This window comes from Xanthobacter sp. (assembly GCF_041911315.1).
In the GTDB taxonomy this organism is placed as follows: Bacteria; Pseudomonadota; Alphaproteobacteria; order Rhizobiales; family Xanthobacteraceae; genus Xanthobacter; species Xanthobacter aminoxidans.
Genome location: NZ_JAYRPE010000039.1, coordinates 1 through 56,397 on the forward strand (window position 1 = coordinate 1; position 56,397 = coordinate 56,397).

Below are 56,397 nucleotides of genomic sequence, written 5' to 3' on the forward strand. Positions count from 1 at the left end.
CGCCGGCCGACGCCGGCGCGCGGCAGCCATCGTGGCGCTGGTCTTCGTGCCGGTCTGTGCCGCCGCGCTCTATGCTTTCATGGGCTCGCCCGGAATCCCCGGCGCCCCCCTCGCCGAGCGCCTGTCGGCGGCGCCGGATCGCAGCGACGTCGCGATCCTGGTGCGCCGCGTGGAGGAGCACCTCCAGAAGAACCCCAATGACGGGCAGGGCTATGAGATCCTCGCCCCCATCTATCTGCGCCTTGGCCGGCCGGAGGATTCCGCCCGCGCCTACGGCGAAGCCATCCGCATCCTCGGCCCCACCGCCGAGCGCCTGTCGGCACGCGGCGACGCGCTTGTCGTGGCGGCGGACGGCCTCGTCACCGCAGACGCCGCCAAGGCCTTCGCCGCCGCGCTCGCGCTGAACCCGGACGAGCCGCGCGCCGCCTATTTCCTCGGCCTCGCCGCCGAGCAGGACGGTCGCGCGCAGGATGCGGCGCGCATCTGGAGCGAGCTGCTTGCCCGCACGCCGGCTTCGGCCCCCTACCGGCCCGTGGTGGCGGAGGCGCTGGCCCGGGTCGGCGGCACGGCTCCGCCCGCAGCCGCCTCCCCTGCGACACCGGGTCCCGGTGCCGCCGATGTCAATGCGGCCGCCCAAATGTCGCCGCAGGACCGGAACGCCATGATACGTGGCATGGTGGACCGTCTCGCCACCCGGCTCGACAAGGAGCCGAACGACATCGACGGCTGGGAGCGGCTGATCCGCGCCTACGGCGTGCTCGGCGACAAGGACAAGGCGGACGCCGCGCTCAAGACGGCGCGCGCCGCCTTCAAGGACGATCCGGCGGCCCTCGCCCGTCTCGACGCGGCGGAGAAGGCCCTGCCGACAGGAGGAAAAGGATGACGCGCAAGCAGCGCAGGCTGATCCTCATCGGCGCCGGGCTCGGCGTGCTCGCACTCGCCGCCGGCCTCATCCTCTCGGCGCTCAACGACACCATCGTCTTCTTCCGCACCCCCACCGAGGTAGCGCAGAAGCAGGTGACGCCGGGTGCTCGCCTCAGACTCGGCGGGCTGGTGGAGACCGGCAGCGTGGTGAAGGCCGGCACGCTCACCACCTTCTCCATCACCGACGGCAACGCCGCGGTGAAGGTCGCCTATCAGGGCATCCTGCCGGACCTGTTCCGCGAGGGTCAGGGCGTGGTGGCGGAAGGTGCGCTGCAACCGGACGGCCAGTTCAAGGCCGACAGCGTGCTTGCCAAGCACGACGAGAAATACATGCCGCGCGAGGTCGCCGACGCGCTGAAGCAGCAGGGTCTGTGGAAGGACGGCGCGCCCGCGCCGGGCGCCGCCTCCCCCTCCACCCGCCAGCCCGGGAGCTGAGGCATGATCGCCGAGATCGGACAATACGCCCTCGCCCTCGCCTTCGCCCTCGCCCTCGCGCAGGTGATCCTGCCCGGCTGGGGCGCGACGCGGGGCGATGCGGTTCTCATGGGGTCGGCAGGGCCGATCGCCCTCGCGCTGTTCGGCTTCGTCGCCTTCGCGTTCGGCGCGCTGGTGCAGCTCTACGTCACCTCCGACTTCACGGTGGTGAACGTGGTGGAGAATTCCCACTCCCAGATGCCGCTCATCTACCGCGTGACCTCCACCTGGGGGAATCACGAAGGTTCCATGCTGCTGTGGGTCTTCGTGCTGGCCATCTTCGGCGCGCTGGTGGTGGTGTTCGGCGCCAACCTGCCGGACCGGCTCAAGGCGCTGGTGCTGTCGGTGCAGGGCGCCGTGGCGTCGGCGTTCCTCTCCTTCATCCTGTTCACCTCCAACCCGTTCGCGCGGATCGTGCCGCCGCCGGCCGAGGGGCGCAGCCTCAACCCCATCCTCCAGGACCCCGGCCTCGCCATCCATCCGCCGTTGCTCTATCTCGGCTATGTGGGGCTCTCCATCTCCTTCTCCTTCGCCATCGCGGCGCTGATCGAGGGGCGGATCGACGCCGCCTGGGCGCGCTGGGTGCGTCCGTGGACGCTGGCGGCCTGGGTGTTCCTCACGCTGGGCATCGCGGTCGGCTCCTACTGGGCCTATTACGAGCTGGGCTGGGGCGGCTGGTGGTTCTGGGACCCGGTGGAAAACGCCTCCCTCATGCCGTGGCTCGCCGCGACCGCGCTGCTGCACTCCGCCGTGGTGATGGAGAAGCGCGACGCGCTGAAGGTGTGGACCATCCTCCTCGCCATCCTCGCCTTCTCGCTGTCGCTGGTGGGCACCTTCCTGGTGCGCTCGGGGGTGCTGACCTCGGTGCACGCCTTCGCCACCGATCCGGCGCGCGGCGTGTTCATCCTCGGCATCCTCACCTTCTTCATCGCAGGCGGGCTCGCGCTGTTCGCCTTCCGCGCCTCGGAGCTGAAGCAGGGCGGCCTGTTCGCGCCCATCTCGCGGGAGGGGGCGCTGGTGTTCAACAACCTGTTCCTCACCGCGGCAGCGGCCGCGGTGCTGGTGGGAACGCTCTATCCGCTGGCGCTTGAAGCCTTCACCGGCGCCAAGATCACGGTCGGCCCGCCCTACTTCAATCTGGTATTCGGCGGACTGATGCTGCCCCTCATCTTCGCCATGCCGTTCGGCCCGCTGCTGGCCTGGAAGCGGGGCGACATCCTGGGCGCGGCGCAGCGGCTGATGCTCGCCGCCGGCCTCGCCATCGTGGCGGCGGTGGTGACGGCGGCCGCGACCACCGGCGGCCCGGTTCTGGCGCCGCTGGCGGTGGGCCTTGCCGCCTTCATCATGCTCGGCGCCCTGACCGACCTCGCCGAACGTGCCGGCCTCGGCCGCGTGGGGGCGAAGGTGGCTCTGGCCCGGCTCGCTGGCGTGCCCCGCTCGGCCTATGGCACGGCCATCGCCCATTTCGGCGTGGGCGTGTGCCTGCTCGGCATTGTCTGCGAGACCTCGTGGAGCCTTGAGAAGATCGCCGCGGTGAAGCTGGGCGACACCATCACCATCGGCTCGCGCACCCTCACCCTCGACCGGCTGGAAAACCGCACCGGGCCGAACTTCCGCGCCCGCACCGCCGTGTTCTCCATCCGCGACGGCGGCGTCCCGGAAGGCACCGTCGAAGCCTCCCGCCGCACCTTCGCCGCGCGGCAGATGGCGACCACCGAGGCGGGCCTGCGCACCTTTGGCTTCAGCCAGCTCTATGTGAGCATGGCCGAGGAAGCCGCCGACGGCCACGTCTCCGTCCGCGCCACCTTCAAGCCGTTCGTGACGCTGATCTGGCTCGGCGCGGTGGTGATGGCGCTGGGCGGCGTGCTCTCCCTCGCCGACCGGCGCCTGCGGGTGGGCGCGCCACGCCCGGCGGCGAAGAAGCAGCGGCAGGCCGTGGCGCCGGCGGAGTAGGCCGTGGCACCGCGCATACGGCTCGCGCAGCATGCCGAGGTGGTCATGCGCGAGCGCGATATCGCCTCCGCGTGGATCGAGCGAACCCTCGCCGCCCCGGACTGGGATGTGGAGGATTCGAACGATCCCAGGCTGCGGCGATCCTATGCCGCCATTGCCGAGCGCGGCGGCCGCATCCTGCGCGTAGTATATCGAACCGACGAGACGGACATCTTCGTTGTGACCGTCTTTTTCGACCGCGGAGCGCGACGGCCATGAAAGTGGACTACGATAAAGAGACGGACGCCATGTTCGTCCGCTTTGCCACGGGCGCCATCGTGGAGAGCGAGGAAGTCTCGCCCGGCATTGTACTTGATTTCGATGCCGAAGGGCGGATCGTGGCCATGGAAGTGCTCGACGCGCGCAAGCGGCTTGCGCCCGGCGCCGTCCCCACGGCGGCGGAGTAGACGGGTATGGCACGGAACTTCCAGGCGCACTTGGGCCCGCTCCTCCCCGCTCTCGCGCTCCTCGCCTGCCTCGGCGCCCCGGCCTTCGCCGTGCAGCCGGACGAGGTGCTGGGCGATCCGGTGATGGAGAGCCGGGCGCGGACCATTTCGGCGGAGCTGCGCTGTATGGTCTGCCAGAACCAGTCCATCGACGATTCCGATGCCCCGCTGGCCAAAGACCTGCGCATCATCGTGCGCGAGCGGCTGAAGGCGGGCGACAGCGACAGCCAGGTGCTGGACTTCATGGTGGCCCGCTACGGCGAGTTCGTGCTACTGCGCCCGCGCATGTCCTGGCGCAACGCGCTTTTGTGGGGCGCGCCCATCCTTGTGCTGCTGCTGGGCGGCCTCGGCGCCATCCTCGCCATGCGCCGCCGCAGCGCCGCGCCCCCGGCCCCGCGCCTTTCGGCGGCCGAAGAGGCCCGGCTGAAGGCGCTGCTTGCCGAGGGCGATGGGGCCGGCCCGACCAAGCCCTGAGGCGGACGCGGGACGGCTCCCGCATTCTTCCCGTGGAAAGGTGGGCCGCGAGGGATTATGTGTGGCGGATGATGCCCACGCCCGAAACCATGCCTGAAGCCACGCTCACGCCTGAAACCAACGTGCCGCCCCTCGCTGGCGACGTCGCGCCCGGCCGCGCGTCCCTCGTCGGCCTCGACCGGGACAAGCTGGGCGATGCGCTCGACGCCATCGGCGTGAAGGGCTCGGAACGGCGCATGCGCGTCAACCAGCTCTGGCACTGGATCTACCTGCGCGGCGCCCTCGACTTTTCGGAGATGACCAACGTCTCCAAGCACCTGCGCGCGCGGCTGGAAGAGGCCTACACCCTCGCCCGCCCCGAGATCGTGGCCGAGCAGGTCTCGCAGGACGGCACCCGCAAGTGGCTGCTGCGCTTCCCGGCCGATCATCCCGGCGAGCGGCCCCATGACATCGAGACGGTCTACATCCCCGAGAGCGACCGCGGCACCCTGTGCGTCTCTTCGCAGGTGGGCTGCACGCTGAACTGCTCCTTCTGCCACACCGGCACCCAGCGCCTGGTGCGCAACCTCACCGCCGCCGAGATCGTGGCGCAGGTGATGGTGGCCCGCGACCGGCTGGGCGACTATCCCGGCCGCGAGCGTGCCGTCGGCCCCGGCCTGCCCACCGAGGGCGACCGGCTCGTCACCAACATCGTCTTCATGGGCATGGGCGAGCCGCTCTATGCCTATGACAGCGTGAAGGAAGCCATCGAGACCCTTTCGGATGGCGACGGCCTCGGCCTCGGCAAACGGCGCATCACCGTCTCCACCTCCGGCGTGGTGCCGGAGATCGAGCGGCTGGGCTCCGAAGTCGGCCCCATGCTCGCCATCTCGCTGCACGCGGTGCGCGACGATCTGCGCGACGTGCTGGTGCCCATCAACAAGAAATACCCCATCAGGGAGCTGATGGAGGCCTGCCGGACCTATCCGGCCGCCTCCAACGCCAAGCGCATCACCTTCGAGTACGTGATGCTGAAGGGCGTGAACGACTCGCCCGCCGACGCCCGCGCGCTGGTGAAGCTGCTGGAAGGCGTTCCGGCCAAGATCAACCTCATCCCGTTCAATCCCTGGCCCGGCACGCAATATGAGTGCTCGGACTGGGAGACCATCGAGCGCTTCTCGGACATCGTATTCCGCGCCGGCTATGCGAGCCCGGTGCGCACGCCGCGCGGACGCGACATCCTCGCCGCCTGCGGCCAGCTCAAGAGCGAGAGCGAGAAGCTCACCGCCCGCGAGCGCCTTGCCTATCGCGCCATGATGGCCCAGGCAGAGGATTAGCCCCCACCCCTTTCCGGAGACGCGTGCCATGCTCGACCATGTGGGGATCTCGGTGCGCGACGTGTCGCGCTCCCGCGCCTTCTACCTCGCGGCGCTCGCCCCCCTCGGCTACGGCATCCTCATGGAGGCGAGCCCGCCGGGCGGGCATACCTATATTGGCTTCGGCGTGATCGGCTCCGGCAAGCCGGACTTCTGGATCGGCGATGCGCCGGTCGCCACCGGGCACCTGCATCTGGCCTTCGCAGCGAAAGACCGCGCGGTAGTGGACGCCTTCTACGCCGCCGCCATGGCCGCCGGTGCGCGGGACAATGGCGCGCCGGGCCTGCGGCCGCACTATCATCCCAATTATTACGGGGCTTTCGTGTTCGACCCGGACGGGCTCAACGTGGAAGCCGTCTGCCACATGCCCGAGACCGCCTGAGCCCATGGACAACCTCGTCCGCCTGCTGCTGCGCTTCGTTCTGGTACCGCTCGGCTATTTCGCGTCGGTGATCGCCGGGGCGTGCGTGATCCTCATAGGCGAATGGCGCATCGGTACGCTGTTCAGCGCCGACGATCCCAATGTACGGGCGTGGGGCATCATCATCGCCATCGTCACCACGGTGGTGGTGCTGTTCCTGCTGCTGATGCTCATGTGGCTGGTGGCGGCGGTGGGCATCCTGTTCTCGGAGGCCTTCGCCATCCGCTCGTGGATGTTCCACGTGGCCAACGGCGTGGTCTCGGCCTGGATCGGCGCCCAGCTCTTCTCGCCCAGCGATGGCGCACCGGCGGTGGCGGGCGATCCCTTCTACGTGGTGGCGGCTGGCCTTGCCGGCGGGCTCGCCTATTGGCTGGTGGCGGGCTCCACGGCGGGCTTCTTCAAGCCCATCCTGCGCTCCCCCGCCGAGCGGGCCGGCGCCCTGCCCCCGCCGCCGCACCGGCCGGACCTGTCGCCGCCGTCCCCTGAGTCGCCCCCCAGATGAGCCCCGCCGCCGACGCCCCCGGTGCCGCCCGGCGCACGGGTCGTCTGGCGTTGGCCTATCTCGCGTCCGTCCTCGTCACCGTAAGCCTGCTGCCGCTCGTGGGCGCCGCCATGGACCGCGTGGCGCCCGCGCCCGGCGCGTCCGAGGGGCTGGCGCTGTATTATGGCGTGGCGATCGCGTCCGCCGGCTTCGCCTACCTGCTGGCGGCCGTGTGCGGACTTGCGCCGGCGTTGGTGTGGATGGCCATCTCGGAGCGGAAAAGCCTGCGTCACCCGCTGGCCCATGTGGCGGCGGGCGCGATCTGGGCCGCGGCAGGCTGGCTGGGCTTCTCCCTCGTCACCGATTCTCTCGGCGATCCGCTGCTGGGGCGGGTGACGATGGACCTCCTCATCGCCGGTGCCGGCGGCGGCCTTGCCTATTGGGCGGTGGCCGGGCGCAGCGCGGGCGGCGGCACGCCCCTTCGCTGAGGAATGCATCCACGACGAAAAACCGCGGACGTTGCCGTCCGCGGTTCAAAACGTCTCGGAAAGCCGAAAGCTCAGGCCGCGGCAGCGGCCGCGACGGCCTTGGCGATCTGGCGCTTGAGGTCGAGGGCGACGGGAGACAGCTCCTCGTCGCGGGCCTTGGCGAGGAAGGCGTCGAGACCACCGCGGTGGTCCACGCTCTTCAGCGCATTGGCGCTGACGCGCAGGCGCACGGAACGCTTCAGCGTCTCGCTCTCCAGCGTCACGTTGCACAGGTTCGGCAGGAACCGGCGCTTGGTCTTGCGGTTCGAGTGGCTCACGAGGTTGCCGCTCTGAACCCCCTTGCCGGTCAGGTCACACCGCCGGGACATGGCGAAAGTCCTTTTTTCTTCGTATGGCGCGGGGAACGCGTCGGGGCCAGAAGACCCGCGTGCACTCACCCGCTCTATCGGGAAGCGGCTCGTATAGGGGGAGAGGGGGAGCCAGTCAAGGTGCGGAGCATATTGCGCCCGCCCGCCCCCTGCTGTGAGAATGACGTTACGGTCAGGCTCGACGGGGAACAAGGGTCGGGCTTCACGGCCGGGATGGGGGATTTCATGAAGTTCGGAAACTGGCTGTTCGCCGCCGCTCTGTCGACGGCGGGGATTTTCTGCGCGGGCGAGGCAAGCGCGCAGGGCAGGTTCATCGTCAACCAGCTCTCGGGCAAGTGCATCGATGTCTCGGGTGCGCCCGGCGTCAAGAACGGCTCCCCGCTGATCCTTTATACCTGCGAGTTCTCCGCGCTGAACCCCAACGGGTCGCCCACCGACCAGATGTGGGAAGTTCTGCCCCAGGGCTTCATCCGCAACGCCCTCTCCGGCAAGTGCATCGACGTGCCCGGCGCCCCCGGCATCAAGGCCGGCACGGCGCTGATCCTTTATGATTGCGAGATGTCGGGGCGGAACCCCAATGGCTCGACCACCGACCAGCAGTGGCAGTTCACCAAAGAGGGTCTGATCCGCCACAAGCTGTCCGGCCTGTGTCTCGATGTGCGCGGCACCCCAGCCACCGCCAACGGCGCGCCCCTCCAGCTCGCGCCGTGCGAGGTGGCCGGAGGGCCGTCCGACCAATACTGGCGCCTGAAGTAGGGCGCCTCACCCCGGCATCAGCACGCCCCTGCCCTTCTGCGCCGCCTCGGCGATGAAGTCGGCGGCCACGCGAATGCGGGCGAGGTCGCGCGTGTCGGCGTGGGTGAGGAGCCAGAAGGTGCGCGTGAGGCCCACCTCCGTGGGCAGGATGGGCACCAGCCCTTCCGGCCCCTCGCCCGCGAACAGGTCGGCCATGAAGCAGGGCAGCACGCACACGCCGGCGCCCGCGCGGGTCGCCGTCATCTGGGCGACGAGGCTGGAGCTTTTCAGCCGTACCCTGAGGTCCTTGGCCACTAGCGGCACGTAATCCAGCTCGGGCGCATAGATCAGATCGTCCACATAGCCGATGAAACGGTGGCGCTGGAGCGCGGCGCGGCTCTCGATGGCGCCATGCTTCTCCAGATAGGCGCGGGCGGCATAGAGGCCGAGCCGGTAGTCCGTGAGCTTTCTCGCATGGAGCCGCCCCTCCTTCGGCCGCGAGAGCGAGATGGCGATGTCCGCCTCGCGCTTCGACAGGGAGAACAGGCGCGGCATGGCGAGGAGCTGGATGTCCAGCTCCGGGTGCAGATCCGAAAGCGCCCCGATGCGCGGGGCGAGGAAGAAGGTGCCGAAGCCATCCGGCGCCCCGATCCGCACCGTGCCGGAGACGCCGAGGTCCGATCCGGCGATCTCGCCCTGCGCGGAAAGCGCCAGCGTCTCCATGCCTTCGGCGGCGGCGAGCAGGCGATCCCCGGCGGCGGTCAGCGCATAGCCATGGGGGCGCCGGTCGAACAGCTTCGCCCCCAGCGCCGTCTCCAGCGCGGCGATGCGCCGGCTCACGGTGGAGTGCTCCACCTTCAGCCGCGCCGCCGCCACCGTGAGCCGCCCGGCCCGCGCCACCGCGAGGAAGAAGGTGAGGTCGGACCACTCGAAATCGCCGCCGGGCATGGCTCTCAGGACTGTGAAAGGGCGCACATCAATGGTGCGGAGATTGCCGTAGCTGTGCACAAAAAGATAGGGCAGTGTGCCGGCCAACGAACGTCGTCTCAAAACGGCGTCCCTCGTCTGGAAACGTTTTTCCCAAGAAGGAACCGCATCATGCGCGAGATTGGCCATTTCATCGGCGGCAAGCACGTTGCCGGCACGTCCGGGCGCTTCGCCGACGTCTACCAGCCCATGACGGGCGATGTGGTCGGCCACGTGGCCCTCGCCTCCAAGGACGAGCTGAACGCCGCCGTCGCCAACGCCAAGGCCGCGCAGCCCGCCTGGGCCGCCACCAATCCCCAGCGCCGCGCCCGCGTGCTGATGAAGTTCCTGGAGCTGGTGCACCGCGACTACGACATGCTGGCGGACCTGCTCGCCCGCGAGCACGGCAAGACCGTTCCCGACGCCCGCGGCGACATCCAGCGCGGCCTGGAGGTGATCGAGTTCGCCATCGGCATCCCGCACCTGATGAAGGGCGATTTCTCCGACAGCGCCGGCCCGGGCATCGACATCTATTCCATGCGCCAGCCGCTGGGCGTGGTGGCCGGCATCACCCCGTTCAACTTCCCGGCCATGATCCCCATGTGGAAGTTCGGCCCGGCCATCGCCTGCGGCAACGCCTTCATCCTGAAGCCGTCCGAGCGCGATCCCGGCGTACCCATGCACCTCGCCGAGCTGATGCTGGAAGCCGGCCTGCCCCCCGGCATCCTCAACGTGGTGAACGGCGACAAGGAGGCCGTGGACGGCCTTCTCGACCATCCCGATGTCCACGCCATCGGCTTCGTCGGCTCGTCCAATATCGCCCAGTACATCTATGCCCGCGGCGCGGCCAACGGGAAGCGCATCCAGGGCTTCGGCGGCGCCAAGAACCACATGATCATCATGCCCGACGCGGACATGGACCAGGCTGTGGACGCCCTCATCGGCGCCGGCTACGGCTCCGCCGGCGAGCGCTGCATGGCCATCTCCGTGGCGGTTCCGGTGGGCCCCGAGGCGGCCGACAAGCTGCTGGAGAAGCTCGTTCCCCGTGTAGAGAACCTGAAGATCGGCCCGTCCACCGACGGCTCCGCCGACTTCGGCCCCCTCGTCACCCGCGAGGCGCTGGAGCGCGTGCGCGGCTATGTGGACCTCGGCGTTCAGGAAGGCGCGAAGCTGCTGGTGGATGGCCGCGGCTTCAAGATGCAGGGCTATGAGAACGGCTTCTACATGGGCGGCTGCCTGTTCGACCATGTGACCGCCGACATGCGCATCTACAAGGAAGAGATCTTCGGCCCCGTCCTGTCCGTGGTGCGCGCGCCGGACTACAAGGAGGCCCTGCGCCTTCCCACCGAGCACGAATACGGCAACGGCGTCGCCATCTTCACCCGCGACGGCGATGCCGCCCGCGACTTCGCCTCCAAGGTGAACGTGGGCATGGTGGGCATCAACGTGCCGATCCCGGTGCCGCTCGCCTACCACACCTTCGGCGGCTGGAAGCGCTCCGGCTTCGGCGACCTGAACCAGCATGGCCCCGACGGCGTGCGCTTCTACACCAAGACCAAGACCGTGACCTCCCGCTGGCCCTCGGGCATCAAGGACGGCGCGGACTTCGTGATCCCCACCATGGGCTGACGCCGGATCGGCCGCTCCGTCCTCAGGGCGGGGCGGCTCTGGCATCGGCGGGTCCGTCGGGCGCATATCTCGGCGGGCACTGGATGGCTCGCACGAAGGCGCCCCCCTACATGTTCACGCTCTCCGAGGACCAGATCGCCATCCGGGACATGGCGCGCGATTTCGCCAATGAGCAGATCGCGCCCTATGCCGTGGAGTGGGACGAGAAGAAGCACTTCCCCGTCGAGCAGTTGCGCGCTGCCGCCGCGCTCGGCATGGGCGGCATCTATGTGCGGGAGGATGTGGGCGGCTCCGGCCTCACCCGCCTCGATGCGGCGCTGATCTTCGAGCAGCTCGCCACCGGCTGCCCCGGCACCTCGGCCTATCTCTCCATCCACAACATGTCGACCTGGATGATCGACCGCTTCGGCGACGACGCCCAGCGCAGGAAGTGGGTGCCGCGCCTCGCCAGCATGGAGCACTTCGCCTCCTATTGCCTCACCGAGCCCGGCGCGGGATCGGACGCGGCGGCGCTGAAGACGAAGGCGGTCAAGAACGGCGACCACTACATCGTCGACGGCCAGAAACAGTTCATCTCCGGCGCCGGCTCCGCCGACATCTATGTGGTGATGGTGCGCACCGGCGGCGACGGGCCGAAGGGCATCTCCACCCTCGTCATCGAGGCCGGCGCGCCGGGCCTCTCCTTCGGCGCCAATGAGCGCAAGATGGGCTGGAACGTGCAACCCACCCGCACCGTCACCTTCGAGGGCGTCAAGGTGCCGGTGGAGAACCGGCTGGGCGAAGAGGGCGAGGGCTTCAGGATCGCCATGGCCGGGCTCGACGGCGGCCGGCTGAACATCGGCGCCTGCTCGCTGGGCGGAGCGCAGGCGGCGCTGGAGAAGGCGCTGTCCTACATGCGCGAGCGCAAGGCGTTCGGAAAGCGCCTCGACGAATTCCAGGCGTTGCAATTCCGCCTCGCCGACATGGCCACCGAGCTGGAGTGCGCCCGGACCTTCCTCTGGCGCGCAGCGTCCGCGCTGGATGCCAAGGCGCCGGACGCGACGCAGCTCTGCGCCATGGCCAAGCGCATCGCCACCGATCGCGGCTTCGAGGTGGCCAACGACGCCCTGCAGATGCACGGCGGCTACGGCTACCTCGCCGACTACGGCATCGAGAAGATCGTGCGCGACCTCAGGGTCCACCAGATCCTCGAGGGCACCAACGAGATCATGCGCCTCATCGTCGCCCGCGCGCTGATCGCGCAGGGGAACTGAGGGGCGCGTCTCACGCGCGGCGTCTCTCTCGCAGCGTCATGCCCGGGCTTGTCCCGGGCATCCACGTGGAGAGGCCGGGCGCCCCGTCTGCGGTCGTGCAGGCGGAACGACGTGGATGGCCGGGACAAGCCCGGCCATGACGGCGGCGAAAACCATCGATAGCTGCACCGGCGGCACCCAATTCGGGAGGAAACCATCATGGCCACCATCGCATTCATCGGCCTCGGCAACATGGGCGGGCCCATGGCCGCCAACCTCGTGAAAGCCGGCCACACTGTCACCGGCTTCGACCTCGTGCCCGCCGCGCTGGAGGCGGCGAAGGCCAAGGGCGTCGCCATCGCCGACAGCGCCAAAGCGGCGGTGGCGTCCGCCGATGCGGTCGTCACCATGCTGCCCTCCGGCAAGCATGTGGTGGGCGCCACCACCGGCGCGGACGGCCTGTTCGCGGCGGCTCGGCCTGGCACGCTGTTCATCGACAGCTCCACCATCGACGTCGCCTCCGCCCGCGCCTTCCACGAGGCGGCCAAGGCGGCGAGTCACGCGAGCGTGGATGCCCCCGTCTCCGGCGGTGTCGGCGGGGCGGAGGCGGGCACGCTGACCTTCATGGTGGGCGGCACGGACGAGGCGTTCGCGGCGGCAAAGCCCATCCTGGAGCTGATGGGTAAGAAGATCGTCCATTGCGGCGGCGCCGGCGCGGGCCAGGCGGCGAAGATCTGCAACAACATGATCCTCGGCATCTCGATGATCGCGGCCTCGGAAGCCTTCGTGCTGGCCGAGAAGCTGGGCCTCTCCCATCAGGCGCTGTTCGACGTGGCCTCCACATCTTCCGGTCAGTGCTGGTCCATCAACACCTATTGCCCCGTGCCCGGCCCGGTGCCGACCAGCCCCGCCAATCGCAACTATGTGCCGGGCTTTGCCGCCGCGCTGATGCTGAAGGACCTGAAGCTCTCGCAGGAAGCCGCCGAGACGGCCGGCGCCGCCACCGCGCTGGGCGCCGCGGCGACCGCCCTCTACACCGCCTTCGCGGCGGAGGGGAACGAGGGCAAGGATTTCTCCGGCATCATCGAGTGGATCCGCACGCGAGCGGACGAGACTTGAGCCCGAGCGATCGACGCACAGACATGAAAAAGGCCCGCCGCAGGATGCGCGCGGGCCTTTTTATTTGGCCAGAGACCTACCGCACCGGCAGCAGCGGCGGCCCGTAGACATTGGGCTCGCGCTGGGAGGGCTGCACCCACCAGAACAGCAGCACGAAGAAGCCGAACGGGACGAACAGGATCAGGAACCACCAGCCGGTGCGGCCGATATCGTGCAGCCGCCGCACGGCCACCGCCAGCGAGGGCAGGATCAGGCCGAGGTGGACGACGGTCGAAAGCCAGTTGGGGCCGGCAAAGAAATACCACGCATCGATCTGGCCACCGCTGACCTGCGTCGCGGTGATGGACCCGGCGAGCAGCATGGTGCCGATGACGAAGGCCGCGATCTCCATCAGCAGGGTGAATACCCAGAACCACCAGAATTCGCTGCGGGGCGCCCGTCCCTGAAAGCCGGCATATTGGCTGAGGCAGCTGCGAACGGCTTGCGTGAATGTCATGGCCCCTCCTCGCGCGCCGTGACCCTGCGGCTGCGCCGGGCTACCTATAGCGGAAGCGTCCGCGCGCGGCCAACCGGGCCGGCGGTCGCCGGGCCGGAGCCGCGGGGGACTTCATGGACCTGATCTTTGCGCTTATCGCCGGCGCGGCCGTGCTGGCGCTGGTCGTGGTGGTCGCCCGCAGGTTCAGAGTGTTCCACCGGCAGGCGCTCGCGCGCGTCGCCTCCGGGAGCCAAGTGGCTGCACTACCAATCGGCGCCGTGGAGTATGCCGACCGGGGCGCGGGGCCGGTGCTGCTCTCCGTCCATGGCGCGGGCGGCGGGTTCGACCATGGCCTGTTCTTCGCCGACGAACTGATGGGCGGCGGCTTCCGCCTCATCTCGCCCTCGCGCTTCGGCTATCTGCGCACCGGCACGCCCGCCGCAGCGGTGGATGCGCCGGACGGCGGCGTCGCAGCGCAGGCAGATGCCCATGCTGCCCTGCTCGACCATCTCGGTCTCGACAAGGTGATCGTGATGGGCCTGTCCGCCGGCGCGCGCTCGGCTGCGGCGCTAGCCGTGCGCCATCCCGAGAAGGTCCGCGCTTTGGTGCTGCTGGTGCCCGCGCTTGACGCCCCGCACAGCCCGGTGGCGACAGACCCCACCGGTGGCAGTCGGCTCGCCTTCGCCATCGTGAAGGCCGGGGGCGATTTCTTCTGGTGGCTCATCGGCGCCCTCGGCCCCTCGATGGTGATCCGCTTCGTGGGCGTGCGGCCGGCGCTCCTGAAGGAGGCGGGGGAGAGTGAGCGGGCACGGGTACTGAAGATCGCCGCCGCCATCGCGCCGGTGTCCGAGCGGGCGGCCGGCATCCGGCTCGACAGCGCCTGCCCGCACCCGGTGCTGCCGCTGGAGCGCATCACCGCGCCCACCCTCATCGTCTCGGCGCGGGATGATCTCTTCAACACGTTGCCGGCGGCGGAGGTGGCGGCGGCGCGCATCCCCGGCGCGCGGCTCATCGCCTACGACACCGGCGGCCATCTGCTGGTGGGGCGGGCCGCGCAGACGCGCGCGGCGGTGCGCGCGTTTCTCGATGAAGTCGCGCCGTGAAGAGAATTTGGAGGCAGGGGGTGGATGGTAGCAGCGGGTGGATTTGAACCACCGACCTCCGGGTTATGAATCCGGCGCTCTCACCGACTGAGCTACGCTGCCACAACACATCCGACGCAAGTTGCGTCAGGAGACGCGCATATAGAGGCGGGGCCACGCGGGTGTCAAGAATCCCCGCGCGCCCTGTGAACAGAAGGCTTGTGGGCAGAACTTGCGGCCGAAAGGCTCAGGCCGCCTTCTTCTTGATGCGCACCATCTTGAAGAAGCCCACCGGGAAGACGGGGGCGATGCTCACCACTTCCATGTCGGGATACTTGGCCGCCCAGTTGCGCAGGCGGCTGGCCTTGAAGGCGATGCTCCAGCCGATCTTCTTCACCAGCGGGGCGAGGGCCGCCTCCACATGCATGGTCGCGCCTTCATCGGCACCCAGCTTGGAGGCGATGACGATCTCGCCGCCCGGCCGCAGCACGCGGTACATCTCGTCCAGCGCGCCCTCGGGGTCGGGCACCAGCGTGATGACGAAAGGCACGGTGACGGCGTCGAAGCTGTGGTCGGCGAAGCCGAGCTTGCAGGCGTCCATGGCGCAGAGCAGGCCCACCTGCTTCAGGCCCCGCTCCACCTTCTTCTCCACCGCCTTCTGCAGCATGTGGAAGGACAGGTCGATGCCGGTGACGCGGCAGCCGGCGGGGTAATAGGGCAGCACCAGCCCGGTGCCGACGCCCACTTCCAGAATGTCGGGACCACAGGCGGCGGCGGCGGCGGAGGTCTTGCGCTGGGCGTCCGCCAGCAGCTTCACATAGACCTTGTCGTAGATGGGCGCCCACTTGGCATAGGCCTTCTTCTGGCCTTCGAGATCGTACTGAACCGCCATTGTGCCGTCTCTCCCGCCCCAAGTCCCGAGGGCAACCCGTCCTCAGGCGACCTCTGCGACCGCCTTCGCCACCCGCTCCGCCTTCACGATGGTGCCGCCGCCCAGAAGGCGGGCACCGGCGCCGGGGGCATCGTAGAGCACGCAGGCCTGCCCCGGCGCAACGCCTTCCTCGCCGAGCGCGAGATGCACGGCCGGGGTGCCATCCGCCGTGCGGCCGAGGCGCGCCGGTACCGGGGGACGGGTGGACCGCACCTTCACATGAACTTCAGCCTCGGCATCCAGCGCCGCGGCGAAGGGGATGTCCCCCAGCCAGTTCACGTCGGCCATGGAGATGGCCCGCACCGCCAGCGCCTCGCGCGGGCCGACCCGCACCTCGCGCCGCGAGGCGTCGATGGAGATCACATAGAGCGGCTCAGGGGTGGCGATGCCGAGGCCCTTGCGCTGGCCGATGGTGTAATGGAGCACGCCTTTGTGGCGGCCCAGCACCCGGCCATCCAGGTGCACGATGTCGCCCGCCTCGCCCGCTTCGGGCCGCAGGCGCTGCACCACCTCGGCATAATCGCCGCCGGGCACGAAGCAGATGTCCTGGCTGTCGGGCTTCTCCGCCACCGGCAGGCCGAACTCGGCCGCGAGCGCCCGCACGTCCGCCTTCTGCATCTCGCCGAGGGGGAAGCGCAGCTTGTCGAGCTGGGCGGCGGTGGTGGCATAGAGGAAATAGGACTGGTCCCGCGCCTCCTCCGCCGCGCGGAACAGGCCGCGCCCGCCGCCAGGCAGCGCGCGGCTCGCCACGTAATGGCCGGTGGCGAGATAGCGCGCGCCCAGTTCCTCGGCGGTGGCGAGCAGGTCGCGGAACTTGACGGTGCGGTTGCAGTCCACGCAGGGAATGGGCGTGACGCCGGCCGCATAGCTCGCGGCGAAGCGGTCGATCACCTCCTCGCGGAAGCGGCTTTCGTAATCGAGCACATAATGGGGGATGCCCAGCGTGCGCGCGACTTCGCTGGCGTCATAGATGTCCTGCCCCGCGCAGCACGAGCCGGGCCGGTGCGCCGCCTCGCCATGGTCGTAGAGCTGGAGGGTGACGCCCACCACGTCATAGCCGGCGCGGGCCAAAAGGGCCGCCACCACAGACGAATCCACCCCGCCCGACATGGCCACCACGACGCGCGTCGCCGCGCGATCGGCACGGGCGGCGTCGGAGGCATCGAGGAGGAGGTCGTCGGTCATCTCGGTCGTCGGCTTTCGGCCGTGGGGTCGGAAGGAGGCGCGGCAGAACGTATGCCGCACCGTCGCCAAGTGCAAACAAGGTGCAAACGATTGGCATCTGAGCCACGCGAGCGCGGCGAAAAAACGGCCTTCCCGCCCGCGCCGCGGCGCCCCGTCACCCCCGCGCCACCCGGCGGGTCGGCTCCTCGTCCTCCACCGGCCCCTCGAACACCGAGACGAGGGCGCGGCGGATGGTGGACTGGCGGGCGGCGCCGGTGATCTTCGCGCCCATCAGATCGGTGACGTAGAACACGTCCACCGCCCGCTCGCCGAAGGTGGCGACGTGGGCCGAGGCGATGTTGAGGTTGAGCCGCGACAAAGTGTTGGTGAGGGCGAACAGCAGGCCCGGCCGGTCGAGGCCGGACACCTCCACCACCGTGTGGCGGTTCGACCAGGAATTGTTCACCGTCACCTCAGGCTCCACCGTGAAGGTCCGCCGGCCCTTGGGCAGCTTCTTGGCCATCACCTCCGGCAGGCGCACCTCGCCGGTGAGCGCCTGCTCCACCGCTTCCCGGATGCGGTTGGCGCGTCTGAGTTCGTCCTCGTCATGGTCGAAGGCGCGGCGGATAGCGATGGTGTCCAGCGCCAGCCCGTCGGTGGTGGTGGAGATCTGCGCATCCACGATGTTGGCGCCCGCCGCGGCGCAGGCCCCGGCGATGATGGACAGGAGCTTGGGATGGTCCGGCGCCAGCACGGTGAGCGTGGTGATGCCGCGGCCGGGCTCCAGCGACGCCTGGGTGGCGATGGAGCGGCCCGCCGTCTCCGCCTCGTCCACGAAGCGGGCGTGGCGCAGCTTGGTCTCGAGGTCCACGCGCAGCCAATAGGGCGGATAATGGCGCGCCACATAGGCGGCCACCTTCTCGTCGTCCCAGTCGGAGAGGGCCGAGCGGAACTGCGACTGGGCGGCGGTGACGCGCTTGCCCCGGTCCACTTCCGAGAAACCGCCGGTGAGCACCGGCTCGGTCTCGTAATAAAGCGTGCGCAGAAGCTGCGCCTTCCAGCCGTTCCAGGTGCCCGGCCCCACCGCCTTGATGTCGGCCGTGGTGAGGATGGTGAGCAGCTTCATGCGCTCCAGGTTCTGCACCACGGAGGCGAAATTCTCGATGGTCTTGCGGTCGGAGAGATCGCGGGACTGGGCGACCGTGGACATGACGAGGTGCTGCTCCACCAGCCACGCCACCGTCTCGGTCTCCACCGGAGAGAGGCCGAAGCGCGGGCAGAGCTTGCGGGCAATGCGGGCGCCGGCCACCGAATGGTCCTCCGGGCGACCCTTGGCGATGTCGTGCAGCAGCAGGGCGACATAGAGCAGGTTGCGGTTCTTCACCGTGCCCATCAGCTCGTTGGCGAGCCCGTTCTCCGGGTTCACCTTGCGCTCGATCTCCGAGAGGATGCCGATGCAGCGCAGGAGGTGCTCGTCCACCGTGTAGTGGTGGTACATGTTGAACTGCATCATGGCGACGATCTTGCCGAATTCCGGCAGGAACCGCCCCAGCACGCCCACCTCGTTCATCCGCCGCAGCACCGTCTCGGGCGCGTCCTTGGAGGTAACGATCTCCAGGAACAGGCGGTTCGCCTCCGGGTTCTCGCGCACGCTCGCATCGATAAGGCCGAGGGAGCGGGCGGCGAGCTGGCTCGCATCGGGATGCAGCGCCAGGTTGCGCTTGTCGGCCACGTGGAAGATGCGGATGAGGTTCACCGGGTCGCGGTTGAACGCCTCCGGGTCCGCCACGTTCAGGCGGTCATGGTCGAGGATGAAGTCCGTCGTGTCCTTCAGCGTGATGCGGCGGGAGCCGGCGCGGAAGCGCTCCACCATGCCCTTCAGGCCCGGCACCGGCTTCTCGTGGCGCTCCTCCAGCGCGGCGGAGAGGATGGCGGTGAGATCGCCCACATCCTTCGCCACGAGGAAATAGTGCTTCATGAAGCGTTCCACGTCCTTCTGGCCGGGATGCTCCGTATAGCCGAGGCGCAGCGCCATCTCCCGCTGCAGGTCGAAGGAGAGGCGGTCCTCGGCGCGGCCGGTGAGGAAGTGCAGGTGGCAGCGCACGGACCACAGGAAGTCCTCGCACTTCTTGAAGAGGTTCGCCTCCTCGCGGGTGAACACGCCCTTGGCGACGAGCTGGCTCGCGGTCTGCACCCGGTAGACGTATTTGGAGATCCAGAAGAGGGTGTGCAGGTCCCTGAGGCCGCCCTTGCTCTCCTTGACATTGGGCTCGACGAGATAGCGCGACTGGCCGGAGCGGCGCAGGCGATCCTCGCGCTCGGCCATCTTGGCGGCGACGAATTCGGCGCCGGTGCCCTCGACCACTTCCTTGTCGAAGCGCTTCTCCAGATCCTCGAACAGCGCCTTGTCGCCGACGAGGAAGCGGGCTTCGAGAATGGAGGTGCGGATGGTGAAGTCGGCCCGGGCCTGCCGCAGACATTCCTCCACCGAGCGGGTGGCGTGGCCCACCTTCAGCCCGAGATCCCAGAGAATGTAGAGCATGGCCTCGGCGACGCTCTCGCCCCAGGCCGTCTGCTTGTAGGGCAGCACGAACAGGATGTCGGTGTCGGAGCCCGGCGCCATCATGCCGCGGCCGTATCCACCCACCGCCACCACCGCCATGCGCTCGGAGCGGGAGGGATTGTCCACCGGATAGAGGAAGGTGGTGGCCACCTCATAGGCGCTGGAGATGACCGCATCCTGCAGCGCGGAGAGGCGCATGGCGCAGCAGCGGCCGCAGCCGTCTTCCAGCAGCAGGCGCTCGGCGGCGGCGCGGCCTTCCTGCATGCCCTTCTTGAGGCGTGCGACGACGGCGTTGCGCAAATCGAGGTCGCGGCCCTTGTGGGCGGAAGCGATTTCCCGGATCTCGGCCTTGAGGGCCTGGCCTTCGAAGGGTTCGCCGATGACGCGGTTGACCTTGGAGGAACGGACGGTGGGCATTGCTCGGCGATCTGGAGGCACGAAGGACAGGAGCCTTCATCTTTACCGCAATCAGCGCCCGGCCGCGAGCGGCGTTCATTGGTCGCTCTCGAATCGGCCGCAGCGGAACCTATATTTCTGAGATGGAACACATGCCGTACGGACAGCTTCGCGCTCGGGCCACCCAGACATTCCGCAAGGTGATGTATAGCGCGGTGGCGCTGGTGATCGCGCTCGCGCCGGCCTGTGCCGTGGCCGCGACGGGTGTGGGCACGCCCATCGTGGGCGGAGCGGCGGTCATTCCCCCGATCCAGCGGCCGGCACCACGTCCCGTGGTGCGGCCGGCCCCGACCGTCCCGCGCGCGCCGACGGTCGTGACGCCCAGGCCGAAGCTGCCGGCGCCGAAGCCGGTGGTGCCGGCAGACCCCACGCCCATCATCCAGCCCGCGCCGTTCCGCAGCAACACGCCCATCGGCGCCCAGCCCGGCTCCGGCGCGCCGCTCGGCGTGCTGCCGGGCGGCCTCGCCACGCCGCTTGTGGGTCCGGCGCCGGCGCCGAACACCTGCTGGTTCTACACGACGCCGGCGAAGACGGTGGGCTACTGGAGCAAGTGCCCGTAAGGCATCAGCCTGAAGACCACCCGCGAAAACGCTTGCGGCGTAACGCTTCCTTGAGGTGAGGCGGGCACCATCTGCCCCAGCGGCTGATCTTCGCCCCATTTTGGTGGTGGAAGGAGCCGCGCGGCTGCGATGCAGGCCGGCAATGCGACGGGAATTGGAATGACCGCACAGGGACGGGGGGACGGCATGAGGCGCGAGCCGCTCATGGAGCGGCCCGAATCCCTGTTCGACATCCGCCTCGACCCGCGCGACCGCTCCGCCGCACCGCCCCCGGACCCCCCGCGCCCCGCCCGCAAGCCGGCCGCGCGGCCCAAGGCCAAGGCGGAACCCGACATGCGCCCCGATCCCGCCCCGCGCCGCGGCCGCTCCGAGCCGCCGCCCCGCCGGCCCCGCCGTGGCGGCGGGGGGCGCCTCGTGTTCCGGCTGGTGAAATGGGGCTTCATCCTGGGCATGTGGGCGCTGCTCGCCCTCGCCGGCGTCATCGCCTACGAGGCGTCGAAGCTGCCGCCCATGCAGACGCTGATGATCCCCAAGCGTCCGCCCACCGTCACCGTGCAGGGGGCGGACGGCAAGACCATCGCCACACGCGGCGACATGGGCGGCGTGGCCGTGCCCATCGGCGAGCTGCCGCCCTATCTGCCCAAGGCGTTCGTCGCCATCGAGGACCAGCGCTTCTACAGCCATTTCGGCCTCGATCCCGAAGGCCTCGCCCGCGCCCTCGTCACCAACCTCACGTCCCGGCGCCTCCGGCAGGGCGGCTCGACGCTGACCCAGCAGCTCGCCAAGAACCTGTTCCTGACCCAGGAACGCACCGCCTCGCGCAAGATGCAGGAGCTGGTGCTGGCCCTGTGGCTGGAGCACAAGTTCAGCAAGGACCAACTGCTCGACCTCTATCTCAACCGCGTCTATTTCGGCGCCGGCGCCTATGGCGTGGAAGCCGCCGCCCAGCGCTATTTCGGCAAGTCCGCCCGGCAGGTGACGCTGGCCGAGGCCGCCATGCTGGCCGGGCTCGTCAATTCGCCCTCGCGCCTTGCCCCGACCCGGAACCTGAAGGGCGCGCAGACCCGCGCCAACCTGGTCCTCGCAGCCATGCGCGACCAGAAGATGATCTCCGCCGACATGGCGAGCACCGCCCAGGCGCGCCCGGCGCAGCTCGCGCGCAGCGGCATGCCGGATTCCTCCGGCTACGTGGCCGACTGGGTGATGGACCAGCTGGATTCCGTGCTCGGCGACGGCGAGCTGCCCGGCGACGTCACCGTGCGCACCACCATCGATCCCGCGCTCCAGAAGGCGGGCGAGGCGGCGCTGGAGGACACGCTGGCGAAATCCGGCACCAAGTACGGCGTTGGCCAGGGCGCCATCGTGGTGCTCGACCCCGATGGCGGGGTGAAGGCGCTGATCGGCGGCCGCTCCTATGCGGACAGCCAATACAACCGCGCCGTCACCGCCCGGCGGCAGCCGGGCTCGGCCTTCAAGCCGTTCATCTATCTCACCGCCGTCGAGCACGGCCTGACCCCGGAGAGCGTGCGCGAGGACGCGCCCATCCAGCTCAAGGGCTGGCGGCCGGAGAACTCGACCCGCGACTATCGTGGCCCGGTGACGCTCACCACCGCGCTCGCGCTCTCCCTGAACACGGTGTCGGTGCGCCTCGTGCTGGAGTTCGGTCCCAAGGCGGTGGTGCAGACGGCACACCGCATGGGCATCTCCTCGAACCTCGACCCCAACCCCTCCATCGCGCTGGGCACCTCCGAAGTGTCGGTGCTGGAGCTGGCGGGCGCCTATACGCCCTTTGCCAACGGGGGCCTCGGCGTCTTGCCCCACGTCATCGACAGCGTGATCGGACCGGACGGCAAGCCGCTCTACGAGCGCAATGTCACCGGCATGGGCCGCGTGGTCGCCTCCGAATATGTGGCGATGATGAACCACATGATGACCCAGACGCTGGCCACCGGCACCGCGCGCCGCGCCGACCTGCCGGGCTGGGAGGCGGCGGGCAAGACCGGCACCTCGCAGGATTACCGCGACGCCTGGTTCGTCGGCTACACGGCGAAATACGTGACGGCGGTCTGGCTCGGCAACGACGATTCCTCGCCCACCAAGAAGGCCTCCGGCGCCAACCTGCCGGTGGAGATCTGGAGCCGCGTGATGAAGGCGGCGCACCAGGGCGTGCCGGTGGCGGAGCTTCCGGGCGGCCTCAGATCCTACGGCTTCGGCGGCAACGGCTACGGCCAGCCGGGCGCCACCTACCTGCCGCCGGCCGACATGCCGGACGACCGTCCGTCGGCCGTGGTCGGCCAGATGCCGGCGCCCCCGCCCCAGCAAGAGCCGCCCATGACGCTGGACCGCTGGTTTGCAGAAACCTTCCTCGGCCAGGGCCGGCGGTAGCCGGAGGCGCGCGCAGCGCCACGAACGCTCTCGCCTTGCGCCCGCCGTCTGGCTCTAGGATAAGGCGTCATGACCGAGACACCTTCCCCCGCCGACGCCGATCCCTATCTCGAGCCCGGCCGCCTGCTGTTCGCCGGCGACTGGCAGTTCGTCTCCGCGGCACCCACCGTCGAGGTGCTGCCGCCCATGCAGGGCATGGAGATCGCGCTGGCCGGCCGCTCCAACGTGGGCAAGTCCTCCCTCGTCAATGCTCTGACCGGCCGCAAGGCGCTGGCGCGCACCTCGGTGACGCCTGGGCGCACGCAGGAATTGATCTTCTTTCGGGTAGGGCCGGAGCTGTGCCTGGTGGACATGCCCGGCTACGGCTTCGCCAAGGCGCCGAAGGAGAAGGTCGACGCCTGGACGCGCACCATCAAGGATTACCTGCGGGGCCGGGTGAACCTCGCCCGCGTCTTCGTGCTCATCGATTCCCGCCACGGCATCAAGCCGGTGGACGAGGAGATCCTCGACCTCCTCGACAAGGCGGCCGTCTCTTACGCCATCATCCTCACCAAGGTGGATCAGGTGAAGCCGAGCGCTTTGCCCTCGGTGATCGCCGGGGTGGAAGACAAGATCCGCCGGAGGCCGGCGGCCTATCCGAAGATCTTTCCCACCTCCAGCAACACCGGGCAGGGCTTCCCGGAGCTGCGCGCGGCGGTGGCGCAGCTTCTCGCCGAGCAGGGCTGAAGCCCGCGCGGCGCTTGAGCGTAATCTTGCGAAAACCGATTGGCCTCGGTCAAAGACCGAGGCCAAAAGGGCTCAGGCCAGAAGATCAGCAACCGTGAGCGCGATCACCAGCGTCGCCTTGTCGAGGTCGGACAGGAGCAAATTCTCGTCCGCCCGGTGGCCGTTGGCCTCCTCGATGGTGTGCGGGCCGGCGCCGTAGAGCACCACGGGCACGCCGGCCTCCGCATAGAGGCGCGCATCGGTATAGAGCGGCACGCCGGTGGTCTTCACCTCCTCGCCGGTCACGGCCGAGGCGTTGCGGCAGATGACGCCGGCAAGGTGCATGGCCCTGTCGTCCGGCACCAGCGGGCGGGCGATCAGGATGCGCCGAACCTCGGCCTTGGCCTTCGAGCCCTCCAACGCCTTGGCGATGACGCCCCGCACCTCGGCCTCCACCTGTTCCGGGTTCTCGCCGGGCACGATGCGGCGGTCGAGGCGGAAGGTGACGCGATCGGGCACCACATTGGTGTTGATGCCGCCGGAGATGAGACCCACCGTGAGCTGCGGCGAGCCGATGCCCGGCACGTCGGAGACCTTCGCCTGCAGCGTGTCGCGGTAGGCGTAGAGCGCGGTCAGGATATGGGTCGCGCCCTCCAGCGCGTCGATGCCGGTGAAGGGCAGCGCGGCATGGGCCGACTTGCCGATCACCTCGACTTCGAGGTGCAGGCAGCCGTTGTGCGCCACCACGACCCCATAGGAGAAGCCGGCCGAGACGGCATAGTCGGGCTTGGTGAGGCCGGTTTCCAGAATCCAGCCCGGCCCCACCTCGCCGCCGATCTCCTCGTCATAGGTGAAGTGCAGTTCCACCGTGCCCTTGAGCGGCAGGCCGGAGCGCTTCAGGGCGTCGAGGGCGAAGGCATAGGTGGCGAAATCGGACTTGGAGACGGCGACGCCGCGGCCATACATGCGCCCGTCCACCACTTCGGCGCCATAGGGGTCCTTGGTCCAGCCCTCGCCGGGGGGCACCACGTCACCATGGGCGTTCAGCGCCACCACGGGGCCATCCCCGAACCGGTGGCGGATGATGAGGTTGGTGGCCGTGACCATGCCCGCCGCCTTCACCCGGTCGGCCGGCACGGCGTGGCGCTCCACCGTGTAGCCAAGGGCTTCCAGCAGTTCGGCGGCGCGCGCCGCATGGGGGGCGCAATCGCCGGGGGGATTGTCGGAAGGCACCTTCACCAGCTCCGCCAGAAACTGGCGCTGCGCTTCGGTGCGCTCGGCGATCAGGCCGCGGAGGGTGTCGGCGTCGGCGGTGGACATGACGTCTTCCTTGTTCTTGGGGCGGGCCGCAGCCCGCCGGTTCTCTCGTTTTAGGGTTCTAGGGGGATGCGGTCTATTTGCCGGAAGCCCATTCCTTCAGCATGGCCCGATCCTCGTCGGACAATTCGGTGATGTTGTTGGGCGGCATGGCGTGGCTCAGGCCGGCCTGGACGAGGATGAGCTTGCGGTTCTTGTAGATGGCCTCCTCCGTGTCGAGGAGGATGCCGCGCGGCGCGATGGCGAAGCCCTCATAGACCGGCTCGGCGGCGTGGCACATGGCGCAGCGGCCCATGACGATGTTCTGCACATCCACCGGCACGCCCACCGCCGGCCCGCTCTTCGCGAAGGCCGGGGAGACCAGCGGCGGCAGGCCGAGCGCCATGCGGCCGGCGGGGGTGGTGGTGGCCGAGATGAATATCGCGAGGATCAGGCACACGGCCGCCACCAGCCAGCACCACGCCTTGTCGCCGCGCCCGGCATGCCGCTCATTGTAGAAATAGCGGATCACCGTTCCCGCCACGAGCGCCAGCGCCACGATGACGAAGGCGTAGGGCGTGGAATAGGTCAGCGGGTAATGGTTGGAAATCATCAGGAAGACGACGGGCAAAGTGAAGTAGTTGTTGTGCCCGGAGCGTAGCTTGGCGGTCTTGCCGTAATAGGGGTTCGGAACCTCCCCCGCCTTCAGCGCCGCCACCACCTTGTGCTGGTTGGGGATGATGACGAAGAAGACGTTGCCGCTCATGATGGTGGCCATCAGCGCGCCGGTATGGATGAAGGCCGCGCGGGGCGAGAACACCTGCTGGTACAGGAACGCCGCCAGCACCACGCCCGCGAACACGATGATGCCCACCACCATCGGCTTGTCGCCGAGCTTCGAGCGGCAGAGCTGGTCATAGGCGATCCATCCCGCCGCGAGGCCGCCGAGGCCGATGACGAGGGCGGTGACGGGCTTCAAATTCATCACCGCCGGATCGATCAGGAAGATCGAGGACTGGTAGTAATAGACCCAGATAAGCAGGAAGAAGCCGGTGATCCAGGTGGCGTAGGACTGCCACTTGTGCCAGCCCAGCTCCTCCGGGAGAAAATCGGGCGCCACCAGATACTTCTTCACCTGATAGAAGCCGCCGCCATGCACTTCCCACGCCTCCCCGCCCTTACCGGCGGGGATGTCGGGCGTCGCCTTCAGGCTGGCATCAAGGTGCATGAAGTAGAAGGACGCGCCGATCCACGCCATGCCGGCGATGATGTGCGTCCAGCGCAGCAGCAGGCTGCCGTACTCGTGGAGGATGGGTTCCATTGCCGTTTCAGATCCCGTGGCTGGAAGATGCGGGCGCATTGGCCCCTGTCACGCCCACGGACGGGGACCATTGGCCCCGGCCCGCGGCGTGGGTATCGTTCTTGTGGCGTCGGGTGAGGGGTGACGAAGCGTGCTGGAGAACATGAAGGCCTTCGTCGCCTCGGTGGAGAGCGAGAGCTTCTCGGAGGCCGGGCGTCGGCTGCATTTGTCGGCCAACGTGGTCAGCCACCGCATCCAGATGCTGGAGAAGCACCTCGGCTGCCGGCTGTTCAACCGCACCACCCGCCGCATGAGCCTGACCGAGCAGGGGCGCGTCTATTACGAGGCGATCACCGAGGCGCTGCGCCTCATCGAGGCGGCGGAGAGCAACGTCTCGGAACTCGGCGCCCTGCCCCGCGGCGCGCTGCGCGTCACCGCCCCGCTCCATCTCGGCCGGCGGCTGGTGGCGCAGGTGGCGGCGCGCTACCAGGAGACCCATCCCGAGATCGACGTGCGCCTGCGCCTGTCGGAACATACCCTCGACCTCATCGCCGAATCCATCGACGTGGCGCTGCGCCTCGCCACCTTCGAGGATTCCAGCATGATCATGCGCAAGGTGGCGCAGGTCGAGCGCATTGTGTGCGCTGCACCCAGCTATCTGGAGCGGGCCGGCGTGCCGCAGCGGCCGCAGGATCTGCTCACCCATCAATGCCTCCTCCTGCGGTTCGCGAGCCTTCGGGAATTGCGCTGGATGCTCACCGACGAGGGCCGGGACCTCGCCGTTCCCGTCACCGGCCATCTGGAGGCCGACGACGGCGACGTGCTCACCGTGTGGGCCGTCGAGGGCCGCGGCATCGTGGTGAAGCCGCGGTTCGAGGTGGCGGACGCCCTCGCGGACGGCCGCCTCGTGCCGCTGCTGGAGAAGAACCCGCCCCAGCCGGCGACGCTGGCGGTGCTCTACCCCGCCCGCCAGCTGGTGCCGCTGAAGGTGAAGGCCTTCGCCGACATGCTGGTGGATCAGGGCCGGCGCTACATCGCCCGCGAGCTGGCCAAGATCGGGGAGCGGCTGCCGGCCTGAGCCTTTCGGCACCGACATGCATCCGCCCCCCGGCTTGCCCTGACCGGACTTCAGTGCGCCTCGGCCTGCTTGGCGGCGGCGACGATCTCCTCGGTGGAGGTCTTCTTCACGCCGTTGAAGAACACGTTGAGCGCCACGGCGACGATGGCGCAGAGCAGGATGCCGCTCTCCAGGAGCGGGTGCAGCTCATGCGGCAGCGCCTTGAAGAAGTTGGGCGACACCAGCGGGATCATGCCGAAGCCCACCGCGATGGCGACGATGAAGAGGTTGTTGCGGTTGGTCTTGAAATCGACGCCGGTGAGGATGCGCGCGCCGGTGGCAGCCACCATGCCGAACATCACGAGACCCGCGCCGCCCAGCACCACCTGCGGCACCGCCTCCACCAGCGCGGCCATCTTCGGCATCAGGCCGAGGCCGAGCATGATGACGCCGCCCGTCACCGTCACCCAGCGCGAGCGCACGCCGGTGACGCCGACGAGGCCCACGTTCTGCGAGAAGGAGGTGTAGGGGAAGGTATTGAAGATGCCGCCGAGCAGCGTGCCCACGCCATCGGCGCGCAGGCCGCGAGCCAGCGCCTTCTCGTCCACCGGCTTGCCGGTCATGTCGGAGAGGGCGAGGAACATGCCCAGCGACTCGATCATGACCACGATCATCACGATGCACATGGTGATGATGGGCACGAGGTGGAACGTGGGCATGCCGAAGTGGAACGGCAGGATGACGTCGAACCACGGCGCCGCCGCCACCTTCTCGAAATGCATGATGCCGATGACCGAGGCGAGGATCGCGCCGGCGATGATGCCGAGCAGCACCGCCACATTGGCCACGAACCCTTTGCCGAAGCGGATGAAGGCGAGGATCACCAGCAGCACGAACAGGGCGATGCCGAGGCCCTGGAGCTGGGCGTAGTTGGGATTGGCGACCTGCACCACCTTGCCGTCGATGGTCTGGGTGAGGAAGGGAATGCCGCCGCCGGCCCAGTTGATGCCGACCCGCATCAGGGAGATGCCGATCACCATGATGATGGTGCCCGTCACCACCGGCGGGAACAGAGGCAGCAGGCGCGAGATGAAGGGCGCGACGACGATGCCGAAGATGCCGGCGGCGATGACCGAGCCATAGATGCCGAGGATGCCGATGGAGGGATCGTTGGCCATGGACAGCATGGGGCCGACCGAGGCGAAGGTGACGCCCATCATCACCGGCAGGCGGATGCCCACCCCGAGGAAGCCGAGGCATTGGGCCAGGGTCGCGAGACCGCAGGCGAACAGGTCGGCCGAGATCAGGAACGCCACCTGCTCCGGCGGCAGCTTGAGCGCGCGGCCGATGATGAGCGGCACCGCGACCGCGCCGGCATACATGACGAGGACATGCTGGAGGCCGAGCGCGGCGAGTTTCGGCGCCGGCAGGATTTCGTCTACGGGATGAACGGCTTGTGACATCTGGTTCCCCCAAAGGAAGAGCGGTCGAAATCAGGAAGGGCGTTCTTCAAATTTGTTGGCGACGGCAACGCTCCGGCGCGGCTCCGAACGGGCACTGCCCAACGCATCGGCATGCCTCATTGGAGATCAATTCCCGAGCCGGGGAAATACGTGTGGTAATCGGAATATCTTCCGATTTTTTTGGAAAATCGATCCACCCGGCGCGGGTTATGCTGCCGCGCAGCGGAGCGTTCGCCCGGCCGCTGGCCCTGCACCCGCAAGGCTTCCGCCGGGCGCGGCGCCAGAGAGTCAGGAAGGACGAGGAAACGATGGGGCGCCTGTCCACTCACGTGCTCGATACGGTCTCCGGCGGCCCGGCCGCCGATGTGGCGGTAGAACTTTACCTGCTGACGGCCGATGGCGGGCGCACCCTCGTCACCACCCGCCGCACCAATGCGGACGGCCGCACCGATGCCCCCCTGCTTGCGGGCGACGATTTCCTCCCCGGCACCTATGAGCTGGTCTTCCACATCGGCGCGCATTTCCGCGCCACCGGCGCCCCGGTGGCCGACCCGCCCTTCCTCGACGTGGTGCCCCTGCGCGTGACCCTGATCGAGGGGCACTACCATGTGCCGCTGCTCTGCTCCCCGTGGAGCTATTCCACCTATCGGGGGTCCTGAGCCCATGCCCGCTCCCTTCACCGGCCGCGACAATTCCGGCATCCCCACCGATCCCGTCACCGGCAAGCCCTATCCGCGCGATCTCGTGGGCTATGGCCGCACGCCGCCCCACCCCCATTGGCCGGGGGATGCGCGCATCGCGGTGCAGTTCGTGGTGAATTACGAGGAGGGCGGCGAAAACTCGGTGCTCCATGGCGACAATGCCTCGGAGGCCTTCCTCTCCGAGATCATCGGCGCCGTGCCCTGGCCCCGCCAGCGGCACATGAACATGGAGTCCGTCTACGAGTTCGGTGCCCGCGTCGGCATCTGGCGGCTGCTGCGGCTGTTCGGCGAGCGCAACATGCCGGCCACCGTCTATGGCGTCGCCACCGCCCTCGCCCGCAATCCCGATGCCGTCGCCGCCATGCAGGAGGCCGGCTGGGAGTTGGCCAGCCACGGCTACAAGTGGATCGAATACAAGGATTTCACCCGCGACGCCGAGCGCGAGCACATCGAGGAGGCCGTGCGCCTGCACACGCAGGTGACCGGCGCCCGCCCGCTCGGCTTCTACCAGGGCCGCTCCGCCGAGCACACGGTGCCCCTCCTGATGGAGGAAGGCGGCTTCCTCTATGTGGCCGACAGCTATGCGGACGAATTGCCCTACTGGATCTATGGGCCGCGCGGCCCGCAGCTCGTGGTGCCCTACACGCTGGACGCCAACGACATGCGCTTCTCCGTGGCCGCAGGCTTTTCCAACGGCACCGAATTCTTCGACTATCTGAAGGACAGCTTCGACCTGCTTTATGCCGAGGGGGCCACCGCCCCGCGCATGATGTCCATCGGCCTCCATCCGCGCCTCGCGGGCCGGCCGGGCCGGGCGCAGGCGCTGGCGCGCTTCCTCGACTACATCGCCGGCCACGAGAAAGTGTGGGTGGCGCGCCGCCTCGACATCGCCCGCCACTGGATCGCCCATCACCCGCCCGCCGGCGGATACCGGCCCACCTACATGCCACGCGGCCTGTTCGTGGAGCGGTTCGGCGGCGTCTACGAGCATTCGCCCTGGATCGCGGAAGGCGCCTACGACCGTGGCCTCACCGCCCGCGCCGACACGGCAGAGGGCCTCAACGAAGCCCTCGCCGCCGTGCTGCGCGCTGCGCCCCTTGAGAAGCAGATGGGGGTCATCCACGCCCATCCCGACCTTGCCGGCAAGCTTGCCGAGGCAAAGCTGCTGACCGCCGAGTCCGCCGCCGAGCAGGCCTCCGCCGGCCTCGACCAGCTCACCGCGGACGAGAAGGCGCGCTTCACCGCGCTGAACGACGCCTACAAGGCGAAGTTCGGCTTCGTCTTCATCATGGCCATCCGCGGACGCAGCAAGGCGGACATCCTCGCCGCCTTCGAGCGCCGCCTCGCCCACGACCGCGACACCGAAGTTGCGGAGGCGCTGGCGCAGATCGAGCGCATCGCGCTGCTCCGCCTCTCCCAGATGCTGCCGGCCGCCCCCTGAACAAGGTCTCTTCCGTGCCCCGATCTGCCCCCGGTTCCGCCCCGCTCCCCTCCCCCCTCGACGGCGAGATCATCGTCTCCCGCCTGAAGGAACTCGCCGCCTGCACCGACGTGCCCGGCGAGATGACCCGCCTGACGCTGACCCCCGCCCACAAGAGGGCAGCGGCGCAGGTGTCGTTCTGGATGCGGGAGGCGGGGCTGGCGCAGGTCCATATGGACGCCACCGGCTCCATCGTCGGGCGCTACGCGGCGGACCGGGCCAATGCCAAGACCCTCGTCCTCGGCTCGCACATCGACACCGTGCGCAACGCCGGCATCTATGACGGCAATCTCGGTGTGCTCACCGCCATCGCCGCCGTGGAGGCGCTGAAGCAGCAGGGCATCCGCCTGCCCTTCGCCATCGAGGTCGCGGCCTTCGCCGACGAGGAGGGCGTGCGCTTCCTCTCCACCCTCACCTCCTCCAAGGCCATGGCCGGCATCTTCGATCCGAAGAGCCTGGAGGACGTGGACGCCCAGGGCATCTCCCGCATGGAGGCGCTGCGCTCCTTCGGCGCGCCGGTGGATCGCGTCGCCGACTGCCGGCGCGATCCCGACGAGACGCTGGGCTATGTGGAAGTGCATATCGAGCAGGGGCCGGTGCTGGAGGCGGCGGGCGCGCCGCTCGGCATCGTCACCGGCATCGCCGGCGCCTCGCGCGGACATGTGCGCATCCGCGGCGAGGCCGGCCATTCCGGCACGTTGCCCATGGCCATGCGCCACGATGCGCTCACCGCCGCCGCCGAGATGATCCTCGCCGTGGAGGCGCGCGGCCGCGCCGACGGCAAGGAGCTGGTGGCCACGGTCGGCACGCTCATCATCGCCGGCAGCGCGGTGAACGTGGTGCCCGGCGAGGTGCAATTCTCCCTCGACGTGCGTGCCCTCTCGGACGAGCTGCGCACCCGCGCCGTCGCCGACATCCGCGCCGCCGTGGCCGATATCGCGGAGCGGCGCGGGGTGAAAGCGAGCGTGGACATCGGCCACGAAGTGCCCGCCGCGCCCTGTCACGGTCCGCTCAAGGAGCGCATGGCGCGGGTGGTTGAGGGCCTGCAATTGCCTGTGGTGCGGCTACCCTCGGGCGCCGGCCACGACGCCATGGTGTTTCGCGGCGTAATGCCCATGGCCATGCTGTTCGTGCGCTCGGAGAACGGCAGCCACAACCCCCGCGAATACGCCGCCCCCGCCGACATCGGCCTCGCGGCAGAGGCGCTCTATGCGTTCCTGCTGAAGACGGCGGAGGAGATGTGAGGGGCTGCCGGAGCCCTCACCGGTCCGCTGTCATCATCCGAGAGTCTCCACCGCTCAACCGTCATCGCCCGGCTTGTCCGGGCGATCCACGGGCGGTCTGACGCTAAGCCTTAATGGCTGGGCGCCGACAGGCGGAGGGGTGGATCCCCCGGATGAACCGGGGGATGACGGCTCTCGCGGCGCGGGCGCCGCCTCTTACCCCCGCCCACCAAACCGGAGCACGACGGCACACCTGAAGTGTCACCCGTCCGCCCGGCCGAGAACCTCCTCGGCGGTGAACTTGTAGGTGCGGCCGCAGAATTCGCAGGTCACGGTGACCTTGCCGTCGTCCTGGATCATCTCCCGCCGCTCCTCCGGGCCGAAGGAGGCGAGGACGCCGGAGACCTTCTCCCGCGAGCAGGAACAGCGCGCGGCGATGGGAAGGGGATCGAACACGCGCACCCCGCGCTCGTGGAACAGGCGGTAGAGCAGCCGCTCGGAGGAGAGGTCGCGGTCGATCAGTTCCACGTCCTCCAGCGTGCCGACGAGGGAGCGCGCCTCCACCCAGGCGTCGTCCTCGTCCACGGTGTGCTCTTCCACGCCCTCGGGCGCGTCGCCCGGGGAAAGGTCCGCCATGCGGGCACGGGAGGCGTCCTGCGGCAGGAACTGGGCGAGCAGGCCGCCGGCGCGCCACGAGGACTCCTTACCGCCCGGCTTCATCTCCTCGCCCACGGCGAGGCGCACGCGGGTGGGGATCTGCTCGGACTGGTGGAAATATTCGTGCGCCGCCGCCTCCAGCCCCGAGCCGTCGAGGGCGACCACGCCCTGATAGCGGTTGGTGCTGATGCCTTGGTCGATGGTCATGGCGAGATGGCCGCGCCCCAGCAGCGCCGCCGGCGAGGTCTCGTTGCGGCGCTCGGCCTCGGCCAGCGCATCGGCATCGTAGCGGGCATAGGCGCGGATCTTGTCCGGGCTCACGAAGTCGGCCACCACCATGTCCACCGGCCCGTCGGTCTGGGTCTGGAGGATGAAGCGGCCCTCGAACTTCAGCGAGGAGCCGAGCAGCACGGCGAGCGTGACCGCCTCTCCCACCACGCGCTTCACCGCCGGGGGATAGGCATGATGGGCGAGCAGCGCATCGAGCGTGGGGCCGAGGCGCACCGTGCGGCCGCGGATGTCGAGGGCATCCACCTGGAAGGCGGTGACGATGTCGTCCTGCGCGGCCTCGGATGCGGCGCGGGTGGCGGTGCGGGTGCGCTCGCCCTTCATGAATGGTCTCCGGACGTGCCGGACCCGCGTGCCCGCGCTCAATGCACAGCCAATGGGTCCCAAAGGTTTGGTCCCACACATATTCACGAGCCGGGCTGTTTCAACCCGGCTCGGCATGTCCCGGCTGCGGAAGGCTCAGCCGCCCACCGCGTCGAAGCACCAGGCGAGCACGCCCTTCTGGGCGTGCAGGCGGTTCTCCGCCTCGTCGAACACCACCGACTGCGGACCGTCCATCACCACGTCCGTCACCTCCTCCCCGCGATGGGCGGGCAGGCAGTGCATGAAGATGGCATCCTTGTCCGCCCGCGCCATCAGGGCGGAATTGACCTGATAGGGCTTGAGGATGTTGTGACGGCGCTCGGCCTCCTTGTCGCCCATGGAGACCCAGGTGTCGGTGATGACGCAATCCACGCCCTCCACCGCCTCTTCCGGGTCGCGCATGAACTTCACCTTGGCCTTGGTGCGCTTCACGAAGTCCTTCAGCGCCTGACGCGGCGACAATTCCTTGGGCGTCGCCACCTTCAGGGTGAAGTCGAAGCGGTCGGCGGCATGAACCCACGAGGCCAGCACGTTGTTGGCGTCGCCCGTCCAGGCCACCGAGCGGCCGGTGATGGGGCCGCGATGCTCCTCGAAGGTCATCACGTCGGCCATCACCTGGCAGGGGTGGGAGATGCGGGTGAGGCCGTTGATGACCGGCACCGTGGCGTATTTCGCCAGTTCAGTCAGGTCATCATGGTCCAGGATGCGGATCATGATGGCGTCGACGAAGCGCGACAGCACGCGGGCCGTGTCGGCGATGGTCTCGCCGCGGCCGAGCTGCATCTCCTGGCCCGTGAGCATGATGGTCTCGCCGCCCAGCTGGCGCATGGCGAGGTCGAACGACACGCGCGTGCGGGTGGACGGCTTGTCGAACACCATGGCCAGCGACTTGCCGGCGAGCGGCTTTTCCACCGGCTCCCCCGCCTTGCGGCGGGCCTTCAGATCCTTGGAAAAGTCCAGGACCCGGCGCAGTTCCTCGGCCGGGATCTCGGACAGATCGAGAAAATGACGCACCCCATTCCCCTTCATTCGGCCGCTCCCTTCACCGGATCTGAGGCGAGGCGCGCCTCGATGCGCCGGCAGGCGGCTTCGATCTTGTCGGCTGCGATGCCCACCTCTTCCTCGCTCACGGTGAGCGGGGGCAGCAGGCGGATGACGTTCTCGGCGGCGCCGGGCACCAGCATGCCCTCCTCGCGCAGCGCGGCGATCAGCTCGGGCGCGGGCACGGCGGCCTTGATGCCGAGCAGCAGGCCCTGCCCGCGCACCTCGGCGATGACGGCCGGATGGGTGTCGCGCAGTTCGGCGAGACGCTGCTGGAAGCGGCCGGCGACGCGGTTCACGCGGGGGAGGAAGTCATCCTCCAGCACCACGTCCAGCACCGCATTGCCCACCGCCATGGCCAGCGGGTTGCCGCCATAGGTGGAGCCGTGGGTGCCCACCGTCATGCCCTTGGCGGCCTCTTCGGTGGCAAGGCACGCCCCCATGGGGAAGCCGCCGCCGATGCCCTTGGCCACCGACATGATGTCCGGGGTGATGCCGGTCCACTCGTGGGCGAACAGGCGTCCGGTGCGCCCGACGCCGCTCTGCACCTCGTCCAGCACCAAAAGTAGGCCGTTCTCGTCGCACAGCTCGCGCAGGCCGGCGAGGAAGCCGGCCGGCGGCACGCGCACGCCACCCTCGCCCTGCACCGGCTCCACCAGAATGGCGGCGGTCTCGGGTGTCACGGCGGCGCGGGCGGCGTCGAGATCGCCGAACGGCACCTGGTCGAAGCCTGGAAGATCCGGGCCGAAGCCTTCGAGATATTTCGGGTTGCCGCCGGCGGCGATGGTCGCCAGCGTGCGGCCGTGGAAGGCGCCCTCGAAGGTGATGATGCGGTTCTTCTCGGGATGGCCGCTCACATACTGGTAGCGGCGCGCCATCTTGATGGCGCACTCCAGCGCTTCCGCACCGGAATTGGTGAAGAACATGGTGTCCGCGAAGGTCGCGGCCTTCAGCCGGTCGGCCAGCTTCTCGGCGCCGGGGATGCGGAACAGGTTGGACACGTGCCACAGCTTCGTCGCCTGCTCGGAGAGCGCGGCGGCGAGATAGGGATTGGCGTGGCCCAGCACGTTCACGGCGATGCCGGCGGTGAAGTCGAGGAAACGTCGCCCGTCCGTCGTGACGAGCCAGCAGCCCTCTCCCCTCTCGAACTGGAGGTCGATGCGTGCGTAGGTCGGCAGAACGGGGGTGATCACACTATCCTCCTGGTGGACTTCGATGCAGGCTTCCTGGCCTTCGAGGTTGCACGGGTTTGCGAACAACGTGCGACAGCGGGGTTTCGGCCCGGCCGCGCGCACAAACTAAAAAAGGCCGCCCATGCGGGGGCGGCCCGACCGCGCGATTCTAATGAACACGCGCACGAGGTCAACCGATCGCCTGCCATGATGCGAATCGGGACCGCGACCGGCCGCCGCACAAGGGTAAACGAAGCCTTAAGGAGCTGGGGAAAACGCTCCGCGACCCCTTGCCGACTCTGTTGCAGGGACCGGCCATATTGTAGGTTCTTGAGGGTCAGCCACGAGATGTCGTGCGCAGGGGCATCAGGAACCCTCTTCCAGGAACCGCGATCCGGGTCCATCCGAGCGCTTTGCCGCGCACGGGAACGGGGAGGGAGTCCGCCTTGCGGAAATCACGATCCGGGACGCGCCCCAACCGGCGTTCCCGCCCATGGCTGAAGCGGCGCCGAGCGTTTCCGGCGCCCGCGGCGTTCTTGAGATGCTGCCGGTTGAAATGCGGCAAGTAGATGCGGCAAATGGAGAAGAGCGATGAGCTGGAATGACGAGCGCGTCGAACTCTTGAAAAAGCTCTGGAGCGAAGGCCTCTCCGCGAGCCAGATCGCGACCGAGCTTGGCGAGGTGACGCGCAATGCCGTCATCGGCAAGGTGCACCGCCTCGGCCTGTCCGGCCGGGCGAAGGCCGCCCCTGCCCCGGCGCGTCCCCGCGCCAGCGGAACGGCGCCGGCCAAGGCCGGTCCGATGAACGGGCCGATGGGCGCTCCCGCCGGTCGCCCCGACAACCAGGCGCGGCCGCAGCGGCCCACCACCATCGGCAATACCGCCCTCGCGGCCGATCTGGACGAGGCACCGGAAGAGGCACCGGCGCCCGCTCCCGTCATGAGCGACAACGTGGTGCCCATGACCCAGGGCTGCACCATCATGCAGCTCACCGAGAGCACCTGCCGCTGGCCGCTGGGCGAGCCGGGCACCGAGAGCTTCCACTTCTGCGGCGGCAAGGCCAATCCGGGCATGCCCTATTGCCAGACCCACGCCCGCATCGCCTACCAGCCGGTGCAGGACCGCCGCCGCGACCGCCGCCTCGCCTATCTCTGAGGCGGGGAGCGCCGGAAGAGGCCTCCGGCGCTACGAAGCGGTCGAAAACCTGATGTGCGGTGTCATCCCCCGGCTTGTCCGGGGGATCCACGTTTCCGCAAGTTCGGCCCAAGGATGAATGCGCTGGCCTGTCGGCCCGGTGGATGCCCCGGACAAGCCGGGGCATGACGGCCCAAGAACAACAGGTTCGTATGCGGCCGGACGTCCATGACGCCCAGGAAAAGCATGCCCCCCAAGGAAAAAGGGCCCGCCTCCGGCTGGAGGCGGGCCCTTTTTCGTTCAGGGGACGGCGGCGGGAGGGCTCAGTCGTCCAGCCCCAGCGACGGCGCCGCGCGGCGTTCCAGCACGTCGCGGATGGCGGCGACCATCTCGCTCTCCTTCACCGCGAACTGGGCCGGGCGGGCGGCGCGGTATTCCGCATTGTCGGCGATGCCGGCGGCGATGCGGGCGCCTTCCACCAGATCCTTGATCTGGACCTCGCCGGCGTCCTTCTCGTTCGACCCCTGGATGATGACGGCCGGCGCGCCGCGCCGGTCGGCATACTTCATCTGCGCCTTCATGCCGGCGCCGCCGAGATACATCTCGGCGCGGATGCCGTTGGCGCGCAGCTCGGCCACCATCTTCATATAATCGGCGATGCGGGCCGGCTCCTTATCCATGGCCAGCACCACGACGGGGCCGACCTCGGCGTCCGCATCCATCTTGCCGAGGAAGGCGAGGGCCGCGAGCAGGCGCGACACGCCGATGGAGAAGCCGGTGGCCGGCACCTTCTCGCCGCGGAAGCGGGCGACGAGGCCGTCATAGCGCCCTCCCCCCGCCACCGAGCCGAAGCGCACGGGGCGGCCGGCCTCGTCGGTGATCTCGAAGGTGAGTTCCGCCTCGTAGACGGGGCCGGTGTAATATTCGAGGCCACGCACCACGGAAGGGTCGATCTTCACCCGGTCCTGATAGCCGCCAGCGGCGAGCAGGGTGCGGATGTCGTTCAATTCCGCCATGCCCTCCTGGAAGGCGGCGTTGCCTGCGAGGGCGGCGGCAAGCGCGACGTCGTCCAGCTCCACTTCCACGCCCACATCGGTGGCACGCACGCCCTTGCCGGTGAGCATGGCGAGCACCACAGCGGCCTGACGCTCGTCGAGGCCGGCCCCCTTGGTGAAGTCGCCGCTCTCGTCCTTGCGGCCGGGGCCGAGCAGGAGCGCGACGCCCTCGGCGCCGAACTTGTCGAACTTGTCGATCGCGCGCAGCACGGTGAGGCGGCGGCCGGCGTTCTCGTCGCCGCCCAGGCCGATGGCCTCCATCACGCCGTCGAGCACCTTGCGGTTGTTCACCTTCACCACATAGGAGCCGCGCGGGATGCCCACCGCCTCCAGCGTGTCGGCGGCCATCATGCAGATCTCGGCATCGGCCGCGACGGAGGGGGCGCCCACCGTGTCGGCGTCGAACTGCATGAACTGGCGGAAGCGGCCGGGGCCGGGCTTCTCGTTGCGGAAGACGTAGCCGGCCCGGTAGGAGCGGTAGGGCTTGGGCAGCTGCTCGAAATGCTCGGCCACGTAGCGCGCCAGCGGCGCCGTGAGGTCGTAGCGCAGGGAGAGCCACTGCTCGTCGTCGTCCTGGAAGGAGAAGACGCCCTCGTTGGGCCGGTCGAGGTCGGGCAGGAACTTGCCGAGCGCGTCGGTATATTCGATGGCCGGGGTCTCCAGCGCCTCGAAGCCGTAGAGCGCGTAGACGGCGCGGATCTTCTCCAGCATGGCGCGGGTGGCGGACAATTCCGCGCCGGTGCGGTCGACGAGGCCGCGCGGGAGCCGCGCCTTCGGCTTGAATTCTTTGGCCATGATGCTTCGGGACCTGTGTCCCGCTCGGTCAATAAAGGGGTTGGGGCGTCTTAGAGGACAGGGCCGGTGACGGCAAGGTCGCTGGCCGGGAAGGGCCGGCAACCAGCGAAAAACCTGCCGCTCCGTTACCTCTGCCATGACAGCGCCGTGTTCTGCGCGCATCATGAAGTCGGGTCGCGGCAGCCGTCGCACTGGCCCTCATCCCAGACCTGTCGTCATGCTGCGCCCTAAGGCGTGTGGCGGCGCCATTGCAGCATGGAGGACACGCTTGCCCCACGACACGCCGCTCATTGCGACCCTCGTCGGGGCCTTCGTCCTCGCCTTCGTGCTCGGTGCCATCGCGCAGCGCCTCAAGCTGTCGCCGCTGGTGGGCTATCTCCTCGCCGGCGTGCTCGTGGGGCCGTTCACCCCCGGCTTCGTGGCCGACGAGCATCTGGCGCTGGAGCTGGCGGAGATCGGCGTCATCCTTCTCATGTTCGGCGTCGGCCTGCACTTTTCCTTGTCCGATCTCCTCTCGGTGAAAGCCATCGCCATCCCCGGCGCCATCGTGCAGATCACGGCGGCGACCGTCATGGGCATGGGGCTCGCCTGGGCTCTGGGATGGAATCTCGGCGCCGGCCTCGTCTTCGGCATCGCTCTGTCCGTCGCCTCCACCGTCGTGCTTTTGCGCGCCTTGCAGGAGCGGCGGATGGTGGAGAGCGAGCAGGGGCGCATCGCGGTGGGCTGGCTCATCGTCGAGGACCTCGCCATGGTCCTCGCGCTGGTGCTGCTGCCCGCTTTGTCCGGCGCGCTCGGCGGCCGGACCGTCACCACCGGCACCATCGACTGGCTGGGCCTCGGCGGCGATGTCTGGACCACCCTCGCCGTCACGCTGGTGAAGGTCGCCGGCTTCGTGGTGCTGATGCTGGTGGTGGGCCGCCGCGTCATTCCCTGGATCATGCACTGGGTGGCGCACATCGGCTCGCGCGAGCTGTTCCGCCTGGCGGTGCTGGCCATCGCGCTGGGCGTGGCGTTCGGCTCGGCCAAGCTGTTCGGCGTCTCGTTCGCGCTCGGCGCCTTCTTCGCCGGCATGGTGCTGAGCGAGAGCCCCCTCTCCCACCGCGCCGCCGAGGAGACGCTGCCCCTGCGCGACGCCTTCGCCGTGCTGTTCTTCGTCTCGGTGGGCATGCTGGTGGACCCCTCCATCGTGGTGAAGAGCCCGGTCTCGCTGCTGGTGACGGTGCTGATCGTGCTCGTCGGCAAGTCGCTCGCCGCCTTCCTCATCGTGCGGGCGTTCGGCTACGGCAATTCAACGGCGCTCACCATCTCGGCCTCGCTGGCGCAGATCGGCGAATTCTCCTTCATCCTCGTGGCGCTGGGCGTGGACCTGCAATTGCTGCCAGCCGAGGGACGCGACCTGATCCTCGCCGCGGCGATCATCTCCATCCTCGCCAACCCCTTCTTCTTCCTGGTGCTGGACCGCTACCGCGCGCGCCATGCGCCGCTGCGGCCCGAGAAGGCGGCCGCGCCGGCGCCGAAGCCCGTTCCGGAGTTGCCGGCGACCGCACTCTCCAACCACACCGTGCTCGTCGGCTACGGCCGGGTGGGCCGCCTCGTCGCCGACGGGCTGAAGGCGGCGGGCACGCCCTTCCTCGTCATCGAGGACCAGGGCGACCGGCTGGAGGAGCTGAAGCGCCTGGACATCGAAGCGGTGAACGCCAACGCCGCCTCCGCGCCCGCCATCGCGGCGGCCAATGTCGCCGGGGCGCGCCGCATCATCCTCGCCATCCCGGACGGGTTCGAGGCGAGCAACGTGCTGAAGAAGGCACGCCAGCTCAATCCCGCCATCGAGATCGTCGCCCGCGCCCATTCGGATGCGGAGGTGGAGCACCTGCGCCAGAGCGGGGCCAACTTCATCATCATGGGCGAGCGGGAGGTGGCGCGCGGCATGCTGGCGCACGTGCTGGAGACCTCCCAGAACGACATCGCCGGCGCGGCCGCCGCAGAGCAGGCGGTGGAAGGCGGAAACCGGGCCGGTCCCTCGGTTTCCACGGACACCGCGGGCCCTGTTGACGCTGGGCCCGGTCTTGCGGAGCCGGCGGCCGCGGCGCAGAAAGAGACGCTGTAGCTCGACCTTTATTGCGAATAAGTTGCAATTGCAGGAAGGGTGCGGTAATTTTTGCGAATTGATCGCAACTAAGGCGGCCGCGCCCGTCACGACCGCCGGACCGGAGCATTCCCGTGCCCGACGCCTTTGTCCTGTCCCGCCGGCATTTTCCGGCGCTCGCCCTCGCCGCCGCGGCGGCCTTCTTCGTCTCGAACCCCGCCCGCGCGGCCGCGCCGTTCAAGGTGGTCACCACCTTCACCGTCATCGCCGACATGGCGAAGAACGTGGCGGGCGACGCCGCCCAGGTGGAGAGCATCACCAAGCCCGGCGCCGAGATCCATAATTACCAGCCCACCCCCGGCGACCTCATCAAGGCGCAGGGCGCGAACCTGATCCTGTGGAACGGGCTGAACCTGGAACTGTGGTTCGAGAAATTCTTCTCGCGCCTCAAGAACGTGCCGAGCGTGGTGGTGTCACAGGGCGTCGAGCCCATGGGCATCACGGACGGCCCCTACAGCGGCAAGCCGAACCCCCACGCCTGGATGTCACCCTCCGCCGCGCTGATCTACGTGGACAACATCCGCGACGCGCTGGTGAAGTACGATCCGGCCAACGCCGCGACCTACACGGCCAATGCCGCCGCCTATAAGGCGAAGATCACCGCCGCCATCGACCCCATCCGCGCCGAGCTGGAGAAGGTGCCGGCCGAGCAGCGCTGGCTCGTCACCAGCGAGGGCGCCTTCTCCTACCTCGCCCGCGACTTCGGGTTGAAGCCGCTCTATCTCTGGCCCATCAACGCCGACCAGCAGGGCACGCCCCAGCAGGTGCGCCGCGTGGTGGACCTGATGCGGAAGGACCACATCCCGGTCATCTTCTCGGAAAGCACCATCTCCGCCGAGCCGGCCAAGCAGGTGGCGCGGGAGACCGGCGCGCGCTACGGCGGCGTGCTTTATGTGGACTCCCTCTCCGACCCCTCCGGCCCGGTGCCCACCTATCTCGACCTCCTGAAGGTGACGAGCGGCACCATCGCCGCCGGGCTGACCGGGAGCGCCAAGCCATGAACGCCCCCCTTTCGCGCCAGAACCTCGCCGAGGCCGGCGCCGGCATCCTGGTGGAGCACGTCACCGTCACCTATCGCAACGGGCACACCGCCCTGCGCGATGCGAGCTTCGCCATTCCCACCGGCACCATCACCGCTCTGGTGGGGGTCAACGGCTCGGGCAAGTCCACCCTGTTCAAGACCATCATGGGCTTCCTCAAGGCGGCGCGGGGCGAGGTGCGCATTCTCGGCATGAGCGTGCCCGAGGCGCTGAAGCGCAACGTGGTCGCCTATGTGCCGCAGGCCGAGGAGGTGGACTGGACCTTCCCCGTGCTGGTCGAGGACGTGGTGATGATGGGCCGCTACGGCCACATGAATTTCCTGCGCATGCCCGGCACCGCCGACCGCGCGGCGGTGGAGGCGGCGCTCTCCCGCGTCAACATGCTGGATTTCCGCAAGCGCCAGATCGGCGAGCTCTCCGGCGGGCAGCGGAAGCGCGTCTTCCTCGCCCGCGCGCTGGCGCAGGACGCCCGCGTGATCCTGCTCGACGAGCCCTTCACCGGCGTGGACGTGAAGACCGAGGACGCCATCATCGGCCTCCTGCGCGCCCTGCGCGACGAGGGGCGGGTGATGCTGGTCTCCACCCACAATCTCGGCTCGGTGCCGGAGTTCTGCGATCGCACCGTGCTGGTGAAGGGCACCGTGCTCGCCTACGGCCTCACCTCCGAGGTGTTCACACAAGCCAACCTCGAAAAGGCCTTCGGCGGCGTGCTGCGCCATTTCGTGCTGGACGAGACCCACGCCGCCACCCCAGGCACGCTGGGCGTGCTCACCGACGACGAGCGCCCCCTAGTCCTCTACAAGGACCGCCCCGCCCAGAGCGGCACGGCGGGATCGAGCGAGGGGATCGGGTGATGGGCGCACCCGGAACCGTCCTCGCGCCCCGGACAAGCGACCGCGCAGCGGGAGCGCTGAGCCGGGGCCCAGCGCAAGACTCCTGCGCAGCAGTCCCAATCCAGCGGCATTCGCCACAAGGCGCCTTCGGCACGTTCTTGCGCTGGATCCCGGCTCTCCCTCCGCGCCGCTCACGCGCCGCTGCGGTCGGCCGGGATACGGGCCGGCGCCGGGGGGCAACGCCATGACCCTCCTCCTCGAACCCTTCACCTATTCCTACATGGTCAACGCCATGTGGGTGTCGGCGCTGGTGGGTGCCGTGTGCGCCTTCCTTTCGGCCTTCCTGATGCTCAAGGGCTGGTCGCTGATCGGCGATGCCCTCTCGCACTCCATCGTGCCGGGCGTCGCGGGGGCCTACATGCTGGGGCTGCCCTTCTCGGTGGGTGCCTTCTTCGCCGGGGCGCTGGCGGCGGGGGCGATGCTGTTTTTGCAGGAGCGGACCAAGCTGAAGGAGGATGCGGTCATCGGTCTCATCTTCACCTCCTTCTTCGGGCTTGGCCTGTTCATGGTCTCGCTGTCGCCGACCTCGGTGAACGTGCAGACCATCGTGCTCGGCAACATCCTCGCCATCTCGCCCGCCGACACGCTGCAACTCGCCATCATCGGCTTCGTCTCGCTCGCTTTGCTGCTCGTGTTCTGGAAGGACCTGATGGTGACCTTCTTCGACGAGAGCCACGCCCGCTCCATCGGCCTGAAACCCACCGCGCTCAAGGTGATGTTCTTCACCCTGCTCGCCGCCTCAACGGTGGCGGCCTTGCAGACGGTGGGGGCCTTCCTCGTCATCGCCATGGTGGTGACGCCGGGCGCCACGGCCTATCTCCTCACCGACCGCTTCCCCCGCCTCATCGCCTTGTCGGTGGCCATCGGCGCGACGACCTGCTTCGTCGGCGCCTATGCCTCCTATTTCCTTGATGGGGCAACGGGCGGCATCATCGTGGTGTTGCAGACGCTGATCTTCCTCCTCGCCTTCGTCTTCGCCCCCAAGCACGGCGTGCTGGCGGCGCGGCGGCAGGCGGCGGAAGCCTTGAGGGAGGGCGCGGCATGAGCCTTCTCGCCCCCTTCCAGTTCGATTTCATGCAGACCGCCCTCGTCATCGCCGCGCTGGTAGCGGTGCCCATGGCGCTGCTCTCCTGCTTCCTGGTGCTGAAGGGCTGGTCGCTGATGGGAGATGCCGTCTCCCATGCGGTGCTGCCGGGCGTGGTGCTGGCCTACATGGCCGGCCTGCCGCTGGCCTTCGGCGCCTTCGTGGCGGGCATGATCTGCGCGCTCGGCACCGGCTATCTCAAGGCCAACAGCCGGGTGAAGGAAGACACGGTGATGGGCGTGGTCTTCTCCGGCATGTTCGGGCTGGGACTGGTGCTCTACACCAAGATCCAGACCGACGTGCACCTCGACCATATCCTCTTCGGCGACATGCTGGGCGTGAGCTGGGGCGACATCGCCGAGAGCGCGATCATCGCCGGGCTCGTGACTCTGGTGCTGCTGGCCAAATGGCGCGATTTGCTGCTGAACGCCTTCGACCCCGCGCAGGCGAAGGCGGTGGGGCTCCACACCGGCCTTTTGCATTACGGCCTCTTGGTGATGCTCTCGCTGACCATCGTCGCGGCGCTGAAAGCCGTGGGCATCATCCTCGCCGTTGCGCTGCTCATTGCGCCGGGGGCCATCGCGTTTCTCGTTACGAAGCGCTTCGGCTGGATGCTCACCGTGTCGGTTCTGGTGGCCGTCTCCTGCTCGCTCGCCGGCGTCTACCTCTCCTTCTTCCTCGACAGCGCCCCGGCGCCGACCATCGTGCTGCTGATGACGGGCGTGTTCATCGCGGCGTTCGTGGGGGTTAGGGTGAAGGCGCGGCGGGTGGAGGCGGCGGAGGGGGCGTCATGATGATCGCCGAACGGGTGCTGATGCTCTTTCAGGACGGCACCGAGGTGGCCGTCCCCGTGCGCATCTTCGCACCGGTGGAAGGTACTGTGGACTGGAGCTGCCGCGCCGAGATTCACTGGCCGGAGGGAGTCGCGGTGAACACTACCTACGGCCTTGATTCCGTGCAGGCGCTCCATCTCACCCTGCAGGCGATCGGCTCCCGCCTCTACATGAGCGACGCCCACAAGGAAGGCCGGCTGCGCTGGGGCGAGCCCGGCTCAGGCTATGGCTTTCCCATCATCAAGATGCTGCGGCACGAGCTGATCGGCGATGATGCGCGGTTTGATGGGAATGATTGAGAACATGGATAGCCGCACCGGAATGATGCGCCATGATACAAGACAGCTTTAATCCATTTTTCTACATCATATTTATAGTCACGCTTTCCACTTATGCCTATATCTCCATTTATTTCATAAATAGGATACGAACAAAAATCCCAGAATGGTCGCGCCAGCATATCATAGCGTTTTTCTTCTCGATGGCAGATACCAGAACGCGGAAGGAAAAAGCTTGGAGGAACGTCGGTGTCCGCGATGAAGCAGCCATTGCGTTCGCAATGAGAATGCAAGTGCGTTGCCTGTTTTTAGGGTTCTTAGGCGCATCGCTGATGTGTCTAGCCACCGCGAGATTTTTCACATGGCAGCATTGGATATAGGTGAACCGGGTCGATGCACCTGCCCCCGAATTCAGCGCCAAGATCAAGCCTTCGGCACCCGTCCCCTCATCGCCCTTGACGCCCCACCCCCTCAGGCGTAACCCCATCCGCGGGACACCTCCCCCCAACGGGAGGCGCCCATCTGTAAGGATGGATTACATGACGACGAATCCTGCTCCGGCCACGCGTCCGGAGAACCCCAATTTTTCCTCCGGCCCCTGCGCCAAGCGTCCCGGCTGGACGCTGGAAGGGCTTTCCGACGCTCCCCTCGGCCGCTCGCACCGCGCCAAGGTTGGCAAGGTGAAGCTGAAGGAAGCCATCGACCTCACCCGTGAGGTGCTGGAAGTCCCAGCCGACTACCGCATCGGCATCGTCCCCGCTTCCGATACCGGCGCCGTGGAAATGGTGCTGTGGTCCGTGCTCGGCGCGCGGCCGGTGGACATGCTGGCCTGGGAAAGCTTCGGCGAGGGCTGGGTGACGGATGTCGTCAAGCAGTTGAAGCTCACCGATGCCCGCGCGCTGACCGCCCCCTACGGCGCGCTGCCGGACCTCAAGAGCGTCGATTTCACCCACGACGTGGTCTTCACCTGGAACGGCACCACCTCCGGCGTCATGGTGCCGGACGCGGACTGGATTCCGGCTGACCGCGAGGGCCTGACCATCTGCGACGCCACCTCGGCGGCGTTCGCGCAGAAGCTCGATTTCGCCAAGCTCGATGTGGTCACCTTCTCCTGGCAGAAGGTGCTCGGCGGCGAGGCGGCCCACGGCATGCTCATCCTCTCCCCCCGCGCGGTGGAGCGGCTGGAGAGCTACAAGCCCGCGTGGCCCCTGCCCAAGATCTTCCGCATGACCAAGGGCGGCAAGCTCATCGAAGGCATCTTCGAGGGCGAGACCATCAACACCCCGTCCATGCTGTGCGTCGAAGACTATCTCGATGCGCTCAAGTGGTCGAAGAACATCGGCGGCCTGTCGGCGCTCCAGGAGCGGTCCAACCGCAACTTCGAGGCCATCGCCCAGTGGGTGCACCGCACCCCGTGGGTGGACTTCCTCGCCACCGATCCGGTGACGCGCTCCAACACCTCGGTGTGCCTGAAGGTGGTGGATGCGGACGTGACCGCGCTTCCCGCCGACGCGCAGGCGGCCTTCGCCAAGGCCATCGCCTCGGGCCTTGAGAAGGGCGGCATCGCCTACGACATTGGCGCCTATCGCGATGCCCCTCCCGGCCTGCGCATCTGGTGTGGAGCGACCGTCGAGCGCGCCGACGTGGAAGCCCTGACCCACTGGCTCGACTGGGCCTTCAACGAGGCGAAGTCCGCGCTGCCGAAGGCGGCGTGATTTCGGCCGCGTGATTTCGATCGGATGACTGCGGCGGCCTGCGCCGCCTCCTGAACATCGTCATGCCCGGGCTTGTCCCGGGCATCCACGTCGAGCCGCCGGCGCCACGGCCGAAGGTGCGCCCGGACCATCCACGTGGATGGCCGGGACAAGCCCGGCCATGACGGCTGCGCGCGCGGTTCGGCTCATCCGCACCATTCCGGAGCCCATCCCATGGCACCCCGCGTTCTCATCTCCGACAAGCTCTCCCCCGCCGCCATCCAGATCTTCAAGGACCGCGGCGTCGAGGTGGATTTCCAGCCCGACCTCGGCAAGGACAAGGACAAGCTGGCCGAGATCATCGGCAATTATGACGGCCTCGCCATCCGCTCGGCCACCAAGGTGACGCCGAAGATCCTGGAGAAGGCCAACCGCCTCAAGGTCATCGGCCGCGCCGGCATCGGCGTGGACAACGTGGACCTGCCGGCCGCGACCGCCAAGGGCGTGATCGTGATGAACACGCCGTTCGGCAATTCCATCACCACCGCCGAGCATGCCATCGCCATGATGTTCGCCCTCGCCCGCGAGATCCCGGCGGCGGACGCCTCCACCCAGGCCGGCAAGTGGGAAAAGAACCGCTTCATGGGCGTCGAGGTGACGGGCAAGACCCTCGGCATCATCGGCTGCGGCAACATCGGCTCCATCGTCGCCGAGCGCGGGGTGGGGCTGAAGATGAAGGTCATCGCCTTCGACCCCTTCCTCTCGCCCGAGCGCGCCCTGGACCTCGGCGTGGAGAAGGTGGAGCTGGACGACCTCCTCGCCCGCGCCGATTTCATCACCCTGCACACGCCCCTCACCGAGAAGACCAAGAACATCCTCTCGGCCGAGAACCTCGCCAAGACCAAGAAGGGCGTGCGCATCATCAACTGCGCCCGCGGCGGACTGGTGGACGAGGAGGCCCTGCGCGCCGCCCTCGACTCGAAGCACGTGGCCGGCGCCGCCTTCGACGTGTTCACCATCGAGCCGGCGGAGACCAACCCGCTGTTCGGCCATCCCAACGTGGTCTGCACACCCCACCTCGGCGCCGCCACCACCGAGGCGCAGGAGAATGTCGCGCTGCAGGTGGCAGAGCAGATGAGCGACTATCTCCTCACCGGCGCCATCTCCAACGCGGTGAACTTCCCCTCCATCACCGCGGAAGAGGCGCCGAAGCTGAAGCCCTTCATCGAGCTGGCGGAAAAGCTCGGCTCGTTCGCCGGCCAGCTCACCGACACCGACATCAAGACCGTGCGCATCATCTATGAGGGCGCGGTGGCGGACCTGAAGGTGAAGGCGCTGACCTCCGCCGCCGTGGCCGGCCTGCTGCGCCCGGCGCTGGCCGACATCAACGTGGTCTCCGCCCCCTCCGTCGCCAAGGAGCGCGGCGTGGTGATCGAGGAGACCACCCGCGCCGCCACCGGCGATTATGAGAGCCTGATCACGGTGACGGTCGTGACGGAGCAGTTCGAGCGCTCCGTCTCCGGCACGGTGTTCGCGGACGGGCATCCGCGCATCGTCAACATCAAGGGCATCAAGGTGGATGCCGAGTTCGCCCCCGCCATGGTCTATGTGACCAACGAGGACAAGCCCGGCTTCATCGGCCGCTTCGCGGGCCTGCTCGGCGATGCCGGCATCAACATCGCCACCTTCGCCCTCGGCCGCGACCATGCGGGCGGCGATGCCATCGCGCTGGTGGCGGTAGATGGCGCGGTGCCCGCCGAGCTGCTCGCCAAGGTGCAGGCCCTGCCGCAGGTGAAGGCGGCCAAAGCCCTCGCGTTCTGAGGGCCCTCGCCTTCTGAGCCTGCCCCCGAAAAAGCAGAAGCCCCGTCCGGCCGGACGGGGCTTCTTTCGTTTCAGGCAGATCACGCCGCGTGCTTCACGTCCGTCCCGCCGCCGGTGCGCCAGAGGGAGAAGAGGATGCCGGCGGCGATCATGGCCACCGTCACGCCCAGCGAGATGGCCGGGTCCACCTTGCCGAAGAAGTGGCTCCAGAAGATCTTGCCGCCGATGAAGACGAGCACGCCGGCGAGCGCATACTTCAGGTGCGAGAAGCGGTGGACCATGGCGGCCAGCGCGAAGTAGAGGGCGCGCAGGCCGAGGATGGCCATGATGTTGGCGGTGAACACGATGTAGGTGTCCGTGGTGATGGCGAAGATCGCCGGCACCGAATCCACCGCGAACACGAAGTCCGCGATATTGATGACCACGAGGGCGAGGAACAGCGGCGTCGCCCACAGCACGGCCTTGCCGGTGACCGGATGGGGCTGGCGCACGAAGAAGCGCTCGCCGTGAAGCTCGGGCGTCACCCGCATGCGCCTGGTGAGGAAGCGCAGCGCCTTGTTCTGCGAGATGTCCGTCTCGCCTTCGCTGGCGAGCAGCATCTTGATGCCGGTGACGACAAGGAACGCGCCGAACAGCAGCAGCACCCAGTCATAGGACTGCACCAGCGCCGCGCCCACGCCGATCATGAGGCCGCGCAGCACCAGCACGGCGATGATGCCCCACACCAGCGCCCGGTATTGATAGGCGCGGGGAATGGCGAAGTAGCTGAAGATCAGCGAGATGACGAAGACGTTGTCGATGGAGAGCGCCTTCTCGATGGCATAGCCGGTGAAGTATTGCATGCCGGCCTGCGGCCCCATGGAGGCCCAGATCCAGCCGCCGAACACGGCCGCAACGGCGATATAGAAGACGGAGAGCCTGAGGCTTTCGGCGATGCCGATTTCCCGCGAGTCGCGGTGCAGCACGCCGAGGTCGAAGGCGAGCAGGGCAAAGACGATGGCGAGGAAGCCGAGCCAGAGCCAGAGCGGCTTGCCGGCGACATCGAGGAAGAGAAGAGCGATCAGCTGGTCCATGGCACGGTCCTGTCAGTGGCCTGCGGCAGCGGCGGCGGCCCGCGAGGGTCGCGGCGCCGGGCAGGAAACCGGATAGGAGGACCGACATGGCGGGCGGGCACGGACCCGGCCTGCCCCGGGCAGCTGGGACAGGCCGGGCCGCATCCGCGCCCGTCAGAGGGGCCCGGACCTCGCGTGTTGAGGGAATGGGGCCGGGCGCCCAAGGGCGCGCGGGAGTTTTGCGCACGGGCTTTAGGCGCGCGGGACGGGTGCCGCCTATCTCGCCGGCTTGAGAGGAATTTCGGCCCACCTCTTGCGGCGGACCACCACGACGCGGGCCATGTCGGCCCCCTCCCGGCGCAGATATTCGATCTGGTCGCGCAGGCGGAGCTTCATCTTCTTCAGCGCGAGCACGCGGGTGCGGTCGGGCTCGGGCCGCGTCTGCTCGGAGGAGATCTCCTCCTCGATCAGGCTGTGGCGCGTCGTCAGCGATTTCATGAACTGGTCCACGACAACCTCCTTTCGATGGGGAAAGGATGGGGCCGGACGCTTGATAGCTCCAATCCATAGTCGCTATATTCATTATAGCTCTGGACTATGAAACCACCATGCCCTTCCGGCCGCGCCATCGCCAGCTCGAATATGTGGTCGCCCTTGCCGAGACCGGGCACTTCGGCGCGGCGGCCAAGCGCTGCCACGTCTCCCAGCCGACCCTCTCGGTACAGGTGGCCCTGCTGGAGGAGCAGCTCGGCACGCCGCTGTTCGACCGCACGCGCGGCCGTGTGATCCCCACCGCCGTCGGCGAGCGGATCATCGCCTCGGCCCGTGCCGTGCTTCAGGCGCTGGACGATATCGTCGCCACCGCCGCCACCGGGGCGGACAATCTCGGCGGGCTGATCCGGCTCGGCGTCGCGCCCACCTTCGGGCCGTATTTCCTGCCCCACCTGCTGCCGGTGCTGCACCGGCGCTACCCCGGCCTCCAGATCTACATCCGCGAGGAGCGCCCCTCGGTGATCGAGCGGGAAGTCACCGCCGGCAATCTCGATTGCGGCCTCGGCCCGCAGCCTTTGTCCGGCTCGGTGCTCACCTTCCGCCGCCTGTGCCGGGAAGCCATCTATCTCGGCGCCGCCAAGGACCATCGCCTCGCGGACGGCGCCAGCGTGGAGATCGCCCAGCTCAAGGGCGAGCGGCTGCTGACCCTCGGGCGCGGCCATCAGCTGTTCGAGAGCGCGCGGGCGCTGGCGGCCGCCTCCGGCGCCCAGGTGCGGGAGGATTACGAGGGCACCAGCCTCGATGCCCTGCGCCAGATGGTCATCATGGGCATGGGCCTGTCGCTCTTCCCCGAGCTTTACGCGCGCTCGGAATTCCGCGTGCAGGACCACATCGCCCTGCTCACGGTGGAAGGCTGGCCGGCGACGCGGGACATGGGCTTCTTCTGGCGCGCGGGCAACAACCGCGCCGCCCATTTCGACCAGCTGGCGCGCGAGAGCGAGGGCACCTGCCGGGAACTCGGCCTCGAACCCGGCTGACGGCGCCCCCCAACGGCGTGCGGCCCACCCGGGGGAAGCGGGCGGGCCGTCACCCCTCGCCCGGGCGGGGGCGGGGCGAGGCGGCGCGCGGCCTGGCGAACGGCCGCGCCTCCGTTTGGGGAGGAGGGATGGGAGCCGATCAGCGGCGCAGCAGGGCCGAGACCTCGCGGCGCAGGCGATCCGCATAGCCCGCCACATGATCGGCAATTGACCGCACGCCCACCGCCGCGCGGCGGATGTCGGACGCGGCATGGGAGACACCGTCGATGCTTTCGCTGACGGCGCGCGAGGTGGACGACTGCTGCGCCATGGCCGCGGACAGCTCCACGAACAGGTCGCCCAGGTTGGAAATGCTGCGGGTGATGTCGGACACCGCCTCGACGGCGACGCCGCCGTCCTGCTGCACCTGCTCCACCTGATGGCGGATGTCCTGCGTCGCCTTGGCGGTCTGGAGCGCCAGCGCCTTCACCTCCTGCGCCACCACGGCGAACCCCTTGCCCGCCTCGCCCACGCGTGCCGCCTCGATGGTGGCGTTGAGGGCGAGCAGATTGGTCTGGGCCGCGATCTTCTCGATCAGGGTGGTGACATTCCCGATGCGGCCGACGCTGGTGGCGAGGCTCTCCACCAGCTCGTTGGTGCGCACGGCGCGCTGGGTCGCTTCCTGCGACATGGTGGTGGCACGCTCGATCTGGTGCGAGATGCCGGTGAACGAGGCCGACATCTCCTGCGCCGCCGTTGACACGGCGGTGGACATCTCCTCAGTCCGCTCGGTGAGCTGGAGCAGTTCGGCGGAGGCCGATTGGCCGGCCTCGGAGGTCTGTGTCATCTCCTGGCCGACCGCGGTCACGCCCTCGGCGGTGGCGACGGCGGCCGTCACCACGTCCCAGGTCAGCATGGGGCCGTCATAGCTGCCATCGGCCTTGAAGATGGCCGAGACACGCAGGTCCAGCGTCTCCGGCCCCACCCGGATGCGCGCGTTGTGCGGCAGGTTCGCCGGATCGGCGAGGAGGCCGCGCTGGTGCGCGGGGTGCTTGTGGAACACGTCGATGGACGTGCCCAGCATCTGGTCGGCCTTGACCTTCAAATGGGAGTCGATGCGTCGCAGGGTGTCGATGCTGGTGCGGTTCAGATAGTCGATGACCAGCGTCTCGCGATCGCAGGTCATGATGTTCACCGGCATGTTCTCCATCATCTGCTGGAGCCGCTGCGTGCGGGCCTCCAGCGCGGCGCGGGGGGTGTCGGCGCGCAGCGTGACCATCACATGAGCGATGACGCCGTGCCGGTCCCGCAGGGCCGAGAGGATCACGGCCAGCGTCTCGCCGGCCACCGCGAGGGTCATCTCGCGCGGCAGGAAACCGGGCTCGGCGATGTGGCGGCCGAGATCCGCCAGCGCCGGATGAAGCGCGCCGAGGGGCATCCCCTGAAGCCCCGCCGGGGATGCGGCGAGGCCCGAGGCGACGGCGTTCAGGAGTTCGGTGGCCGCTGCATTGGCCTGCACCACGGCGAGGCCGCGCCCCTCGCACAGCAGCACACCCCATGGCAGAGCCGCCATCAGCTGCGCCGCAATGCCGGTGGCCACCGTGCCGAATTCCCTGGCTGCCCGATCTCGCCCGGAATGCAGGGGCTCGGGCCTGGCCCGCAGCGCGCTTGCCGTCATGCTGTTCGTCCTGTCCTCGGCGGCGATGCCGCGCCGCTTCAGCGCCACCCTGTGCAGCGCGCGATGCCGGCAAAGGACTAGGCCGCGAGGCTTGCCCGAAGCTGGGGCGCGCCGACTGACGCAGCGTCGCCAACAGGACTTTCACGTTTGTGCGATGCACATGGCGGGCCGGGTGTGGCCCATGCGCCACCCCCCACCGGCGGGAAGATGCTAGATCAGGGAAATGGCTGGGCAGCCCCGCCCAAGGTTGAGCTTCAACCTTCGGGCGTTAACCTTAACGCCACCTTATCCGGCTTCAATGCAACGGAGCGCAGACAGGAAACTGAAGCGCGGCGTCGTGCGTTGTGTGCGTCGTAGGGTCTCGCATCGTCTGAGTGGTCAAAGCATGCCTCGGTTCCTGCCCCGGTTGTTCCCGAAGGTTCTGGTCAAGGCTTCCCGAGCTACGGCCGAAATGGTGAAGGGTGCCGACGTGCCCGTGATCGGCCGCCGCCTGTTCGTCATGGGCGCGCCGCTGGCGCTGGCCGCGTGCGTCACCAATCCGCCGCCGGCTCCGCTGAGCCGCGCGAACATGATGTACGGCCCGGTGGACGGCGAGCCCTTCCCGGTGGACGCGGTGGACCTCTCCGAGGTGGACCCCAAGTGGCTGCGGCAGGAGGTTCCGGCCCCGGCCGGCTACGCGCCCGGCACCATCGTGGTCGATATCAACGAGCGCTTCCTCTACCTCATCGGCCGCAACGGCACGGCGATCCGCTACGGCGTGGGCGTCGGCAAGCAGGGCTATTCGTTCCGCGGCTGGGCCACCATCAAGCGCAAGGAGAAGTGGCCCCACTGGACGCCCACCGCCAACATGGTGCGCCTCCAGCCCGCGCGCTATGGACCTTACCAGGCCGGCCTGCCCGGCGGCGAGACCAATCCCCTCGGCCCGCGCGCGCTCTATCTCTATGACGGCGACCGCGACACCATGTTCCGCATCCACGGCACCATCGAGCCGTGGAGCATCGGCCAGCAGGTGTCCTCGGGCTGCATCCGCCTGCTCAACCAGGACATCATCGACCTCTACGAGCGCGTCCCGCTCGGCACCCGGGTCTATGTGAAGGGCTGAAGCCGCGGCACCTGAACGCCCGACGATTCCCGCCGCCGTCATCGCCCGCCGCCGTCATCGCCCGCCTCGTGCGGGCGATCCACTGTTGGGCAAGAGGGGTGTGGGATCACTGACAGGTAGACGAGCGGATGGGTGGATCCCCCGGACGAGCCGGGGGATGACAGTGTGAGGAAGCCCCTACCCGCCCGCCGCCCGGGGCAGCAGGCGGTAGAGCTGGGCGGTGCCGTCGATGATCTGGAAGCGGTTGCGCGCCTGCGAGAATTCAAGGTTCTCGCGGGTGCCGATGCACAGGAAGCCGCCGCGCACGAGGCTCTGGGCGAAGCGTGCCAGCACCTTGTCCTGCAACGGCGTGGTGAAATAGATCAGCACGTTCCGGCACAGGATGAGATGGGCCTCGCAGAACACCCCGTCGGTGACGAGGTTGTGCTCGGCGAAGGTGACGTTGGCGGTGAGCTTCTGGTCGAGCTTCATCAGCTCGTAGCGGGCGTGGAAATAGTCCGAGAAGCTTCCCGCCCCGCCCGCCGCGCGATAGCGCCGGCCCGCCTCGCGCGCCTCCTGAAGGGGGTAGATGCCCTCCGCGGCGCGATCGAGGGCGGCCTTCGAGATGTCGGTGGCGAAGATGCGGGTGCGCTCGTAGAGCCCCGCCTCGGTGAGCAGGATGGCGAGGGAATAGATCTCCTCCCCATGGGCGCAGCCGGCCTGCCAGATGTTGATCTCCGGATAGGAGGCGAGCAGCGGGAACACCCGCTCCTTCAGCGCCAGGAAGACGTGCGGATCGCGGAAGAATTCCGACACCGGCACCGAGAGGCCGGCGATGATGTCGGGCAGCCGCTCGGGCGCGTGCAGCATCCGGGTGGTGAGGTCCGAGACGGTTGCGGCGCCGAAGCCGGTGGCGAGGTTGCGCACCCGCCGCGTCAGCGAGGCCTTGCCATAGTCGCGGAAATCGTAGCCGTAGCGGCGGAACAGCGCCTCCACGAAGAGATCCACCTCGATGGTCTCCAGCGCCAGCGCATCCCGCGCCTCAGCGGCCGAACCCGGGGGCGGCGGATCGTCCGGCGCGTCGATGTCCCCCGTCATTGCGCGGCGAGCCAGGTGCGGATCATGGTCAGCAGCTTCGGCACATCCACGGGCTTGGCGAGATAATCGCTGGCGCCGGCGGCGAGGCACTTCTCGCGGTCGTCCTTCATGGCCTTGGCGGTGAGGGCGATGACCGGCAGCTTGGCGAAGCGCGGCTGGGCGCGGATCTGCGCCATCGCCTCGTAGCCGTCCATCACCGGCATCATCACGTCCATCAGCACGATCTCGATATCCGGCTGCTCGTCGAGCTGCGCCAGCGCCTTGGCGCCGTCCTGCGCCAGCACCACGTTGACGCCGCGCGCGCGCAGCACCTTGGCGAGAGCGTAGATGTTGCGCATGTCGTCGTCGACCAGCAGCAGCTTGCGGCCTTCGAGGTCCCCGTCCGGATTGGCCGCGAGCTGTTCCGGCTCGCGCTGCACCGAGTGGAGGAACAGCGACACCTCGTCCAGCAGGCGCTCGGGCGAGAGGGCGCCCTTCACCACGATGGCGTCGGTGAAGGCGCGCAGCTTCATGCGCTCCTCGGTGGTGAGGTCGCGGCCCGAATAGACCACCACCGGCACATGCCTGCCGCCGCCGGCGAGGCGCTCGATCAGCTCGAAGCCGGACATGCCGGGCAGGCCGAGATCGAGCACGATGCAGTCGAGATCGCCCTGCGCCACCACCTCCAGCGCCTCCTCGGCGCTCCCCGCCTCGACGATCTGCGCCTTCTCGCGGGCAAGCAGCGTGCGTACCGCATGGCGGGCGGCAGCGTCGTCGTCCACCACCAGCACGCGGCGGGGACGGTCGGCGGAATAATGGGTGAGGAGGCCGAGCGCCTCGGACAGCTGGTCCGCGCTCACCGGCTTGGTGAGGAAGCCCACGGCGCCGAGGTCGCGGCCGCGCCGGCTCTCGTCCAGCGCCGAGACGAAATGCACCGGAATATGCCGGGTGGCGGGATCGGCCTTCAGCCGCTCGATCACCGTCCAGCCGTCGAGGCCCGGCAGCATCACGTCGAGCAGGATGCCGGTGGGCTTGTAGGTGCGGGCGAGGGCGAGGCCGCTGCCGCCGTCGCCGGCCGCCAGCGCCAGATAGCCCTTGCGCCGCACCAGCCCCACCAGCGTGCGGGCGAATACCGGATCGTCCTCCACCACCAGGATCACGGTGGCGCCGGGGGTGAGCCGGTCGCGGTCGTCCTCCACGCTCACCGCGGGAACGGGGGGCAGGCCGGAGAGGCCGGCCGCCTCGCGCTCCTGCCGGCTCGTGTCGAAGGCCACCTGACGCGCATCCATCGCCGGCTGGGGCACGGGCGCAGGGATGGGCGCCGCCTCCCCGTCCTCGTCCGGCAACGGCTCGCCGACCGGAATCTCCAGGGTGAAGGTGGAGCCCTGCCCGAGCGCGCTTTCCACGGTCACGCTGCCGCCCAGCAGGCGGGCGAGGCGCTGGGTGATGGCGAGGCCGAGGCCGGTGCCGCCGAACTGGCGGCGGGTGGAGGCGTCCACCTGCTCGAACGCCTCGAAGATGGCGTCGAGCTTGTCCCCGGGAATGCCGATGCCGCTGTCGGCCACCGCCACCTTCAGGATCTTGCCGGCCTCATCCTTCGAGAAGGTCACGGAGACCCGGCCCTGCATGGTGAACTTCAGCGCATTGCCGACGAGGTTGGTGAGGATCTGGTCGAGCTTGCCGGGATCGGTGAAGACCATGTCCGGCGCGTCGGCGACGGAGACCGCGAGGCGCAGCCTGCGCTCCTGCGCGAGGCGCCGGA

Annotated in this window: 51 protein-coding genes and 1 tRNA gene (1 of these 52 only partly in view); 33 read left to right on the top strand and 19 right to left on the bottom strand. The window is 68.6% G+C overall.

Translation table 11 applies throughout. From position 1 onward, the window contains the following. From ACE3QW_RS12120 to ACE3QW_RS12165, 10 genes are all read left to right on the top strand, one after another. The coding region (locus tag ACE3QW_RS12120) for a tetratricopeptide repeat protein (protein ID WP_374251675.1) at positions 1-883 on the top strand (883 nt) is incomplete at its 5' end. Continuing rightward, complete coding sequence (gene ccmE / locus ACE3QW_RS12125) at positions 880-1,359, top strand: cytochrome c maturation protein CcmE (protein ID WP_029556851.1); 480 nt, start codon at positions 880-882, stop codon at positions 1,357-1,359. The genes ACE3QW_RS12120 and ccmE, both read left to right, overlap by 4 nt. 3 nt (positions 1,360-1,362) lie before the next feature. Beyond that, positions 1,363-3,351: a heme lyase CcmF/NrfE family subunit gene (locus ACE3QW_RS12130; protein ID WP_250165093.1), complete on the top strand. Its 1,989-nt coding sequence runs from the start codon at positions 1,363-1,365 to the stop codon at positions 3,349-3,351. A 3-nt stretch (positions 3,352-3,354) separates the two neighbouring features. Next, on the top strand, positions 3,355-3,609 hold the full coding sequence (locus ACE3QW_RS12135; RefSeq protein ID WP_374251676.1) for a DUF4258 domain-containing protein: 255 nt from the start codon (positions 3,355-3,357) through the stop codon (positions 3,607-3,609). Next, complete coding sequence (locus ACE3QW_RS12140) at positions 3,606-3,797, top strand: DUF2283 domain-containing protein (RefSeq protein WP_374251677.1); 192 nt, start codon at positions 3,606-3,608, stop codon at positions 3,795-3,797. Before ACE3QW_RS12135 ends, ACE3QW_RS12140 begins: the two co-directional genes overlap by 4 nt. A 6-nt stretch (positions 3,798-3,803) precedes the next feature. After that, positions 3,804-4,310, top strand: coding sequence for a cytochrome c-type biogenesis protein CcmH (locus tag ACE3QW_RS12145; RefSeq protein ID WP_374251678.1), 507 nt, complete (start codon positions 3,804-3,806; stop codon positions 4,308-4,310). Between the two features lie 68 nt (positions 4,311-4,378). Continuing rightward, positions 4,379-5,626 carry a 23S rRNA (adenine(2503)-C(2))-methyltransferase RlmN gene (gene rlmN / locus ACE3QW_RS12150; RefSeq protein ID WP_374251679.1) on the top strand — a complete coding sequence of 416 codons (1,248 nt, stop codon included), beginning with the start codon at positions 4,379-4,381 and terminating at the stop codon, positions 5,624-5,626. A 28-nt stretch (positions 5,627-5,654) separates the two neighbouring features. Then, positions 5,655-6,047 carry a VOC family protein gene (locus ACE3QW_RS12155; RefSeq protein ID WP_250165090.1) on the top strand — a complete coding sequence of 131 codons (393 nt, stop codon included), beginning with the start codon at positions 5,655-5,657 and terminating at the stop codon, positions 6,045-6,047. Between the two features lie 4 nt (positions 6,048-6,051). Next, positions 6,052-6,588, top strand: coding sequence for a hypothetical protein (locus ACE3QW_RS12160; RefSeq protein WP_374251680.1), 537 nt, complete (start codon positions 6,052-6,054; stop codon positions 6,586-6,588). Continuing rightward, positions 6,585-7,055 (top strand): hypothetical protein, encoded by a 471-nt coding sequence (locus tag ACE3QW_RS12165; protein ID WP_374251681.1) that lies wholly within the window; start codon positions 6,585-6,587, stop codon positions 7,053-7,055. Before ACE3QW_RS12160 ends, ACE3QW_RS12165 begins: the two co-directional genes overlap by 4 nt. Before the next feature lie 71 nt (positions 7,056-7,126). On the opposite strand, the gene rpmB is transcribed toward ACE3QW_RS12165, so the two are convergent. After that, a complete protein-coding gene (gene rpmB, locus ACE3QW_RS12170) occupies positions 7,127-7,423 on the bottom strand; it encodes a 50S ribosomal protein L28 (protein WP_024277232.1) in 297 nt (98 codons plus the stop codon). 225 nt (positions 7,424-7,648) lie between these two features. Between rpmB and ACE3QW_RS12175 the strand changes: the two genes are divergently transcribed. Continuing rightward, complete coding sequence (locus ACE3QW_RS12175; RefSeq protein WP_374251682.1) at positions 7,649-8,179, top strand: RICIN domain-containing protein; 531 nt, start codon at positions 7,649-7,651, stop codon at positions 8,177-8,179. Between the two features lie 6 nt (positions 8,180-8,185). Here ACE3QW_RS12175 and ACE3QW_RS12180 read toward each other — a convergent pair whose 3' ends face one another. Next, entirely contained in the window at positions 8,186-9,106 is a 921-nt protein-coding gene (locus ACE3QW_RS12180; RefSeq protein ID WP_029556841.1) for a LysR family transcriptional regulator, read from the bottom strand. Positions 9,107-9,256: 150 nt separating this feature from the next. Between ACE3QW_RS12180 and ACE3QW_RS12185 the strand changes: the two genes are divergently transcribed. From ACE3QW_RS12185 to mmsB, 3 genes are all read left to right on the top strand, one after another. Continuing rightward, positions 9,257-10,753, top strand: coding sequence for a CoA-acylating methylmalonate-semialdehyde dehydrogenase (locus ACE3QW_RS12185; protein WP_250165085.1), 1,497 nt, complete (start codon positions 9,257-9,259; stop codon positions 10,751-10,753). Between the two features lie 83 nt (positions 10,754-10,836). Continuing rightward, entirely contained in the window at positions 10,837-12,006 is a 1,170-nt protein-coding gene (locus tag ACE3QW_RS12190) for an isobutyryl-CoA dehydrogenase (RefSeq protein ID WP_374251683.1), read from the top strand. Between the two features lie 198 nt (positions 12,007-12,204). After that, the gene (gene mmsB, locus ACE3QW_RS12195) at positions 12,205-13,104 is read left to right on the top strand and encodes a 3-hydroxyisobutyrate dehydrogenase (RefSeq protein ID WP_374251684.1); all 900 of its coding nucleotides are present in this window, start codon (positions 12,205-12,207) and stop codon (positions 13,102-13,104) included. A gap of 76 nt (positions 13,105-13,180) precedes the next feature. Here mmsB and ACE3QW_RS12200 read toward each other — a convergent pair whose 3' ends face one another. Next, positions 13,181-13,600, bottom strand: a complete 420-nt coding sequence (locus ACE3QW_RS12200) for a DUF805 domain-containing protein (RefSeq protein WP_250165082.1) — start codon at positions 13,598-13,600, stop codon at positions 13,181-13,183. Between the two features lie 113 nt (positions 13,601-13,713). Between ACE3QW_RS12200 and ACE3QW_RS12205 the strand changes: the two genes are divergently transcribed. Continuing rightward, positions 13,714-14,682 (top strand): alpha/beta fold hydrolase, encoded by a 969-nt coding sequence (locus tag ACE3QW_RS12205; protein WP_374251685.1) that lies wholly within the window; start codon positions 13,714-13,716, stop codon positions 14,680-14,682. Between the two features lie 25 nt (positions 14,683-14,707). Here the strand turns inward: ACE3QW_RS12205 and ACE3QW_RS12210 are convergent. The 4 genes from ACE3QW_RS12210 to ACE3QW_RS12225 all read right to left on the bottom strand — a co-directional run bounded on the left by ACE3QW_RS12210 (position 14,708) and on the right by ACE3QW_RS12225 (position 19,736). After that, positions 14,708-14,784: transfer RNA gene (locus ACE3QW_RS12210), tRNA-Met, on the bottom strand. Positions 14,785-14,908: 124 nt separating this feature from the next. After that, complete coding sequence (locus ACE3QW_RS12215) at positions 14,909-15,553, bottom strand: class I SAM-dependent methyltransferase (RefSeq protein WP_029556835.1); 645 nt, start codon at positions 15,551-15,553, stop codon at positions 14,909-14,911. Positions 15,554-15,595: 42 nt separating this feature from the next. Beyond that, positions 15,596-16,777, bottom strand: coding sequence for a tRNA 2-thiouridine(34) synthase MnmA (gene mnmA / locus ACE3QW_RS12220; protein ID WP_038192966.1), 1,182 nt, complete (start codon positions 16,775-16,777; stop codon positions 15,596-15,598). Positions 16,778-16,931: 154 nt separating this feature from the next. Further along, positions 16,932-19,736 (bottom strand): [protein-PII] uridylyltransferase, encoded by a 2,805-nt coding sequence (locus ACE3QW_RS12225; RefSeq protein WP_374251686.1) that lies wholly within the window; start codon positions 19,734-19,736, stop codon positions 16,932-16,934. 122 nt (positions 19,737-19,858) lie between these two features. On the opposite strand from ACE3QW_RS12225, the gene ACE3QW_RS12230 reads away from it, so the two are divergent. The 3 genes from ACE3QW_RS12230 (at position 19,859) to yihA (ending at position 23,446) form a co-directional block, all read left to right on the top strand. Then, on the top strand, positions 19,859-20,335 hold the full coding sequence (locus ACE3QW_RS12230; protein WP_374251687.1) for a hypothetical protein: 477 nt from the start codon (positions 19,859-19,861) through the stop codon (positions 20,333-20,335). Positions 20,336-20,521: 186 nt separating this feature from the next. After that, a complete protein-coding gene (locus ACE3QW_RS12235; RefSeq protein ID WP_374251688.1) occupies positions 20,522-22,720 on the top strand; it encodes a transglycosylase domain-containing protein in 2,199 nt (732 codons plus the stop codon). Between the two features lie 69 nt (positions 22,721-22,789). After that, positions 22,790-23,446 carry a ribosome biogenesis GTP-binding protein YihA/YsxC gene (yihA, locus tag ACE3QW_RS12240; RefSeq protein WP_029556830.1) on the top strand — a complete coding sequence of 219 codons (657 nt, stop codon included), beginning with the start codon at positions 22,790-22,792 and terminating at the stop codon, positions 23,444-23,446. Between the two features lie 72 nt (positions 23,447-23,518). On the opposite strand, the gene ACE3QW_RS12245 is transcribed toward yihA, so the two are convergent. Both ACE3QW_RS12245 and ACE3QW_RS12250 read right to left on the bottom strand, forming a co-directional pair. Then, positions 23,519-24,745 (bottom strand): ArgE/DapE family deacylase, encoded by a 1,227-nt coding sequence (locus ACE3QW_RS12245; protein WP_374251689.1) that lies wholly within the window; start codon positions 24,743-24,745, stop codon positions 23,519-23,521. 73 nt (positions 24,746-24,818) lie between these two features. Next, positions 24,819-26,042: a urate hydroxylase PuuD gene (locus ACE3QW_RS12250; RefSeq protein WP_374251690.1), complete on the bottom strand. Its 1,224-nt coding sequence runs from the start codon at positions 26,040-26,042 to the stop codon at positions 24,819-24,821. Positions 26,043-26,172: 130 nt separating this feature from the next. Between ACE3QW_RS12250 and ACE3QW_RS12255 the strand changes: the two genes are divergently transcribed. After that, complete coding sequence (locus ACE3QW_RS12255) at positions 26,173-27,099, top strand: LysR family transcriptional regulator (RefSeq protein ID WP_024277214.1); 927 nt, start codon at positions 26,173-26,175, stop codon at positions 27,097-27,099. A gap of 50 nt (positions 27,100-27,149) precedes the next feature. Here the strand turns inward: ACE3QW_RS12255 and ACE3QW_RS12260 are convergent, their stop codons facing one another. Next, the gene (locus ACE3QW_RS12260; RefSeq protein WP_250165074.1) at positions 27,150-28,541 is read right to left on the bottom strand and encodes a nucleobase:cation symporter-2 family protein; all 1,392 of its coding nucleotides are present in this window, start codon (positions 28,539-28,541) and stop codon (positions 27,150-27,152) included. A gap of 308 nt (positions 28,542-28,849) precedes the next feature. On the opposite strand from ACE3QW_RS12260, the gene uraH reads away from it, so the two are divergent. Genes uraH through ACE3QW_RS12275 form a run of 3 tightly spaced genes read left to right on the top strand, consistent with a single transcriptional unit; the run spans position 28,850 to position 31,966 of the window. After that, positions 28,850-29,200, top strand: a complete 351-nt coding sequence (gene uraH / locus ACE3QW_RS12265; protein ID WP_374251691.1) for a hydroxyisourate hydrolase — start codon at positions 28,850-28,852, stop codon at positions 29,198-29,200. 4 nt (positions 29,201-29,204) lie between these two features. Next, positions 29,205-30,683: an allantoinase PuuE gene (gene puuE / locus ACE3QW_RS12270; RefSeq protein ID WP_374251692.1), complete on the top strand. Its 1,479-nt coding sequence runs from the start codon at positions 29,205-29,207 to the stop codon at positions 30,681-30,683. Positions 30,684-30,697: 14 nt separating this feature from the next. Next, positions 30,698-31,966, top strand: a complete 1,269-nt coding sequence (locus tag ACE3QW_RS12275) for an allantoate amidohydrolase (protein WP_374251693.1) — start codon at positions 30,698-30,700, stop codon at positions 31,964-31,966. A 240-nt stretch (positions 31,967-32,206) separates the two neighbouring features. On the opposite strand, the gene ACE3QW_RS12280 is transcribed toward ACE3QW_RS12275, so the two are convergent. The 3 genes from ACE3QW_RS12280 to ACE3QW_RS12290 form a co-directional block, all read right to left on the bottom strand. After that, entirely contained in the window at positions 32,207-33,214 is a 1,008-nt protein-coding gene (locus ACE3QW_RS12280) for an Hsp33 family molecular chaperone (RefSeq protein ID WP_024277208.1), read from the bottom strand. Positions 33,215-33,349: 135 nt separating this feature from the next. Continuing rightward, positions 33,350-34,282 carry an ornithine carbamoyltransferase gene (gene argF / locus ACE3QW_RS12285; RefSeq protein WP_029556821.1) on the bottom strand — a complete coding sequence of 311 codons (933 nt, stop codon included), beginning with the start codon at positions 34,280-34,282 and terminating at the stop codon, positions 33,350-33,352. Next, positions 34,279-35,487: an aspartate aminotransferase family protein gene (locus tag ACE3QW_RS12290; RefSeq protein ID WP_374251694.1), complete on the bottom strand. Its 1,209-nt coding sequence runs from the start codon at positions 35,485-35,487 to the stop codon at positions 34,279-34,281. The genes argF and ACE3QW_RS12290 overlap by 4 nt, the downstream gene beginning before the upstream one ends. A 570-nt stretch (positions 35,488-36,057) precedes the next feature. Here ACE3QW_RS12290 and ACE3QW_RS12295 point away from each other — a divergent pair. Then, positions 36,058-36,621 carry a GcrA family cell cycle regulator gene (locus tag ACE3QW_RS12295; protein WP_029556819.1) on the top strand — a complete coding sequence of 188 codons (564 nt, stop codon included), beginning with the start codon at positions 36,058-36,060 and terminating at the stop codon, positions 36,619-36,621. A 302-nt stretch (positions 36,622-36,923) separates the two neighbouring features. Here ACE3QW_RS12295 and hisS read toward each other — a convergent pair whose 3' ends face one another. Further along, complete coding sequence (gene hisS, locus ACE3QW_RS12300; protein ID WP_374251720.1) at positions 36,924-38,453, bottom strand: histidine--tRNA ligase; 1,530 nt, start codon at positions 38,451-38,453, stop codon at positions 36,924-36,926. Between the two features lie 265 nt (positions 38,454-38,718). Here hisS and ybaL point away from each other — a divergent pair, with 265 nt between their 5' ends. The 8 genes from ybaL (at position 38,719) to serA (ending at position 48,239) form a co-directional block, all read left to right on the top strand. Further along, positions 38,719-40,557, top strand: a complete 1,839-nt coding sequence (gene ybaL / locus ACE3QW_RS12305; RefSeq protein WP_374251695.1) for a YbaL family putative K(+) efflux transporter — start codon at positions 38,719-38,721, stop codon at positions 40,555-40,557. Between the two features lie 113 nt (positions 40,558-40,670). Continuing rightward, entirely contained in the window at positions 40,671-41,597 is a 927-nt protein-coding gene (locus ACE3QW_RS12310; RefSeq protein ID WP_347881293.1) for a metal ABC transporter substrate-binding protein, read from the top strand. Next, positions 41,594-42,490 carry a manganese/iron ABC transporter ATP-binding protein gene (locus ACE3QW_RS12315; RefSeq protein ID WP_374251696.1) on the top strand — a complete coding sequence of 299 codons (897 nt, stop codon included), beginning with the start codon at positions 41,594-41,596 and terminating at the stop codon, positions 42,488-42,490. The genes ACE3QW_RS12310 and ACE3QW_RS12315 overlap by 4 nt, the downstream gene beginning before the upstream one ends. A gap of 223 nt (positions 42,491-42,713) precedes the next feature. Beyond that, the gene (locus ACE3QW_RS12320; RefSeq protein WP_374251697.1) at positions 42,714-43,574 is read left to right on the top strand and encodes a metal ABC transporter permease; all 861 of its coding nucleotides are present in this window, start codon (positions 42,714-42,716) and stop codon (positions 43,572-43,574) included. Then, positions 43,571-44,407 (top strand): metal ABC transporter permease, encoded by an 837-nt coding sequence (locus ACE3QW_RS12325; protein WP_374251698.1) that lies wholly within the window; start codon positions 43,571-43,573, stop codon positions 44,405-44,407. The genes ACE3QW_RS12320 and ACE3QW_RS12325 overlap by 4 nt, the downstream gene beginning before the upstream one ends. Next, the gene (locus ACE3QW_RS12330) at positions 44,404-44,745 is read left to right on the top strand and encodes a hypothetical protein (RefSeq protein ID WP_374251699.1); all 342 of its coding nucleotides are present in this window, start codon (positions 44,404-44,406) and stop codon (positions 44,743-44,745) included. Before ACE3QW_RS12325 ends, ACE3QW_RS12330 begins: the two co-directional genes overlap by 4 nt. A 518-nt stretch (positions 44,746-45,263) precedes the next feature. Further along, the gene (locus ACE3QW_RS12335) at positions 45,264-46,439 is read left to right on the top strand and encodes a phosphoserine transaminase (protein WP_374251700.1); all 1,176 of its coding nucleotides are present in this window, start codon (positions 45,264-45,266) and stop codon (positions 46,437-46,439) included. Between the two features lie 213 nt (positions 46,440-46,652). Continuing rightward, on the top strand, positions 46,653-48,239 hold the full coding sequence (serA, locus tag ACE3QW_RS12340; RefSeq protein ID WP_250165062.1) for a phosphoglycerate dehydrogenase: 1,587 nt from the start codon (positions 46,653-46,655) through the stop codon (positions 48,237-48,239). Between the two features lie 80 nt (positions 48,240-48,319). Here the strand turns inward: serA and ACE3QW_RS12345 are convergent, their stop codons facing one another. Together ACE3QW_RS12345 and ACE3QW_RS12350 are read right to left on the bottom strand one after the other, a co-directional pair. Continuing rightward, on the bottom strand, positions 48,320-49,312 hold the full coding sequence (locus ACE3QW_RS12345; protein ID WP_374251701.1) for a TerC family protein: 993 nt from the start codon (positions 49,310-49,312) through the stop codon (positions 48,320-48,322). Between the two features lie 255 nt (positions 49,313-49,567). Further along, positions 49,568-49,801: a YdcH family protein gene (locus ACE3QW_RS12350; protein ID WP_024277194.1), complete on the bottom strand. Its 234-nt coding sequence runs from the start codon at positions 49,799-49,801 to the stop codon at positions 49,568-49,570. Positions 49,802-49,899: 98 nt separating this feature from the next. Between ACE3QW_RS12350 and ACE3QW_RS12355 the strand changes: the two genes are divergently transcribed. Continuing rightward, positions 49,900-50,820, top strand: coding sequence for a hydrogen peroxide-inducible genes activator (locus ACE3QW_RS12355; RefSeq protein ID WP_029556808.1), 921 nt, complete (start codon positions 49,900-49,902; stop codon positions 50,818-50,820). A gap of 139 nt (positions 50,821-50,959) precedes the next feature. On the opposite strand, the gene ACE3QW_RS12360 is transcribed toward ACE3QW_RS12355, so the two are convergent. After that, positions 50,960-52,399, bottom strand: a complete 1,440-nt coding sequence (locus ACE3QW_RS12360; RefSeq protein WP_374251702.1) for a methyl-accepting chemotaxis protein — start codon at positions 52,397-52,399, stop codon at positions 50,960-50,962. A 529-nt stretch (positions 52,400-52,928) separates the two neighbouring features. Here ACE3QW_RS12360 and ACE3QW_RS12365 point away from each other — a divergent pair. Next, entirely contained in the window at positions 52,929-53,579 is a 651-nt protein-coding gene (locus ACE3QW_RS12365; protein WP_250165058.1) for a L,D-transpeptidase, read from the top strand. Between the two features lie 177 nt (positions 53,580-53,756). Here the strand turns inward: ACE3QW_RS12365 and ACE3QW_RS12370 are convergent, their stop codons facing one another. Further along, entirely contained in the window at positions 53,757-54,656 is a 900-nt protein-coding gene (locus ACE3QW_RS12370) for a protein-glutamate O-methyltransferase CheR (protein ID WP_374251703.1), read from the bottom strand. After that, positions 54,653-56,397 carry the end of a response regulator gene (locus ACE3QW_RS12375; RefSeq protein WP_374251704.1) on the bottom strand. 1,885 nt of this gene lie beyond the right edge of the window, so only the last 1,745 of its 3,630 coding nucleotides appear in the window; its start codon lies beyond the right edge, outside the window; the stop codon is at positions 54,653-54,655. The genes ACE3QW_RS12370 and ACE3QW_RS12375 overlap by 4 nt, the downstream gene beginning before the upstream one ends.

Excerpts from the sequence above, each read along its gene's own strand:
- ccmE (WP_029556851.1), top strand. The coding sequence starts at position 880 with ATGACGCGCAAGCAGCGCAGGCTGATCCTCATCGGCGCCGGGCTCGGC.
- ACE3QW_RS12130 (WP_250165093.1), top strand. The coding sequence starts at position 1,363 with ATGATCGCCGAGATCGGACAATACGCCCTCGCCCTCGCCTTCGCCCTC.
- ACE3QW_RS12140 (WP_374251677.1), top strand. The coding sequence starts at position 3,606 with ATGAAAGTGGACTACGATAAAGAGACGGACGCCATGTTCGTCCGCTTT.
- ACE3QW_RS12145 (WP_374251678.1), top strand. The coding sequence starts at position 3,804 with ATGGCACGGAACTTCCAGGCGCACTTGGGCCCGCTCCTCCCCGCTCTC.
- rlmN (WP_374251679.1), top strand. The coding sequence starts at position 4,379 with ATGATGCCCACGCCCGAAACCATGCCTGAAGCCACGCTCACGCCTGAA.
- ACE3QW_RS12155 (WP_250165090.1), top strand. The coding sequence starts at position 5,655 with ATGCTCGACCATGTGGGGATCTCGGTGCGCGACGTGTCGCGCTCCCGC.
- ACE3QW_RS12160 (WP_374251680.1), top strand. The coding sequence starts at position 6,052 with ATGGACAACCTCGTCCGCCTGCTGCTGCGCTTCGTTCTGGTACCGCTC.
- ACE3QW_RS12165 (WP_374251681.1), top strand. The coding sequence starts at position 6,585 with ATGAGCCCCGCCGCCGACGCCCCCGGTGCCGCCCGGCGCACGGGTCGT.
- rpmB (WP_024277232.1), bottom strand. The coding sequence starts at position 7,423 with ATGTCCCGGCGGTGTGACCTGACCGGCAAGGGGGTTCAGAGCGGCAAC.
- ACE3QW_RS12175 (WP_374251682.1), top strand. The coding sequence starts at position 7,649 with ATGAAGTTCGGAAACTGGCTGTTCGCCGCCGCTCTGTCGACGGCGGGG.
- ACE3QW_RS12180 (WP_029556841.1), bottom strand. The coding sequence starts at position 9,106 with ATGCCCGGCGGCGATTTCGAGTGGTCCGACCTCACCTTCTTCCTCGCG.
- ACE3QW_RS12185 (WP_250165085.1), top strand. The coding sequence starts at position 9,257 with ATGCGCGAGATTGGCCATTTCATCGGCGGCAAGCACGTTGCCGGCACG.
- ACE3QW_RS12190 (WP_374251683.1), top strand. The coding sequence starts at position 10,837 with ATGGCTCGCACGAAGGCGCCCCCCTACATGTTCACGCTCTCCGAGGAC.
- mmsB (WP_374251684.1), top strand. The coding sequence starts at position 12,205 with ATGGCCACCATCGCATTCATCGGCCTCGGCAACATGGGCGGGCCCATG.
- ACE3QW_RS12200 (WP_250165082.1), bottom strand. The coding sequence starts at position 13,600 with ATGACATTCACGCAAGCCGTTCGCAGCTGCCTCAGCCAATATGCCGGC.
- ACE3QW_RS12205 (WP_374251685.1), top strand. The coding sequence starts at position 13,714 with ATGGACCTGATCTTTGCGCTTATCGCCGGCGCGGCCGTGCTGGCGCTG.
- ACE3QW_RS12215 (WP_029556835.1), bottom strand. The coding sequence starts at position 15,553 with ATGGCGGTTCAGTACGATCTCGAAGGCCAGAAGAAGGCCTATGCCAAG.
- mnmA (WP_038192966.1), bottom strand. The coding sequence starts at position 16,777 with ATGACCGACGACCTCCTCCTCGATGCCTCCGACGCCGCCCGTGCCGAT.
- ACE3QW_RS12225 (WP_374251686.1), bottom strand. The coding sequence starts at position 19,736 with ATGCCCACCGTCCGTTCCTCCAAGGTCAACCGCGTCATCGGCGAACCC.
- ACE3QW_RS12230 (WP_374251687.1), top strand. The coding sequence starts at position 19,859 with ATGGAACACATGCCGTACGGACAGCTTCGCGCTCGGGCCACCCAGACA.
- ACE3QW_RS12235 (WP_374251688.1), top strand. The coding sequence starts at position 20,522 with ATGAGGCGCGAGCCGCTCATGGAGCGGCCCGAATCCCTGTTCGACATC.
- yihA (WP_029556830.1), top strand. The coding sequence starts at position 22,790 with ATGACCGAGACACCTTCCCCCGCCGACGCCGATCCCTATCTCGAGCCC.
- ACE3QW_RS12245 (WP_374251689.1), bottom strand. The coding sequence starts at position 24,745 with ATGTCCACCGCCGACGCCGACACCCTCCGCGGCCTGATCGCCGAGCGC.
- ACE3QW_RS12250 (WP_374251690.1), bottom strand. The coding sequence starts at position 26,042 with ATGGAACCCATCCTCCACGAGTACGGCAGCCTGCTGCTGCGCTGGACG.
- ACE3QW_RS12260 (WP_250165074.1), bottom strand. The coding sequence starts at position 28,541 with ATGTCACAAGCCGTTCATCCCGTAGACGAAATCCTGCCGGCGCCGAAA.
- uraH (WP_374251691.1), top strand. The coding sequence starts at position 28,850 with ATGGGGCGCCTGTCCACTCACGTGCTCGATACGGTCTCCGGCGGCCCG.
- puuE (WP_374251692.1), top strand. The coding sequence starts at position 29,205 with ATGCCCGCTCCCTTCACCGGCCGCGACAATTCCGGCATCCCCACCGAT.
- ACE3QW_RS12280 (WP_024277208.1), bottom strand. The coding sequence starts at position 33,214 with ATGAAGGGCGAGCGCACCCGCACCGCCACCCGCGCCGCATCCGAGGCC.
- argF (WP_029556821.1), bottom strand. The coding sequence starts at position 34,282 with ATGAAGGGGAATGGGGTGCGTCATTTTCTCGATCTGTCCGAGATCCCG.
- ACE3QW_RS12295 (WP_029556819.1), top strand. The coding sequence starts at position 36,058 with ATGAGCTGGAATGACGAGCGCGTCGAACTCTTGAAAAAGCTCTGGAGC.
- ACE3QW_RS12315 (WP_374251696.1), top strand. The coding sequence starts at position 41,594 with ATGAACGCCCCCCTTTCGCGCCAGAACCTCGCCGAGGCCGGCGCCGGC.
- ACE3QW_RS12320 (WP_374251697.1), top strand. The coding sequence starts at position 42,714 with ATGACCCTCCTCCTCGAACCCTTCACCTATTCCTACATGGTCAACGCC.
- ACE3QW_RS12325 (WP_374251698.1), top strand. The coding sequence starts at position 43,571 with ATGAGCCTTCTCGCCCCCTTCCAGTTCGATTTCATGCAGACCGCCCTC.
- ACE3QW_RS12330 (WP_374251699.1), top strand. The coding sequence starts at position 44,404 with ATGATGATCGCCGAACGGGTGCTGATGCTCTTTCAGGACGGCACCGAG.
- ACE3QW_RS12335 (WP_374251700.1), top strand. The coding sequence starts at position 45,264 with ATGACGACGAATCCTGCTCCGGCCACGCGTCCGGAGAACCCCAATTTT.
- serA (WP_250165062.1), top strand. The coding sequence starts at position 46,653 with ATGGCACCCCGCGTTCTCATCTCCGACAAGCTCTCCCCCGCCGCCATC.
- ACE3QW_RS12345 (WP_374251701.1), bottom strand. The coding sequence starts at position 49,312 with ATGGACCAGCTGATCGCTCTTCTCTTCCTCGATGTCGCCGGCAAGCCG.
- ACE3QW_RS12355 (WP_029556808.1), top strand. The coding sequence starts at position 49,900 with ATGCCCTTCCGGCCGCGCCATCGCCAGCTCGAATATGTGGTCGCCCTT.
- ACE3QW_RS12365 (WP_250165058.1), top strand. The coding sequence starts at position 52,929 with ATGGTGAAGGGTGCCGACGTGCCCGTGATCGGCCGCCGCCTGTTCGTC.
- ACE3QW_RS12370 (WP_374251703.1), bottom strand. The coding sequence starts at position 54,656 with ATGACGGGGGACATCGACGCGCCGGACGATCCGCCGCCCCCGGGTTCG.